The organism is Streptomyces sp. NPDC001832, assembly GCF_040297265.1.
GTDB lineage: Bacteria > Actinomycetota > Actinomycetes > Streptomycetales > Streptomycetaceae > Streptomyces.
The window spans coordinates 56624-107925 of sequence record NZ_JBEOYU010000020.1 but is presented as its reverse complement, the minus strand read 5'-3'; the positions used below and the strand labels follow the sequence as shown (position 1 = coordinate 107925).

Genomic DNA, 51302 nt, shown 5'->3' with positions numbered 1-51302 from the left:
CCGATGGTACTGCAGGGGGGACCCTGTGGGAGAGTAGGACGCCGCCGGACTCCTTTTACGGGAAAGCCCCGTGCCCTTGTGGCACGGGGCTTTCCCGCGTTCATAGGGTCTTGCGTTACCCCTGCGTACCTGCCAGCGATGGCTGAGGGTAAAGTCAGGGGGCATCATCGGCACGTTCTTCACACAGGAGGCCCCCGGGTGGAGGTCCAGGAGACTCGGGTTCAGACGGACCGGGTACTCACTATCCCCAACATCCTCAGCATGGCTCGCCTTGTCGGGGTCCCGCTCTTCCTGTGGCTGATTCTTCGCCCCGTGTTCGGCGGCCCACAAAGCGATGGCTGGGCCTTGCTGGTGCTGATGTTCAGCGGCATCAGCGACTACCTCGACGGTAAGCTCGCCCGCAAGTGGAACCAGATCAGCCGCCTCGGTCGGCTCCTGGACCCTGCTGCAGACCGCCTCTATATCCTTTCGACCCTCGTCGGCCTGACCTGGCGGGAGATCCTGCCGCTCTGGCTCACCGCAGTACTCCTGGCCCGTGAGCTGATGCTCCTCGTGATGGTGGGAATCCTTCGCCGCCACGGCTATCCGCCGCCTCAGGTGAACTTTCTGGGGAAGGCCGCCACGTTCAACTTGATGTACGCGTTCCCCTTGTTGCTGCTCAGCGACGGAAGTGGTTGGCTTGCTTCGCTGGCCGCTATTTTCGGATGGGCGTTCGCAGGTTGGGGTACAACGCTCTATTGGTGGGCAGGGATCCTCTACGTGGTTCAGGTCCGCCGCCTCGTCAAGGCGGATGTAGCAGCCGATTGAGCTCGTTGATGCGGTGCCGCGCAGCGTGGCCGGTCTGCCGCTGATGACCCGAATGGTGCCCTGACGGGCGAAGTCGGCCAGACCGTCGTCTCTGCAAGGAGGACGTTTCCGACATGAAGGCCGTCGTGATGGCTGGTGGCGAAGGCACGCGCCTTCGCCCCATGACCTCAAGCATGCCCAAGCCGCTTCTGCCTGTCGCTAATCGGCCGATCATGGAGCATGTGCTTCGCCTGCTCAAGCGGCACGGGCTCAACGAGACCGTCGTAACGGTCCAGTTTCTCGCCTCGTTGGTCAAGAACTACTTTGGGGACGGCGAAGAGCTCGGGATGGAGCTCAGCTATGCCAACGAGGAGAAACCGCTCGGCACCGCAGGAAGTGTGAAGAACGCTGAGGAAGCGCTGAAGGACGACACCTTCCTCGTCATTTCCGGTGACGCGCTCACCGACTTCGATCTCACCGACCTCATCGCCTTCCACAAGGAAAAGGGCGGGCTGGTGACGGTGTGCCTGACCCGTGTGCCGAATCCTTTGGAATTCGGCATCACCATTGTGGACGAGGCGGGCCAGGTTGAGCGGTTCCTGGAGAAGCCCACCTGGGGCCAGGTCTTCTCTGACACCGTCAATACGGGCATCTATGTCATGGAGCCCGAGGTGTTCGACTACGTGGAGGCCGACGTCTCGGTGGATTGGTCCGGTGATGTCTTCCCGCAGCTCATGAAGGAAGGCAAGCCCATCTACGGCTATGTCGCCGAGGGGTACTGGGAGGATGTCGGTACCCACGAGAGCTATGTGAAGGCCCAGGCAGACGTTCTTGAGCGCAAGGTCGATGTCGAGATCGACGGCTTCGAGATCTCGCCGGGCGTATGGGTTGCGGAAGGCGCGGAAGTACATCCCGACGCGGTGCTGCGGGGCCCTCTCTACGTCGGGGACTACGCGAAGGTCGAAGCCGGAGTGGAGATTCGCGAGCACACGGTCATCGGGTCGAACGTTGTCGTGAAAAGTGGCGCTTTCCTGCACAGGGCCGTGATTCACGACAACGTCTACGTCGGCCAGCACAGCAATCTGCGCGGATGCGTGATCGGTAAGAACACCGACGTCATGCGGGCCGCCCGCATCGAGGACGGTGCGGTTATCGGGGACGAGTGCCTGATCGGTGAAGAATCGATCATTCAGGGCAACGTCCGCGTCTACCCGTTCAAGACCATCGAGGCCGGCGCTTTCGTCAATACCTCGGTGATCTGGGAATCCCGCGGACAGGCCCACCTCTTCGGGGCCCGAGGAGTGTCCGGCATTCTGAATGTCGAGATCACGCCGGAGCTGGCGGTCCGGCTCGCCGGAGCCTATGCCACGACCCTCAAGAAGGGCTCGACGGTCACCACCGCCCGTGATCACTCCCGCGGCGCCCGCGCGCTGAAGAGAGCGGTGATCTCGGCGCTTCAGGCCAGCGCCATCGACGTCCGGGACCTGGAAAATGTGCCGCTGCCCGTCGCACGCCAGCAGACTGCGCGGGGCAGCGCCGGTGGGATCATGATCCGTACGTCCCCCGGCGTGTCCGACTCGGTCGACATCATGTTCTTCGACGAGCGGGGCGCGGACCTCTCCCAGGCGCGGCAGCGGAAGCTGGATCGTGTCTACGCCCGCCAGGAATACCGCCGCGCCTTCCCGGGGGAGATCGGGGACTTGCACTTCCCTTCCAGTGTCTTCGACTCGTACACCGGATCGCTGCTGCGGAACGTGGACACCACGGGGATTGCCGACGCGGCTCTCAAGGTTGTCGTCGATGCCTCCAACGGCAGTGCCGGGCTTGTCCTGCCCAGCCTGCTGGGCCGACTCGGCGTGGACGCATTGACCATCAATCCCGGCCTCGACGAATCACGGCCCACCGAATCCGCCGAGACCCGGCGCTCAGGGCTGGTGCGGTTGGGCGAGATCGTCTCCTCGGCACGGGCCGCGTTCGGCGTGCGGTTCGATCCGGTTGGCGAGCGGCTCTCCCTGGTGGACGAACAGGGCAGGATCGTGGAGGACGACCGGGCGCTCCTGGTGATGCTCGACCTCGTGGCGGCCGAGCGGCGCAGCGGGCGGGTAGCGCTGCCGGTGACCACTACGCGGGTCGCCGAGCAGGTCGCGGCGTACCACGGCACGCAGGTCGAATGGACGACGACATCGCCCGACGACCTGACGCGTGTGGGACGCGAGGAAGGCACCATCTTTGGTGGAGACGGCCGCGGTGGCTTCATCGTTCCCGAGTTCAGCAGCGTCTTCGACGGATCGGCCGCTTTCGTGAGACTCATCGGGCTTGTCGCCAGGACCCAGCTCACCCTCAGCCAGATCGATGCCCGTATTCCCCGTGCCCATGTCCTGCGCCGTGATCTGGCCACACCCTGGGCCGTCAAGGGCCTGGTCATGCGGCGGGTTGTGGAGGCCGCCGGCGACCGCAATGTCGATACGACAGACGGTGTACGGGTCGTCGAGACCGACGGGCGATGGGTGCTGGTGCTGCCGGACCCGGCCGAAGCGGTCACCCATTTGTGGGCTGAGGGCCCGGATGACGCCTCCGCGCAGGCGCTGCTGGACGAATGGGCGGCAGTCGTGGAGAGCGCAGGTCACTGAGGGTTCCACCGGTGTGCCCGGCGGCGTCCGGCGGCGCCTTCGGGCACACCGGTGGGGCCATTCGGCGGTAGCAGTGGCGACGTGCGACGATGTGCGGCATGTCGCAGCAGCCCCCCGATCGGAGTACCGCCTCGCCTCCTGCGCGCCCTGACGCGTCCATGTCGCTGCTGACCAATGTGATGGACCACAGCCTGGACGACGGATACGCCGAGGCGTCGGCGCGTCGCGAGGCCGACGGGAGTGCGGGCATGCCCCGCACGCTCAAGTCGAAATTCGGCCTCGCCGCGTGTCTGGTGCTCGTTGCACTCGTGGTCACGCTCGGGGCCGCGCAGGCACGTGTCTCCGCTCCGGTCATTGCCAAGGAGCGCGAGGATTTGATCGACCGCATCGACGGGGAGACGGCGGCGGCCGACACCCTTGAGTCGCAGGTCGACAAGCTCCGGGACGACGTGGGCAGGCGCCAGCGTAAGGCGTTGGAGAAGCATGGTGGGGACCAGGGAGAGCTGGTGGCACTGCTCGCCGGGGCGACACCCGTGGAGGGGCCCGGCGTGAAGCTTGTCGTCGACGACGCCAAGGACACCGACCAGGGCGGTGGCGGGCCGAGGGAGACCAGCGGATTCGCCGACACCGGGCGAGTGCGCGACCGGGACCTGCAACGGGTCGTCAACGGCCTCTGGCAGTCCGGTGCGGAGGCGATCGCGATCAACGGGCAGCGTCTGACGGCCCTGTCGGCGATCCGCGCGGCCGGCGACGCCATACTGGTCGACAACAGACCGCTCGTGCCTCCGTACACGGTGCTGGCGGTGGGGAATGGGAAGCAGCTCAGCACCGCATTCCAGGACAGTGCTGACGGCCAGTATCTGCAGGCGCTCAAGGACACCTTCGACATCCGGACGAGCCTGTCCGTCCAGGAGAAGGTAAACCTCCCGGTTGCGCCGAGCCTGATCGTACGGACAGCAGAGCCTTATTCGGCCGCAGACACTGGCAGTGGTGCGGCAGACATAGAGAAGGGCAGATCGTGATCGCCGTACTGGGCCTCGTCGCGGGAGTCGTGGTCGGACTGTTGGTCCGCCCCGAGGTGCCGGCGGTGGTCGAGCCCTATCTTCCGATCGCCGTCGTGGCCGCCCTCGACGCAGTTTTCGGTGGTCTGCGGGCCATGCTCGACGGAATCTTCGTCGACAAGGTGTTCGTCGTGTCGTTCCTGTCGAATGTCGTAGTGGCTGCACTGATCGTGTTCCTGGGCGACAAGCTGGGCGTCGGAGCGCAGCTCTCCACCGGTGTGGTGGTCGTGCTCGGGATCCGGATCTTTTCCAACGCCGCGGCCATCCGTCGGCACGTCTTCCAGGCCTGAGGCCGATGAGCAACGAAGAACTTCCCGGCGACGAGGGGCGGACCGGCGAGCAGCCGGCCGAGGCCGTCAAGGAGCTCACCGGGCGTCAGCGGCTGATCGCCGGACTCTGGCCGCCGCGAGTGACGCGGGCCCAACTCACCTTTGCCGTGCTGCTGTTCGTCCTCGGTCTCGGGCTGGCCATTCAGGTGCGCTCGAACAGTGACAACAGCGCACTGCGGGGTGCCCGTCAGGAAGACCTGGTCCGCATTCTCGATGAGCTGGACGACCGTACACAGCGCCTGGAGGACGAGAAGCAGCGCCTCGACGCTCAGCGTACGGAGTTGGAGAACAGCTCCGACCAGGCTGAGGAGGCGCGTAAGCAGACGCTGGAGAAGGAGCGGCAACTCGGTATTCTCGCGGGCACCGTGGCGGCGCACGGGCCCGGGATCACGCTCACCGTCAATGACCCGGGAGACGGGATCAAGGCGGACATGCTGCTCGACGCGCTGCAGGAGTTGCGTGCGGCGGGTGCCGAAGCGATCGAGGTCAACGGAGTGAGAGTGGTGGCCAATACTTTCTTCTCCGGTGACGGGGGCAACGTCAAGGTGGACGGCCGTAAGATCACTGCGCCGTACGTATTCAAAGTGATCGGCAGGCCCCAGGATCTGGAGCCGGCGCTGAACATCCCTGGCGGTGTGGTGCAGACGCTGGAGAAGGAGCAGGCCACCGTGCATGTGGAGCAGGCCGACGACATCGTCGTGGACGTCTTGCGACCGGCGAAGCGGTCTGACTACGCTCGGCCGTCATCGTCGTGAGGCCGCGGCATGGAGGGGCCGAAGGTGACGGGCAGGAGGTTGCGGGGGGTCGGCGCATCGTAATGGTGGTGCGTGGTGGAAACTGTCGAGTGGATACGGACGTTGTGAAGACGTCCGGGTCGGCAGGTGTGTTCGTTCAGGTTCGTCCTGCCCCACGGGCGGGTCTATTTCGGTCAAGGGGAATCGCCCGTGAAGTTGTTTGGGAAGTTGTTCGGCAAGAGCGCTCGCGATGAAGCTGCCCGCCACCGCGCACCGCGCCATGGCCAGGCAGAGGAGCAGGGGTCGGAGCGCCCGCTCTTCCGCGATCAGGTGTCCGGTTCGGGCAGCGATAATTCGGGCGTTTCCGGCGCGTCGTCTGTTGACGCTGCCGGTGCCGGCCGCATAGGTTTCTCGGAACCGTCAACCTCAAGTACGGGTGGAGGGTTCACCCCGAGGCAGGAGGGTTCGTCCATGCCGGTCTGTACGAGGTGCGGGCATCGCAATGCTGAGGCCAGTCGTTTCTGCTCCAACTGTGGTGCACCACTGAGGGGTGGAATTCCCGAGCGTGCCTCGGAGACGACCTCGACCATCTCCATCTCCGGTCTCGAGGCGTACGACGCGGAGAGCACCGGGCAGACGCCCCTACCGTCTCTCTCGCCCGAGGCACAGGCCGCTGTCGAAGCTCTTCCGCTCGGCTCGGCGCTCCTGGTGGTGCGACGTGGTCCGAACGCCGGCAGCCGCTTCCTGTTGGATAGTGAGCTGACCACGGCCGGCCGCCATCCGCAGAGCGACATCTTCCTCGACGACGTGACGGTGTCGCGGCAGCATGTGGAGTTCCGCAGGAGCCCCGACGGCAGCTTCACGGTCGGGGACGTGGGCAGCCTGAACGGCACCTACGTCAATCGCGAGCGTATCGACTCCGTCGCCCTGTCCAACGGAGACGAAGTGCAGATCGGGAAGTACCGGCTGGTCTTCTACGCGAGCCAGCAGGGCATCTGACCCGTCAGGGAAGGTCCATGCTGAGAACACCGACGGGCGGTGCCGGTCACGGCACCGCCGCCGACGACCGCCCGGTGAGCATCGGCACGGTGCTCCTGCGACTGCGGGACGAGTTTCCCGAAGTCACGATCTCCAAGATTCGCTTCCTGGAGGCCGAAGGGCTCGTCGAGCCGCAGCGGACCCCCTCCGGCTATCGCAAGTTCCGTGGGGCCGACGTGGAGCGGCTGGCTCAGGTACTGCGTTTGCAGCGGGACCACTACCTCCCGCTGAAGGTCATCCGAGAGCACCTGGATGCCCTCGCCCGCGGCGAACAGTCCACCCTGCCGTCCGGGGGCGGCCCGCAGGACCTGGCTGAGAGCGGCCGGGATGCCGACTCCGGACGGGCGACGGCGGCCCGTATCGGCCGCGCCGAGCTGCTCGCGGCCGCCGAGGTCACCGAGAGTGACCTGGACGAGTGGGAGTCGTACGGCCTGGTCGCTCCGGCCGCCGAGGGCGGTTACGACGCGGAGACGGTCACGGTGGCCAAGCTTGTGGCGGATCTGGGTCGATTCGGTCTGGAACCGCGTCACCTGCGTGCCATTCGGGCAGCCGCGGACCGTGAGGCGGGACTCGTCGAGCAGGTGATCGCGCCCCTGCGCCGACACCGGAATCCGCAGACCAGAGCACATGCGGAGGCCACCGCGAGGGAGCTCGCAGAGTTGTCTGTACGGCTTCATTCGGCGCTTGTACAGACCGCTCTGCGGGTCCGGCTCCACTGATCACGTCGGTGCTCGACTACCCAAACCTGCCGAGCACGTCCTAGGGTTGCTGTGTGAACGAGCTCGACGTTGTGGGTGTCCGGGTGGAAATGCCCTCCAACCAACCGATCGTGCTCCTGCGTGAAGTGGGAGGCGACCGGTACCTCCCTATTTGGATCGGTCCTGGTGAGGCGACCGCGATCGCCTTCGCCCAGCAGGGCATGGCTCCGGCCAGGCCGCTGACCCATGATCTCTTCAAGGATGTGCTCGAGGCCGTCGGTCAGGAGCTCACCGAGGTCCGTATCACGGACCTGCGGGAAGGGGTCTTCTACGCGGAGCTGGTCTTCGCCAGCGGGGTCGAGGTGAGCGCGCGGCCGTCCGACGCCATAGCGCTCGCACTGCGCACCGGAACGCCGATCTACGGCAGTGACGGGGTGCTCGACGATGCTGGTATCGCCATCCCGGACGAGCAGGAGGACGAGGTGGAGAAGTTCCGCGAGTTCCTTGACCAGATCTCACCGGAGGACTTCGGTACCAACAGTCAGTAACCGTTCTACGGGGTCGCATTCAGCGCATCCGACAAGCCTTTCCCGCTCGAGAGGCACGGGAAACCACCCTCAGGGTGATTATCACTCGGCGTGCCGAGTGTGGCGATCGTTGACGCACCCCGAGCGACTGCCTACCTTCGAGATGGCAGGTCAAGGACGGAGGTCGGCGTGAGAAGCAGCGGCGACGGTACGGCAGCGGGTGGGCCGTATCCGCAGCAGGGGAGTACAGCCGGCCGCACCATCAGGCAACCGGTTGAACCGGCGGCGGTGGCGGGGGGCGGCGTGGCATCGGCCAACGACATCGGCTATCGCGGGCCGACAGCTTGCGCGGCTGCGGGGATCACCTATCGGCAGCTCGACTACTGGGCGCGCACCGGGCTGGTCGAGCCGAGCGTGCGTCCGGCATACGGCTCGGGCACACAGCGGCTCTACAGCTTTCGGGACGTTGTCCTGCTCAAGATCGTGAAGCGCTTCCTGGACACGGGCGTCGCCCTGCAGAACATCCGCACCACGGTCCAGCATCTGCGGGCCCGCGGCTTCCAGGATCTTGAGCGGATGACGCTGATGAGCGACGGGGCGACGGTCTACGAGTGCTCCTCGCCCGACGAAGTCGTCGATCTGCTCCAGGGCGGCCAGGGGGTCTTCGGTATCGCCGTGGGTGTGGTGTGGCAGGACGTCGATGTCGCGCTGTCACAGCTGCACGGTGAGCGGGTGGACACCGGCGAGACACTGATCGGGAACAACCCCACCGATGAGCTCGCGCGGAGGCGCAACCGCGCCGGCTGACAGACCGGGGGATCGAGTGCGGCGATTGTCAGTGCCGTAAGGCAGCATCGATTGATGTGAGAGCCGCGCCCACCATCCTGCATCTGGACATGGATGCCTTCTACGCCTCTGCCGAGCAGGCGGCGAAGCCCAGCCTGCGCGGCAAACCCGTCGTGGTGGGTGGGCTGGGGCCGCGCGGAGTCGTCGCCACCGCGTCGTACGAGGCACGGCGCTTCGGGGTGCACTCGGCGATGCCCATGGCGCAGGCACGGCGGCTGGCCCCCAATGCGGCATATCTGGTACCCCGTTTCCTGCTGTACCGGACGGTCAGCGACCAGGTGATGGAGCTGCTGGGGCGGCTCTCCCCGTTGTTGGAGCCGCTCAGCCTGGACGAGGCCTTTGTCGACCTGGAAGCCGGTGGGACGGCCGATGACAGCGCCTCGGCACTGGAGATCGGCGAGCAGTTGCGTACGGCCATCAAGGCGGTCACCGGGCTCACCGGCTCGGTCGGGCTCGCCGGCTCCAAGATGCTGGCCAAGATCGCCTCGGAGAAGGCGAAACCGGACGGACTGCTGCTCATAGAGCCCGGGACGGAGCGTGAGCTGCTCGCGCCCATGTCGGTACGGATCCTCCCCGGCGTCGGGCCCGCGACGGCGGACCATCTGCGCCGAGCCGGGATGACGACCGTCAATGACCTGGCCGAGGCGGGTGAGGCGGAGCTCGTACGCCTGCTCGGGAAGGCGCACGGCGGCTCGCTCCACCGCATGTCGTTCGGATACGACGACCGGCCCGTGGTCGCGGAGCGGGACGCGAAATCGGTGTCGGTCGAGGACACCTTCGACGCCGACCTGCACGACCGGCTGCGGGTGAGGACGGAGGTGGAACGGCTGGCCGACCGGTGTGTCCAGCGGTTGCGGGGTGCGGGGCGGTCTGGGCGGACGGTGGTGCTGAAGGTACGGCGCTACGACTTCTCCACCCTGACGAGGTCCGAGACGCTGCGTGGGCCCACGGACGACCCCACAGTGGTCCGGGAGGCCGCCGCACGGCTTCTGGAGGCCGTGGACACCACCGGAGGCGTACGGCTCCTGGGCGTGGGCGTCACGGGCCTTGCCGACTACACGCAGGAAGACCTCTTCGCCCAGGCCGCGGGGGACCGGGCCGCAATCGAGGAAACGACCGAGGAGGAGACAGTGGCGGAGGGCGACGGGGACAAGCTCGTGGACAGTGCGCAGGAGGAGGCCCAGGGGACCGCTGAGCAGCTCGCCGCACGGCGCTGGCCCGCCGGACACGACGTACGTCATGACACGTACGGCCATGGCTGGGTGCAGGGCAGTGGTGTCGGCCGGGTCACGGTGCGGTTCGAGGAGCCCTGGTCGGCGCCCGGCCGGGTGCGTACGTTCCGGATCGACGATCCGGAACTGCAGCCGGCCGATCCGCTGCCGCTGATACGGAACGCGGTGGACTACTCGTCCTGGCCGGACAGCGTGCCGAAGTCCCTGTCGGGTCCGGTCTCCTCGGGCGGGGAGTCGAGACCGTAGTGACGGTAGAGCTGAAGTTCCTGTTCCGGCGAGAGATGGCGGCCGACGCCGAAGTCGGGTGCGTCCTTGATCAGCGCACGGTCGAACGGGACGCGGAGCGAATCCTCCACGAATTCGCTGGGTTCCAGCGGGACGAACGCGTCCCGGCTGAAGAGCCCGGTACGCACGGCGGCCCACTCGGGCACACCGGTCGCGTCGTCGAGGTACACCTCGTCCACGGTTCCGATTTTGGTGCCCTTGCGGTCGAATGCCTTGCGGCCGATCAGGCGGCGCGGATCGATGTCGGACTGCACGGTCCCTCCCACTGGTCGCGGCTACTCCACAAGCACTACAGAAGTGCAGATCCGGGGGGTTGGCCACTCGAGAACTGCGCTGCGAACCCCGCTGGTAGGCTGGTTACGGCTGCTGACCCCGTGCGGGAGAGTCCTCCGGAGCGAATCCGAAGGCGCCGAAGGAGCAAATCCTCCCCGGAATCTCTCAGGCCCCCGTACCGCGCGGACGAGGTCACTCTGGAAAGCAGGGCGGGTTCCGTGCGGCCGAGTGCCGGTACGGCTCCCTTCCTCACCGACGGTGAAAGCCGGTACGCCTCAGGGCGCGCCGGTGAAGCTCTCAGGTTGAGATGACAGAGGGGGAGGCCGTTCGGGCACCCGCGCCGTGGTGCCCCTCGCAGGTCGTGACAGACCAGGAGGCCTCCACCATGACCCCCCGTCGCACTCCGCTCTCCCAGCTGGAGCAGGGCATCCCCTTCGAACAGCGCCACGTCGGACCTGATGCCGAGGCGCAGGCGAAGATGCTCGCTCAGGTCGGTTACGGCTCGCTCGACGACCTGACTGCGGCCGCGGTGCCCGATGTCATCAAGAGCGCGGAGGCACTCCAGTTGCCGGGCGCCCGTACCGAGGCCGAGGTTCTCGCCGAGCTGCGCGCCCTTGCCGACCGCAACCAGGTGCTGGCCCCGATGATCGGGCTCGGCTACTACGGCACCTTCACCCCGCCGGTGATCCTTCGCAACGTCATGGAGAACCCCGCCTGGTACACGGCCTACACGCCGTACCAGCCGGAGATCTCGCAGGGCCGCCTGGAGGCGCTCCTCAACTTCCAGACGATGGTCGCCGAGCTGACCGGGCTGCCCACCTCCGGCGCTTCCCTGCTCGACGAGGGCACCGCGGCCGCTGAGGCCATGGCGCTCTCGCGGCGCGTAGCCAAGGTGAAGAACGGTGTCTTCCTGGTCGACGCCGACGCGCTGCCGCAGACGATCGCCGTCATCGAGACCCGCGCCGAGCCGACCGGTGTCGAGGTTGTCGTCGCCGACCTCTCCGACGGCATCCCGGCAGAGATCGCCGAGCGCGGTGTCTTCGGTGTCCTGCTGCAGTACCCGGGCGCCTCCGGGGCGGTACGGAACATCGAGCCCGTTATCGAGCAGGCCCACGAACTCGGTGCGATCGTCACGGTGGCCGCCGATCTGCTGGCCCTGACCCTGCTGACCTCACCGGGCGAGCTGGGTGCGGACATCGCCGTCGGCACCACGCAGCGTTTCGGCGTGCCGATGGGCTTCGGCGGACCGCACGCCGGCTTCATGGCCGTGCGCGAGAAGTTCGCCCGCAGCCTGCCGGGCCGCCTCGTCGGCGTATCCGTGGACGCGGACGGCAACAAGGCATACCGGTTGGCCCTGCAGACCCGCGAGCAGCACATCCGCCGCGAGAAAGCCACCAGCAACATCTGTACCGCTCAGGTGCTGCTCGCTGTCATGGCCGGGATGTACGCCGTGTACCACGGCCCGGACGGGCTGCGGACGATCGCTCGGCGCACCCACCGCTACGCGACAATCCTGGCTGAGGGCCTGCGCACCTCCGGCATCGACGTCGTGACCGGCGCCTACTTCGACACCCTCACCGTGCGTGTCCCGGGGAAGGCCGCCGATGTCGTGGCCGGTGCCCGCGAGCGCGGTGTCAACCTGCGGCTCATCGACGCCGACCTGGTCTCCCTCGCCTGCGACGAGACCACCACGCGTACCCAGATCGCCGCCGTCTGGGCCGCTTTCGGCGCCGACGGAGACATCGAGGCGCTGGACGCCGCGGCTGCCGACGCGCTGCCCGAGGGCCTGCTGCGCACCGGCGAGATCCTCACCCACCCGGTCTTCCACCAGCACCGTTCGGAGACCGCGATGCTGCGCTACCTGCGCAAGCTCGCCGACCGGGACTACGCCTTGGACCGCGGCATGATCCCGCTCGGCTCCTGCACCATGAAGCTGAACGCGACCACCGAGATGGAGTCGATCACCTGGCCCGAGTTCGGCGCACTGCACCCCTTCGCGCCGGCCGAGCAGGCACAGGGCTTCCTCACCCTCATCCGTGAGCTGGAGGAACGCCTCGCCGAGGTCACCGGGTACGACGCGGTCTCGATCCAGCCGAACGCCGGATCGCAGGGCGAGTTCGCCGGCCTCCTGGCCGTGCGTGCGTACCACCGGGCCAACGGCGACGACCAGCGGACCATCTGCCTCATCCCGTCCTCTGCGCACGGCACCAACGCCGCCAGCGCCGTGATGGCCGGCATGAAGGTCGTCGTGGTGAAGACCGCCGACGACGGCGAGGTCGACATCGAGGACCTCCGCGCCAAGATCGAGAAGCACCGCGACGAGCTCGCCGTGCTCATGATCACGTACCCATCGACGCACGGTGTGTTTGAGGAGCACGTTGCCGACATCTGCGCCGAGGTGCACGACGCCGGCGGTCAGGTGTACGTCGACGGTGCCAACCTCAACGCTCTGGTCGGCCTCGCCAAGCCGGGCCGGTTCGGTGGTGACGTCTCGCACCTGAACCTGCACAAGACCTTCTGCATCCCGCACGGCGGCGGCGGCCCCGGCGTCGGCCCGGTCGGTGTGCGCGCGCACCTCGCGCCGTACCTGCCGAACCACCCGCTGCAGCCCGCGGCGGGGCCGGAGACCGGTGTTGGACCTGTCTCGGCCGCTCCGTGGGGCTCGGCCGGCATTCTCCCCATCTCCTGGGCGTACGTACGCCTGATGGGCGGGGAGGGCCTGAAGCGTGCGACGCAGGTCGCCGTACTTGCCGCCAACTACATCGCCAAGCGTCTCGAACCGCACTACCCGATTCTGTACAACGGTCCGGCCGGGCTCGTCGCGCACGAGTGCATCGTGGACCTGCGGCCGATCACCAAGGCCACCGGCGTCAGCGTCGACGACATCGCCAAGCGTCTGATCGACTACGGCTTCCACTCGCCGACCATGTCGTTCCCGGTCGCCGGGACGCTGATGATCGAGCCGACCGAGAGCGAGAACCTCGCGGAGCTCGACCGCTTCTGCGACACGATGGTCGCCATTCGCGGCGAGGTCGAGAAGGTGACCTCCGGCGAGTGGAGCGCGGACGACAACCCACTGACCAACGCTCCGCACACCGCGGCGATGCTGGGCGGGGAGTGGGATCACGGATACAGCCGTGAGGTGGCGGTCTTCCCGGCCGGAGTCTCGGCCGCCGACAAGTACTGGCCGCCGGTGCGCCGGATCGACGGTGCCTTCGGTGACCGCAACCTCGTCTGCTCCTGCCCGCCACTGGACGAGTACGACAACTGAGGTATGAGCGGTAGGGCGTGACGCGGACATGCGTCGGGGCCGGTGCGGAGAGTTCTCCGGGCCGGCCCCAGTTCGTACCGGCCGGGGGTCAGGCGGCCTTCATCACCCGGCCGGTCCCCAGGGGTCGGTGCGGGGCGATGATCTGCCCGTCCGGGAGCAGCTCACCGGTGTCCTCGAAGAGCAGGACGCCGTTGCACAGCAGGCTCCAGCCTTGTTCCGGGTGGTGTGCCGTCAGACGGGCGGCTTCCCGGTCGGCTGAGTCGGCGGTCGGGCATGGTGGCTGGTGTTGGCACATGGGTGGGTTCTTTCGCTGTGTTGTGGTGGATGTCCTGCGGCCTGATGAGTTGTTCATGGTCGCCCCCCGTATCGATCGGTCGGGTCCCAGTGTTGCCCCACGGGCGTCAATCCGCAGGGATTTCGCAGCAGCACTTCTCCCTGCTCCGAGGACGCGTCACCCGGCCGGTGGGTTCACCGCAACTGCACTGTCCCTTCGGGTGGTTCGGGGTGGCCGGACCGGGCTAGTCCGGATGGGCGGGATGTGTGGCCCGCAGCTCTGTGCCCCGCCGAGACGGTGGCGGGGCACAGAGCGGTGATGTGGGATGCGGCCCGTCGTCAGGCCGGTGATCCGAGCAAGGGACCGGTGCCCGGGGTGATACGCAGCGTCATCACGCGGAGCAGATCGGCGACCCGATGCGGGCGATGCGCCGCGATACCTGGAGGTGCGGGTGCCAGCGGTACCAGGAGATCGGCGGGGGCGAGTGCCCCGCCGGAGGCGTCGGCCTCGGTGTCGGCGTGCAGCCACAGCGCCAGCATATAGAGCTCCGGAATGGACAGCAGCCGTGGCTGGTAGTGCGGTGTCACCGTCTCGGCCTGGCGCAGGGCGAGTTCGGTCGAGGCGATATACGGGCCCTCGAAGAAGTGCGAGAAGGTCCAGCCGTCCGGGGTGAGCATGGTGTCTGCCGCGGCGACGGCCTGCTCCGAGCTGCGGATCAGGAACCGCCACGCGGCAAGCCGGGTGGCGGGTGCGAGCCCGCTCGGACCGATCCGGCCCAGTACATGGACGGGGAGCGGGAGTTCGGGGCTCAGCGGTCCCTGGGCGGATCGGAGAGCAGGTGTGCGGGCCTCGCGGACTGCGGTGGGTGAACCGAGTGCCGCGAGAACGCTGCGCAGAGCGGGCGCGGGAGCCGGGGAAACATGCAGCGGCATAGTGGGTCGCCTCTCACTTCGGAGACACGGTGATGCGTGGGCGGGTGCAGACGGCGCTGTCGGCGTGCGGGGCCAGAGGGGGCCGGTGACTGGGCCGGTGCGTCAACTCTCTGCCTCGTCCGCGAAGTTTATACGACACGTGTTCGCGCAGTGATTCCACTAGCCGTCGCAGGTATTGCCGACAAGGCGGCATCAGGACTTTATTATGCGGAGATTCTGCTGATTCTTCGTCAGCGGCGCAGCCACTGCCAGGGGTTTTTCCCTGGAGGCGGTCGGCCGAAACGCATCGTCGTTTTCGCCACGCACCGGGTGGCGGAAACTGCGCACTGCACCATGCCGAAGGAATGTGCCCCGGCGGACCGTCCTCAGATTAGTGGGAGCGCGGCGTTCATGGGGGCGTTATGGATCACCTGGCCTGGGCATTATCGATCGTGACGCGAGCGGCCTGGGCCGCGGGCCGCCCACTCGAGGGAGGGACGCTTCGATGGGGGAGAAGGTCGTGGCGGGCGCCTTTGATCTGTCCGATCGGCAGAGGTGCCGGAGGAAGCTTCGCCAGTGCCTCGAGGGGCTGGAGAGGCTCCTGACGGAGCGGAGGTTCGACCGCCCCCGCAACCTGATGGGCATGGAGATCGAGCTGAATCTGGCAGGTTCCGACGGCATGCCGAAGATGATGAATGGGGAGGTGCTCCCGCGCATCGCGAGCCATGATTTCCAGACCGAACTCGGGATGTTCAATTTGGAGGTGAACATTGTCCCGCACCACCTGGACGGACGCGTTTTCGATCAGCTGGCCGAAGAGCTCAGGACCGGCCTCGGATATGCCCATCGGAAGGCGGGCGAGGTCGATGCCGGGATCGTGATGATCGGAATTCTGCCCACCCTGGTCCGTCAGGACCTCGTTGCGGCGAACCTCTCGGCCGCGGAACGCTACACACTGCTGGACGAGCAAATGACGGCTGCGCGGGGCGAAGACTTCTTGCTCGATATCCAAGGCGTGGAGCGATTGGTCTCTACCTCCACCTCGATCATTCCCGAGGCCGCCTGTACATCAATTCAGCTGCATCTGCAGGTGACCCCGGCGCGCTTCGCGGCCGTATGGAACGCGGCCCAGGCCGTCGCCGGAGTCCAGATCGCCCTCGGCGCCAACTCGCCCTTCCTGTTAGGCAGGGAGCTGTGGCGGGAATCGCGGCCGCCGCTCTTCCAGCAGGCCACGGACACCAGACCGCCCGAACTCCAGAACCAAGGGGTACGGCCCAGGACCTGGTTCGGGGAGCGGTGGGTCGGCTCGGCGTACGAGCTCTTCGAGGAGAATCTGCGCTACTTCCCCCCGCTGCTGCCGATCTGCGACGAGGAGGACCCGCTGCGGGTGCTCGACGAGGGCGGGGTGCCGCGGCTGCAGGAGCTCGTGCTCCACAACGGTACGGTCTACCGCTGGAACCGGCCCGTGTACGGGCTGGCCGACGGCGTACCTCATCTGCGGGTGGAGAACCGGGTCCTGCCTGCCGGCCCCACCGTCACCGATGTGATCGCCAATGCCGCCCTCTACTACGGGCTCGTGCGGGCGTTGGCCGAGGAATCCCGTCCGGTGTGGAGCAGGCTTCCGTTCGCAGCAGCGGCCGAGAACTTCGACACCGCCTGCCGCCATGGCATCGACGCGGAGCTGATCTGGCCCCGTCCCGGCCGTTCTGGCGGGCTGACCCGGGTTCCGGCAGTCAAACTCGTACGGGACGAACTGCTGCCGCTGGCCGCTGCGGGGCTCGACGCCTGGAACATCGAGCCCGTGGACCGCGACTTGTACCTCGGGGTGATCGAGGAGCGCTGCAAGCGGCGGATGAACGGAGCGTCCTGGCAGGTGGACACCTATCACCGGGCACGGGAGGCCGGACTCGAACGCCATGCGGCGCTGGCCGCGACCACCCGCCGGTACGCCGAACTGATGCACAGCGGCGAACCCGTGCACAGCTGGCCGACGGGTGTCCCCGCGCCGTGACCCGTCGTGGCGGGCGCCGGCACCCGCTGCCGTTCCCGACAGCGCTGAGCGCTACTCCTGGGCGGAGTGGTTGCTCTGCCCGGCCGTCATGACGGCCTGCAGAATCACGGCCTGGATCTCGGTCGGGTCGGTCACCTGGTAGCCCCCACCGCCGGTCACCTTCGCTATCTCGTTCACCTCGTCGCGGTCGGCCTCGGGGCCGACCGCGATGGCGAGGAGCGGCACCGGACGCTCCGGGTCGGCGATCCGCTTCAGTTCCGCGACCAGGGCACTGCGGGAGATGGAGCGGTTGTCCTGGTTCGAGCCGTCGGTGAGGATCACCACGGCGTTGAACTTGCCCCTCACATAAGTCGCCTGGGCGTCCTTGTACGCGGCCAGAATGGTGTCGTACAGGCCGGTCGCGCCGCCCGGCACCGGCTGCAGTGCGGAGAAGGCCGCGGCGATCCTTTCGCGGTGGGTGCCGCCGCCCTTCGCCGGATTTCCGAGCCGGTCCGTCGGCACCAGCCTGCGGTAGTCCTTGTCGCCGTCGAGCGTGGTGGCGAACTCCCAGAGCCCGATCTCGTCGTTCGGGGTGAACTGGTCGAGGGCCTCGATCAGGGACGCCTTGGTGACGTCCATCCGGGACTGGTTGCGCCCCGGCACGATCGTGGCCATCGAACCCGAGGTATCGACGACCGTCGTCAGCCGGGCGCTCTGCACCGTGATCGTCCACATGCCGAGCGTCTGCTGGAGCGTCTCGGCGGACGGCGCTGCGGTAGCCGCGGTGGCGTACGGCTGGGGCTTCCTGCCGCCCGCCGATGCGACCACCGACTCCGCGACGGCCCCGTAAGCGTTCCTGAAGCCGTGCTCCTTCAGGACGGCTTGCGCGCCCGGCCCATTCAGCAGTGTCATGAAGCGCAGGGCCGCCCGGCCCTCGGAGGTCGTCAACCTGGCCTCGTCCACCAGCGTGTACGGATAGTCGAGCAGCGGGGTGCCGTCCTCGGGGTAGAAGAGATCGAGCCTTCCACCGCCGGTCGACTCCGCGTTGTGGGCGAACGCGGCCTGCTCGGAGAGGAGCACCGCCTGGTTGCGCTCCGGATTGACCTGCTCGGCGCCCGAATCGCCCTGCGCCAGCGTTTCGAGCACCTGGGTGTCACCATCCGACATGCGCTGCGCGAGCAGCTTGGCGGTCGCCGCGACCCTGGTGTCGCTGTCGCCTCCCTGTTTCTCCGAGGACGCGCCGATGCTGGAGAGCGCAAGCAGACCGGTGGCACTGCGTGCCGGGTCGGCCGACCCCAGGCGCACCTTGTCCGAGTCCATGACTGCGGCCGTCAACTCGGCCCAGGAGTATTCCTTCTTCGGCCAGCCGAGGCTCTTGGCCGCCGACGGCACCATGGCCAGGGTGACGGGGGAGGAAGCGACGGAATCGCCGGGAGTGATCGGGATGCCGTCACCGGAGCCCTTGGCCCGGTCGAGCCAGAGGTCGGAGTCGGGCAGCCAGATCTGGTAGTCCGGGGTACGGGTGCCGGAGGTGAGAGCGTCGGCGACCTTGTACGAATCGCGGGCCACCACCCGCACATACAGACAGCGGCCGTCGGATCTCACGTCGTCCTGGCGTGCCTTGTCGGCGACGGCACGCACGGCGGGGGCGATGTCCGGTGAGGCCACCATGGAAAGACGTACGGCGGAGTCCTCGCAGGACTTCGAGAACGACAGCAGACCGCCCTGCACCACGACTGCCGTTCCCGCCGCCACTGCGAGGACGACCATGGCCGCGATCGCTACGGTGCGCCGACGGCGCGGCGGCCCGCCCCCGCTTCCATCGGTCGCATCGTCGTCGGGCAAGCTGTGACGTCCCATGAGGTGGTGCCCCTCCTTGAGGATGAACAAGGAAAAGGGGGACCACACCATCACCAATGGTGGTTGTCCCCCCGGCCTGTCGCGCATGATCTTCGTACCTGCATTCGAGACCCTAACGGGACGGGGAGCAGGATGGGGCGTGAATGCACAACTCAAGGCAGGTGTACAGGTGGAGGCGGGGTACGTGGCTGAATCTTTCCCCCAAGAGGCTGTGTCGCGACGGATACTGCGGTCCGAAACGGTGCTGGTACTGGCTCTCTCGTTGGGCGCCAGTGGGGTGTCTGCCCTGATCAGTTTTGTCGGATCGCTGACGAAACCAGGGGGTTTGAAGGAGCAGGCCGCGACGCTCAACAGCTCGTATGCACCGGGGCGTCCATGGCTGGATCTCGCCTGGCAACTCTTCGGAATCGCGACGGCACTGGTACCCGTCGCTCTTGTTGCGCATCTGTTGATGAGGGAGGGTTCGGGCCTGCGAGCCATTGGTTTCGACCGGACCAGACCGTGGCCGGACCTGGGGCGCGGTGCCATGGTCGCGGCGGCCGTCGGAAGCGCCGGGCTCGCCTTCTACCTGGTCGCGCTGGCAGCTGGTTTCAATCTGACCGTGGTCCCGGAATCGCTGCCCGACGTGTGGTGGAAATTCCCGGTACTGATCCTTTCCGCGCTGCAGAACTCCGTGGTGGAGGAAGTGATCGTCGTCGGATATCTGCTGCGCAGACTCGGGCAGTTGGGGTGGACGCCAATAGCTGCCCTGGTCGCGAGCTCGGTGTTGCGCGGCTCGTACCACCTGTATCAGGGGATCGGCGGATTCATCGGCAACATGGTGATGGGCGTCGTCTTCGTGCTGCTGTACCGGCGCTGGGGGCGGGTCGGTCCGCTCGTCGCGGCGCATGCACTGCTCGACATCGGGGCGTTTGTCGGCTACGCCCTGCTGGCGGGGAAAGTGGGGTGGCTGCCCACGCCGTGAGCAGGCACGGGTGGGCCGTGTCCGGCGCGGGAGCGGATCGCGGGTGTTCTTCGACGCAGAGGACGTACGGGAGTCGTCCGTGCGCCCTCCGTGCTGTCGGTGGAGGAGTCAGAGTGCTGTGAGCAGTTCGCCGTCGATGACCGTCACGGCGCTGCCGGTCATCAGGGTGCGGTCGCCACGCAGAGAGGTGCGAACCAGTCCGGAACGGGCGGAGGCCTGGAGTCCGGTCAGCTCGCCTCGGCCGAAGCGGACCGACCAGAAGGGGGCCAGTGCGGTGTGGGCGCTGCCGGTCACCGGGTCCTCGTCGATCCCGACGCGTGGGAAGAAGCCGCGGGAGACGAAGTCGTACCCCTGGGCGGGGTCCTCGGCTGCGGCCGTGGCGATGACGCCTCGGCGGGAGAGGCGGGATAGCGCCGCGAGATCCGGGGTCAGCTCTCGCACGGTCGCCTCGTCGGCCAGTTCGACGAGCAGATCGCCGAGGTGAGGGCCGGTGTCGTGGACGGAGAGCGGTGCCGCGCCCAGGGCGGCGGCCAGCCCGGCCGGGGCGGTCTCCGGTGTCAGCGGGGCTGTGGGGAAGTCGAGCGTGACGGTGCCCTCGGGGTGGGCGGTCGTGGTGAGGATTCCGCACCGCGCCGCGAAACGCACCGTTCCGCTCGCAGCCTGGGTGGTGTGCAGGACGTGTGCGGTGGCGAGCGTGGCATGCCCGCACATGTCGACCTCGGTGGTCGGGGTGAACCACCGCAGTGCCCAGTCCGCCCCGCCGCCCGGCGGCAACGGGTGGGCGAAGGCGGTCTCGGAGAGGTTCAGCTCCATGGCGATCCGTTGGAGCTGCTCGTCGTCGGCGAAAGCGTGGTCGGAGTCCAGCAGCAAGACTCCCGCCGGGTTGCCGGTGAAAGGGCGGTCGGTGAACGTGTCGACGATTCGGATCCTCATGACGCGACCGTACGTGCGACGGACAGCGGCAGGCCAAGGCCAATTCCATGTCGCTGGACCGAAAAGCCCGGCCGGAGACGGGGACTTCGGCCGGCTGTCACCGATTCCGGGCGTCTGACAGGGGTCCCGCTTGCTGTGGATTCTGACCAACACCCATGGTGCAAAAGGCCTGTTGCAGCCTACGGCCGTGCCTTCCAGCACAGGTGAGCCGGGCTCCTGCACCAGCTGCGTGGTGATCGGTCCGGCCCGGTGCAACAGGCCGACGATCCGGTCCGCCAACGCCGCCGGGCTGCGCCTGACCAACGGACCCGGGCAACTGCATGGCCGACTCGATGCCAACGGCGTCGAGCCGGCCATGCAGTTGGTGCGTCCAAGCTCGGAGTGCCGAGCCTTCCACTCGACGAGGCCGGTCAGTCCGTGCCGAACTCCATCGCGGCGCGGTCCAGCATCTCGTCGTCACTGGAGACCTCGCCGCGAGAGGCGATGGCCTCGGCGCCGCCCTCCGGCATGCTGCCGATCAGCCCGGTCGCAGCCGCCTGGGCCGCACCGATGGCGGGATTGGCGGTGCCGATCAGGCCGAGCCCCGCGTACTGCTCCAGCTTGGCGCGCGAGTCGGCGATGTCGAGGTTGCGCATGGTGAGCTGGCCGATCCGGTCCACCGGGCCGAACGCCGAGTCCTCGGTGCGCTCCATCGACAGCTTGTCCGGGTGGTAGCTGAACGCCGGGCCCGTGGTGTCGAGGATCGAGTAGTCCTCACCACGCCGCAGCCGCAGCGTTACCTCGCCGGTGACGGCCGCGCCGACCCAGCGCTGCAGCGACTCGCGCACCATCAGCGCCTGCGGGTCCAGCCAGCGGCCCTCGTACATCAGCCGGCCGAGGCGCCGTCCCTCGTTGTGGTACTGGGCGAGGGTGTCCTCGTTGTGGATGGCGTTGACCAGGCGCTCGTACGCGGCGTGCAGCAGGGCCATGCCGGGTGCCTCGTAGATGCCGCGGCTCTTGGCCTCGATGATCCTGTTCTCGATCTGGTCCGACATGCCCATGCCGTGCCGACCGCCGACAGCGTTTGCCTCCATCACCAGGTCGACGGGGGAAGCGAACTCCTTGCCGTTGATCGTCACCGGGCGGCCCTGGTCGAAGCCGATCGTCACGTCCTCGATGGCGATCTCGACCGAGGGGTCCCAGAACCGCACGCCCATGATCGGCTCCACGGTCTCCACGCCGGTGTCGAGGTTCTCCAGGGTCTTGGCCTCGTGGGTGGCGCCCCAGATGTTGGCGTCGGTGGAGTACGCCTTCTCCGTGCTGTCGCGGTAGGGCAGGTCGTGGGCGAGAAGCCATTCCGACATTTCCTTGCGGCCGCCGAGTTCGGTCACGAAGTCCGCGTCCAGCCAGGGCTTGTAGATCCGCAGGTGCGGGTTGGCGAGCAGGCCGTACCGGTAGAACCGCTCGATGTCATTGCCCTTGAAGGTCGAGCCGTCGCCCCAGATCTGTACGTCGTCCTCCAACATCGCCCGGACCAGCAGAGTGCCGGTGACGGCGCGGCCGAGCGGCGTCGTGTTGAAGTAGGCGCGCCCGCCCGAACGGATGTGGAACGCCCCGCAGGTGAGCGCGGCCAGACCCTCCTCGACCAGCGCCGCGCGGCAGTCGACCAGGCGCGCGATCTCGGCACCGTAGGTCTTCGCACGGCCGGGCACCGAGGCGATGTCGGGCTCGTCGTACTGGCCGATGTCGGCGGTGTAGGTGCACGGGACGGCGCCCTTGTCGCGCATCCATGCGACCGCGACCGAGGTGTCGAGACCGCCCGAGAAGGCGATGCCGACGCGCTCGCCGGCAGGAAGGGAGGTGAGGACCTTAGACATAGGAAGAGTATGCACCATAATGCATGACCATGCAAAACCCGAGAGATAGCTCGCTCGGGCGAGGTGGGGTGTAGCCCTTTCCGCCGTTCCGGCGGCCGTCAGGTCACGACCAGCCCGCCCAGCTTGCGCAGCGACTCGACGAGTGCGGCCGTCGCCGAGTCCTTGAGCTTGCCCGCCATCAGGGAGACCGCGGCGCCGGTGAACTCCCCGTCGATGCGCACCGTGGTTGCGTCCCCGTCCGGGGTCAGTGAGTAGCGCATGGACAGGTTGACACCCATCGGCCCCTTGCCCTTCGTAGCCAGCAGGCGCGTGGTCTCCAGCTCCGCCACTGTCCAGGTCACCTCGGCGGGGAAGCCCATCAGCTTCATGTTCTCCTCGTAGGTGGCCGCGAGTTCGAGCGTCGCCGGACCGCCCTTGGGAAAGCTTGTGTGGGTGGCGTTCCACTGGTCGTACGCGGTGAAGTCGGTCAGCTGGGCCCAGACCTTCTCGGCCGGTGCTTCGATGCGTGCTTCCGCACTGACTTCGGCCATGCGACCACCCCTTCTCGGCGGGTTACGGTGCCGCGGAACGTAGCCGTAGCGGCGCGAACATTCAATACTGATGAACCGTCAGATCTTTGCGGCGGCTCGCGGTCGCTCCGGGGGTGCGGTGCAAGGCGGCGCGCGCGGTTTTCCCGGATCGGATCCGGGAGTCGTGATATCTCATCCGTAAGGAGGAGGAACCGCTCCGGTGTGCCCAACTTGCGTGGGATGCCTGAATGGGCCCCTCCGGCGATGCTTCGGCGCTGTGAGGCTGATGGGGTAAGAGTGTGCAATACCGGACGCCGCGGATCCCTCAGCAGCCCGCACCAAACCGTGCTGAGTACGACGCCAGACTCACTGTGGAGCTGGCCACCGTGGTGACGGGTGCCCGAAGGCGCGCACTGCGCGACGGTGACCGGCAGGTCGACACTGCGCATCTGCTGCACTCCCTCATCGAATCGGACCCCGAGGCGCGGGCGGCCTTCGAGGGCGGACCTCAACTGGCCAAGGTGCTCGGCTATCTGGTCCAGCGCAGTATCGGATACGGGCTCCGCTGGCAGGGTGCGGTGGAGGACTCCGGCGCTGTCCCGGTCGTCGAGGGCGTGGGTTCCGCGCTGCGGGGCACGGGCGTGGAGGGCTGGTCGCCCTCGGCCGCTTCGGCGATGGCTGAAGCTCGCGAGCGGGCGGAGCTGCGGGGCGAGGTGCGGGCCGGAGGGCTCGATCTGCTTGCGGCACTGGCTTCGGACCGCGAGTGCCGGGCCGTCGAGGTGCTGGAGCGGGCCGGTGTCGACGCGGAGCAGCTCGCAGCCCGGATCGTCGGGGTATCCGGCCAGGGGTGGCGGGGAGTCGGGGGGCTCACGGCCTGACGTGCGGGCGCCGATTCAAGGAGGTGTCAGGGGTCACTGTGGTGACGCTGCTGACCGCAGCTGTCATGATGTGCCGATGTACGCGCCTCAGGGGAGAAGCGCGAGCCTGGGACTTGCCCTGGCCTCGGCGTTCGCATTCGGTTGTTCAGGGGTGGCGGCCAAGCCGCTGATCGAGGCAGGACTCGATCCGCTTCATGTGGTGTGGCTGCGGGTGGCGGGCGCCGCCCTTGTCATGCTGCCCGCCGCCTGGCGCCACCGGGAACTCCTGCGCAGCCGGCCAATACTGCTGCTGGGGTTCGGGCTGTTCGCTGTGGCCGGTGTGCAGGCCTGCTACTTCGCCGCGATCTCCCGTATCCCCGTCGGCGTCGCTCTTCTTGTCGAGTATTTGGCGCCCGCGCTCGTCCTCGGCTGGGTCCGCTTCGTTCAGCGCCGGCCGGTCACTCGGGGTGCCGCGGTCGGCGTGGTGCTCGCCGTCGGGGGGCTCACCTGCGTGATCGAGTTCTGGTCGGGGCTGAGCTTCGACGTGGTCGGGCTGCTGCTCGCGCTCGGCGCCGCCTGCTGTCAGGTCGGCTATTTCGTCCTGTCGGACCAGGGCAGCGCTGACAGCGCGGCAGGGGTTGAACCTCCGCATCCGGTCGGCGTCATTGCGTACGGACTGCTGATCGGTGCCGTCGTCCTCACCGTGGTCGCACGGCCCTGGGGCATGGGCTGGTCGGTCCTGGGAGGCAGTGCGCGCATGGACGGCACGCATGTACCCGCCTGGCTGCTGCTCGCCTGGATCGTACTGATGTCGACGGTGATCGCCTACGTCACCGGGGTGATCTCGGTGCGGCTGCTCTCACCCGCGGTGGCGGGCGTCGTGGCCTGTCTTGAGGCGGTCATCGCCACCGTGCTCGCCTGGGTGATGCTCGGCGAGCACCTGTCGGCGCCGCAGCTCATCGGCGGTTCCATGGTGCTGATCGGTGCCTTCATTGCCCAGTCGTCGACACCGAGGACGCCTTCCGGACCCGTCGCATCGGGACGGGGCGAGGGGCACATCGCAGGATCGGATGGAGGCTGTGCCGCTGTCGAGGGGGAGTTGTCCGCGGGTCGTGCTGCGACGTAATGTGACGATCATGCATTCGACCGTACCTTCGCCGCCTGCCACCTAGGGCGTGTTTCGAAAGTCCCGTCGTCCGCCCGAAGGGCGGGCCCCACGGCGTCTGGTGCGTGCGATCGCAAGGCGGAGGGTCGTCCTCGTACTTGGGCGTACGGGGACGATCCCGACAACGCGGCGAGCGTGCGTGCCAGGCGTCGCGGGGCAGGCGGGACTTTCGAAACACGCCCTAGCGCGGGCGGCTCCGATGGCTGCGGCCGAGGGGCTCGTACCGCACACCACGCAGGTCGCGCAGATCGTGACGCTGCTGGTGTACGTGGCGGCGGCACCGACCGCACTCGCCTATGCGCTCTACTGCGCGGGCGCCGCGGCGGTGCGTGCCGCGACGGTGTCCGTGATCATGCTGCTCGAACCTGTCAGCGCTGCGGTCATCGCAGTGGTGGTGCTCCGTGAACAGCTCACCGCGGCCACGGCTGTCGGGACGCTGCTGCTGCTCGCGGCCGTGGTGAGGCTTGCGTTCGCCGAGGCGCGCAGTGCCGTGCACGCCAGCAGTCGGGCGACCGCACAGCCCTTAGTCAGAGGGCGGTGATGTAGTCGGGTACTGCGATGTCGGGATCGAGGTCCTCCGAGGGGAGCGGTGTCGCATAGCCGTGGGCGAGCGGGACGACGCCCGCCCAGTGGGGCAGTGCGAGGTCGCGGGGTTCGTCGTTGGGGCCGCCGGTGCGGATCTTGGCGGAAACCTCCTGAAGGTCCAGCCGGATCACCGCTGTCGCGGCGAGCTCCTTCTCGTCAGCGGGGCGAGAGTCCGCGGACCGGCCGGGCACCACATGGTCGACGATCGCGTCGAGGGCTGTCCGCCGCTCCTGCGGGTCGGTCACCGTGCGCGCTGTGCCGTGGACCACCACGGAGCGGTAGTTGATCGAGTGGTGGAAGGCGGAGCGGGCCAGCACCAGCCCGTCGACATGCGTCACGGTCAGGCAGACGGGCAGGCCCGGGTCGGTCCGGCCGGCTTCCCGCAGTGGCCTGGAGCCGGTCGAGCCGTGTACGTAGAGCCGATCGCCGACCCGGCCGAAGAGGGTCGGCAGGACGACGGGTGCGCCGTCGCGGACGAAGCCGAGATGGCAGACGAACGCCTCGTCGAGTATCGAGCGGACCAGATCCCGGTCGTACGCCGCGCGGTCGCGGGAACGGGTCGGGACGGTGCGTTCCGTCGGCTGGTATCCGGCTGCGGCGTCGCCTGTGGGCTGTGGCGGTGCGATCTCCGGCATTGCGTACTCCATTGCACTAGTGCATAATCTTTTTTGTGCTAGGAGAGTATCGGATTGTTGGGCGGCGCGCATCGGAAATTGCCGCCAGTGTGGAGTGCGGGGTCGGCTCCGGGGACCTCGCTCCCGGGCAAGTGCTGCCGCCCATGAGGGAGTTGGCGGATCTGCTGGGGGTGAATCCCAACACGGTGGCAGCCGCCTACCGCACGCTCCGCGAGCGCGGGGTGATCGAGACTGCGGGGCGCCGGGGCAGCAGGGTGCGGCCCCGCCCTGCGAGTACGGCGCGCGGTTCGCTCCGGGTCGAGGCGCCGCCCGGGGTGCGCGACCTGGGCGAGGGGAACCCCGATCCGGCGTTGCTGCCCGCGTTGGGGGAGGCGTTCGCGGCGGCCACGGGTGAGTATGCGCGGCGGCCCGGAATGTACGGACAGGCGTCGGTGGACCCGGAGTTCGCCGCGCTCGCCCGCGCCGCGCTGGATGGCGACTCGGTGCCCGCCGGGCCCGTGGTCGCCACCTCCGGATCGTTGGACGCGATCGAGCGCGTGCTGGTGGCGCACCTCAAGCCCGGTGACGCGGTGGCCGTCGAGGACCCGGGGTGGGGCAGCTTGCTGGATCTCGTGCCGGCGCTGGGGCTGCGCCCCGTGCCCGTCGCACTCGATGACGAGGGACCGTTGCCCGATGCCGTTGAGCACGCACTGAGTGCCGGCGCCCGGGCGCTCGTGGTCACCGGCCGGGCGCAGAATCCGACCGGTGCGGCGATCAGCGCGGGACGCGCCTTCGAACTGCGGGGCGTCCTGGCCGGACACCGCGACGTCCTCCTGATCGAGGACGACCACGGGCACGGCATCGTCGATCTGTCGCTGTACCCACTGGCGGGTGCCACGGACCGGTGGGCCTTCGTGCGGTCGGTCGCCAAGGCGTACGGGCCGGATCTACGGGTCGCCGTACTGACCGGGGATCCGGTCACGGCCGACCGGGTGTCGGGTCGGCAGCAGTTGGGCCCCGGCTGGGTCAGCAGGCTGCTGCAACGGGCCGTGGTGCACCTGTGGTCCTCGGGTGCGGTCGATTCCGGCGCGGTGGCACGGGCGTACGCGCAGCGGCGGGACGCGCTGGTGCAGGCGCTGGCGGAGCGAGGTGTACAGGCGCACGGTCGCAGCGGCATGAACGTATGGGTACCGGTCAGCGACGAGACAGGTGCGGTGGCGCGGCTGCTGCACGCAGGCTGGGCGGTCGCGCCCGGGGCACGGTTCCGGATGACCGCACCCCAGGGGATCCGGCTCACCGTTTCACCGCTCACCGAGGCCGACATCGGGCCGCTGGCGGATGCGGTGGCGGCAGCGGCGGGACCGGCGAAACCGCTGAACTACGGCTGAGCCCTGGTCCCGGCCCTGCTGCTGCGCTCCTGCTCTGGGTGAGAGCGGCTCCTGCCAGGACCACGAGCGCGCCGACCGGCGTGTTCCAGCTCAGCTGCTCACCCAGTATGGCGACGCCGGCAGTGGTGGCGATCACCGGGATGAAGTAGGTGACCATCTGCGCGGTCGTCGGACCTACCTCCTCCACCAGGCGGGTAATTGCGTAGGGCAAGTGAGAATTTGTGTAGGAATTCGCGTAGCATTGCTTACATGTTGAACCTGGAGCGCCTGCGCACCCTGGATGCCCTCGCCCGGCACGGTTCAGTCAGCGGTGCCGCCGAGGGGCTGCATGTGACCACGTCGGCAGTCTCCCAGCAGATGTCGAAACTGGAGCGGGAAGTGGGGCAGCAGCTCCTCGCCAAGAACGGCCGCGGGGTCCGGCTCACCGATGCCGGTCAACTGCTCGCCGACCACGCGGCTCGCATCCTGTCCCAGGTCGAGCTGGCCCAGTCCGACATCGAGGCGCAGCGCGGTGAGGTGGTGGGCGAGATCCGCCTCTCCGCCTTTCCGACCGCGGCGCGCGGGCTCTTCCCCGCAGCTCTCCTCGCGCTGCGTGCTGAGCACCCCGAATTGCGCGTATATACAAGGGAATTGGAGCCCGAGGACGGAATCCGTGCGGTGATCAGGGGCGACATCGACCTTGCGGTGGTGCTGGACTGGAGCAACAAGCGGCTGCCGGTGCCCGGCGGCCTGACCAAGGTCGACCTCCTGGAAGATGCGCCGGATGTGGCCATGCCGGCCGGTCATCGGCTCGCGGACCGGGCGGAGGTGGACCTGGAGGAGTTCGCCGACGACGACTGGGTCTCCTGGCCCGAGGGTGAATTCTGCTACGACTGGCTGATGTTCACCCTGCGCTCCAAGGGCATCGAACCACGCATCGCGCATCTGGCGGTCGAGCACCACACTCAACTCGCCCTGATCGCCGCTGGGATGGGAGTCTGTGTGGCGCCGCGACTGGGCCGGGGGCCGGTTCCCGAGGGGGTGCGGCTCGTGCCCGTACGGCAGAAGATGGTGCGGCACATCCATGCCGTGTGGCGTACCGACGCGGACCGGCGTCCGTCGCTCAGGGCGGCGGTGGCGGCGCTGCGGATGGCCGGCCGTGAGCTGGACGCACCGTCCACGTAGGTCGGGGAAGGGTGTTCTCAGGTCGCGGACGGCCCTGCGAGCTTCCGGAAGTCCCAGGAGGTGACGGCGTCGGGGGTGAGCCGCAGCCATGCGTGCCGGCCGTCGTGCGGCATGGTGTCCATCCCGAAGTACTTCGCCGCGAACAGCCGCTCCGGCGCTTCGAGTTCGGGGCACGGTTCGCCGGCACGGGGTGCTTCGCCCACAGGGACGGCCGTGCCGGAGAGTTCGATGCCGCGCAGATCCGCGTACTCCACCCCGTCGTCCACGACCACCGCGATCCTCGGGTCGTGGCGCAGCTGGGACCAGCGCAGGCTGCGGGTGATCGAGTACAGCCAGAGCGAGGTGCCGTCCCATGCGAACCAAAGGGCGCCGATATGCGGGCGGCCGTCCGCGGACACGGTGGCGACCCGGCAGGTGCGCTGTGCGGCGAGATAGGTGTCGCGTTCCGCGTCCGTCATCATGATCCGACGGCCCCGTCGCTGAATGGCGGCCATGGGACGCTCCCTCCCGATAGCTGACTCTGTGTCAGAAATCATGGGGTCTCTTCCCTCATCACGCAATGGCGGTTAACCTCGCGCGCCCGATCCGCCACCGAAAGGGGCAGCCGTGCCGTCGAAGGAACAGCTCGCCGCGCAGCTCGATCCGGCCACCACCGTGCTTCTGACGGTCGAGTGCCAGCAGGGTGTCGTGGGCCCCGGGAGTGCGCTGCCCGACCTGGCCAAGGAGGCCAGGTCCTCCGGCGCCCTTCACCGCGTCGCCCGACTGGTCGCAGCCGCCCACAAGGCAGGGGTCCAGGTACTGCACGCGGTGGCCGAACGCCGTCCCGACGGGCGGGGTGCCAACCACAACGCCCGCCTCTTCCGGGCCGCCGGCCGGTCGCCCGTACAACAACACTCGGGCACCACGGCGGTACGGATCGCCGCGCCCATCGAGGTGGCTGACGAGGACCTCGTCGTGCGCAGACTGCACGGACTCTCGCCCATCGCCGGTACGGATGTGGACGCACTGCTCCGAAATCTCGGCTGCCGGACGCTCGTCGTCACCGGAGTCTCGGCCAATGTCGCCATCCCCAACGCCGTGTTCGACGCGGTGAATCTCGGATATACGGCGGTGGTGCCGTCCGACGCCATCGCGGGGGTGCCTGCCGACTACACCCCCGCGATGATCCGCAACACGCTCGCCCTCGTCGCCACCATCACGACCACCGATGACGTACTCGGCTGCTGGCCGGGCTGAGGGCAGGCCGGGGCGTGTTTCGACAGTAGCGTCGTCCGCCCCCGGCCGGACGGGACTTTCGAAACACGCGCTAGGACGCGAGCGTGATCGAGTCGCCCTCGACCGCGATGGATCGGGCGGGCAGCGGCCGGCTGGCCGGACCTTCCGTCACGCTGCCCGTCGCCACATCGAACTTGCTGCCATGGCAAGGGCAGTTGATGGTGCCGTCCGACACGCTCGACACCGCGCATCCGCCGTGGGTGCACTTCGAGGAGAACGCCTTGAACTCGCCAACCTTGGGCTGCGTCACCACAACGCCTTGGTCGGCGAAGATCATTCCGCCGCCCTCCGGGATGTCGGCGGTCTTTGCCAGAGTGTCTCCGCCGCCCTCCGGGATGTCGGCGGTCTTGTCCGGAGCGGCTCCGCCGCCGTCCGATCCGTCATCGGCCGGCTTGACCGCATCCGAACCGCCCGAGTCCTTCTGGTTGCCGCACGCGGTGAGTACGGCAGCCACCGAGACGGCCCCGGCAGCCACCACAACGGCCCGACGCCCGGGACGGACCTCGTGGTCCTGAGATGCGCTCATGCTGGCTTTCCCTTCCACGATTCACGACTTCGGTGTTCACGACTTCCTTCTCCGACCAGGGGTACGCGCAGCTGGACCCCCGTGTTCAACGCCCCAGGGACTTCTTGAGGAAGTCCCGCTCCAGCAGCAACAGATTGCTCACCGTCTCCTCCTGGGTGACCAGATGGCCGGCCCCGGACAACGGCAGTACCGTGTGCGACCGGCCCGCGGCCAGCAGCGCAGCGGAGAACCGCAGCATGTGGGCGACGGCCACATTGTCATCGGCAAGTCCGTGCACCAGCATGAGCGGGCGAGTCAGCCCGGCCGCCTCCGAGAGCAGTGAACTGCGCTCGTAGTTCTCCGGAAGTACATCCGGGTGGCCGAGAAACCGTTCCTCCCAATGGGTGTCGTAGAGCCGCCGGTCGGTCGGCGCACCACCGGCGACCGCGGCATGGAAGACCTCCGGGTGACGCAGCACGGCGGCAGCGGCGAGATACCCGCTGAACGACCAGCCGCGCATGGCGACCCGCGCCAGGTCCAGCTCGGGATACCGCGCGGCAGCCGCGTACAGTGCGTCGATCTGGTCCTCCAGCACAGCCGTCAGCCGGTCTCCGTACACCGATTTCTCCCAGGCCTCCCCACGCCCCGGAGTTCCGCGGCCATCTGTGACCAGCACGGCGAAGCCCTGGTCGGCGAACCACTGGGCGACCGCGACCCACCAGGTACGCACCTTCAGAACGACCTGCATGCCGGGGCCCGCGTACGGGTTGAGCAGCACGGGCAGCGGGGCGTCCCCCGGCCGGTGCCACGAGGGCAGATACAGCCTGCTGCGCAGCTCACGCTTCCCGAGACTCAGTACAAGGGGCCGTGGGGTGACCAGCGGAGTCTCGGCGAGGACCGCGATCCGTCCCACCGGTGCCCCGTCGCGCAGCACGGTCACCGTCTGACCGTCCGGGGTCCTGCTGTCCAGCACCATGGTGGGGCCGCCGACCGAGGCCGTGTGCACACCGGGTGCCGCGCTGACGCGCGTGAGACCGTTTCCGGGCGTTCCGCTCGCCCAGGACCAGACATGGACCTCGGTCGGTTCCTCGCTCGCGGTGAAGAACACCCTGTCACCAGCGGTGCCGACCACCTCACGGACCTCAAGGCCCGGAGGCGTCGGCCTGTCGCCGATCCTCAGCCCCTGCGTGTCGCCGCCCGGCTGCGCGGGAACGACAAGCGTCCCGGAGGAAAGCCGCAACGGCGTACCCGGCCTGAGAGCGACCCACGCACGGTCATGGGCGCGGCTCAGGGCTTGTGTCTCTCCCGTGGCGGGATCCACCGCGAGCACGTGCACGGAACGCTGATCACGCGTCTGTACGGAGACCAGCGGGCCGTGCCCGTCCCACGCAGCGGACGCCACGTACTCGAACGACCGGTCCGTCCACACCCCCTCGGGATGGGCCTCGCCGGAGGACGCGGGAAGCCGGACCGCGAGCCTCTCCCCGGACACCCGCACGAGGTGCAACGACACTTCGGCGTTCGCCGTGCCGGCCGCCGGATACGCCATCTCGCGCGGCGGCCGCTCCGGACGGGCCGGATCGCTGATGTACCGGCGCTGCACCCTCGAGGTGTCCACCCGCGCCACCAGAAGCGCATCGCTCCGTGGCGACCACCAGTGTCCGCGCGAGCGTCCGATCGACTCGGCCGATACGTGATCGGACAGTCCGTAGGTCACCTGGTCGCCGTCCGGGGCGGCGAGGGCACGGTCGCCCGTGCCCTGTGTCGTCACTATCCGCAGCGCACCCCCGGACACGTAAGCGATCAGAGTGCCGTCCGGTGAAGGCCGGGGATCGACCACGGGACCGGCGGTGACGATCCGGCGCGGAGCGCCCCCGTCCGTCCCTACCACCCAGAGCTCACCGCTCAGAGCGAAGGCCGCGAGCCGCACCTGTGCATCGGTGGCGTAGGACACCACGCCCGTCGAGGTCTCCCGGGCCCTCTCGCGGCGGGCCAGCTCCTCCGGTGGCACCGCACCGTCCGTCTCGTCGCCGCGGCCCGACCCGAGCGGATCGGCGAGCATCCGCTCTTTGCTGTCCTCGTACAGCCAGAGCCGGCTCACCTGATCCGTACCGGACGTGGTCCGTACGAAGAGCACCCGGGCGCCGTCCGGTGAGACGGTGAACTGTCGGGGCACTCCGAGCGAGAAGCGGCGAGTGCGGGCGAACTGCCGGGGAAATCGCCGGGCGTTGTTGAGCGCTTCGTCAGCCGTGGAGTCGAATCGAGGAGTCATGGAAACACCATGACAGGCGGAATCCGGATCGACCGGCCCCCGCCCAGGAACGGGCCGGGCTGCGGAGAGAAGCACGCATCGCGCGTGATTGTCAGAGGAGGCTGAGCGGCTCCGACTCGTCGCGAGCCGAATGTCTGCGCCTTCGGCGATCAAGGCGCGGACCGGCGGTGGTCACCCAGAGACGTCCGCAGGGGCCCTTCCTGGAGCTGTTCCGCCGCAGGCCAGGACGTTCGCGGGGCCCGCCCGGCCGGCTGGATCGGGACGGGCCACGCCCGCCTTGGAGCCCGCGTAGGGGACCACCACCCGGGTGATGCCGTGACCAGCGCCACGCGGGTGAATGTCGCAGGGCTGTCACCGAAAGCCCTGCCGGCGAGGAAACAGTGACAGGGTGAACATTGGCAGCGGCATTTCGTGGAGGAGGCGGGGAGTCTACGAGCGGGCCCGGAAGTGGCGGGTCCGCAAGAGCGGGTGGTACTCGCCATTGTTGGCGCTGACCTTCTTGGGAGCGCTGGTCATGCTGTTCCTGGCGGGGGAGGCCATTTTCACTCTGACGGGCAAGAACAGCGCGACGGATTCCAGATTCTGGTCACCCATGATCTGGATTGACGAGCAGTGCCGTGAAAGCGGCTTTTCCTGCGGCGTCCTTCAGAACGTCGTCATGCCCTTCCTCACGCTCGCCCTGGTCACCGTCGCCTACCTCTTCTTCCGGTTCAGCCGCGTACGCAGGGCGTATCTGAAGAAGGCCTGGGAGGCGCCGCACGAGCTTGTGGAAACAGCGGGCGACATCTTCGGCGAGGTGGTGGGCCGTGACCAGCTCTGCGCTGTCCTCATGAGGGATCTGCAGGACAGCCGGTTCCGCCGTGCGCACGTCGTCGTCGGGGGCATCGGAACGGGTAAAACGGCATTGGTCGTGCTGCTGACCCAGCAACTCGCCCGGTGCGACGCGGTCCCCATCCCGTTGCGCCTGCGCGGGGTCGAGGGAGACCTGAACTTCCGTCAGATGGCGTTCGAGCGATTCTCCCGGGAGGTGCAGGGCAACATCCGCTCCGGCTCTGAGGGGGAGAAAGTGTGGCGGCGGTTGTGCCAGCAGGGGCGGATCGTTGTCCTCGCGGACGGGCTGGAAGAGGCACTGACCGGCGAGGTGCTGGCCGAGGAACGCGACAACATCATCCGGCTGGCCATCCGCCGGGCCAATGACGAGCGGCTACCGCTGATCATCACCTCACGGCCGCACGACTCGCTTCGGGGAATGGAGGCGTCCCTCACGGACCTGGAGCCGTTGAGCGAAGAGGCGGCCCTGAGGTACATCTCCTCCGGCAACAGCTGGGAGGACCGCCAGCGGCTGGACTGGATCGTCGAGAAGGCGGGCATCGCCGAGGCGCCCACCTATCTGCAGATCGCCCGTGAACTCCACGAGGAGGGACTCCTGGAGCACGCTCTGTCCGGGCACGCAGAGGAAGAGGCTTTGGAGACGCGCGGCGGGGACCGGGCCGCGCTCCGCCTACATTTGCTCGACACGTGGCTCAAAGCGCTGATCAGCGGCCGTCTGCATCCCGAGCTGCCGCTCAGCCCGGAGGAGCGGCGGTCGGCGGTCCACTATCTGTCGGCACTGGCATGCGCCGGACTTGCATCGGACTCCTCCGAGGTGCGGTTCGCCGAGGTGATCGACGAGCAGGACCCCTCGCGGCCCCGCCACCCCGAGATTGTCCGGGAGCTGGTGACAAGGGTCGAGGACAGCCGGCTGGACATTCGCCTCGCCGCTCACTGGGGTTCGCGGATGGGGCTGGCGGAACTCGCCGGGGATCGCGTCCGCTTCCAGCACAGCGTCCTCCAGGCCCATCTCGGATCCCGGTTCATGAACGCGGTGATCCATCCGGGTGTCCCTGCCGAGCCGACTGACGGATCCTTCTTCCCCGCGGCGCTGGAGAAGCCGGGGCGCGAGCTGCTGATCGCGATGGTGCTCCACTCCCGTACGCCCGAGGGTTCGTGTGTGCACGGGGAGAAGCGCGCCGGCGAGGAGCCCTGGTGCCCGGCGTCGGCCGCGCGCGACCTGCTCCTGAACGCCGCACGCCGGGCGCAGACGACCATGGACGGGCGTTCGGGGTCCCCAGATAGACAGGTCTCCTGCGCCGGGGAAGCCTCCGCGCACACCGGGGCGGTCTTCGGCCGCACCCTCCACACGAACGTACTCGAGCTGTACGCGGCGGCCCTGGATATCGACAGCATCGACGCCGACCCGCAGCAGCATCTGATCACGATGCGGCTGTGCACCTCCTGGTCGGACCTGCGGGCCCGGGATCCGCACACCCTGCAGGCGGCCAAGGCGCTGCTGGTGTCCCGCTTTGGTGAGGCGATGCGGGGTGTCACCCGCAGAAGGACCGTGCAACCCGCCTATCTCGAGCTGTACGACATTGCGTGCCAGGAGCCCTCGTATCCCATCCGTGTCGCCATCGCGCAGGAGATCGGGGCAGGCGGCGACGCGGCCTTCACCGCACTCCAGCCCCGGCTACGCGGACCGCAGGTTATCCAAGGCCGGCGAGTGGAACGCGGGAACGAGAGGGATTTGGTGCTGGAGCTGTACGACGGCCAGCAGCCGGAACTCGTCGCAGAACAGGAGACCCGAAGACACCGCCAGGAGGAGGGCGGAGTCGGCCGGGCCAAGCGAGAGCTGCGGGAGCGGGAGAGACAACGGCACGACGAGCGCCGACGGGAGGCCGAGGAACGGGAGGCCGAAGAGAAGCAGTGGCGGGACAACACCATGTGCGCGTGGCTGATTCCCCTGCTCGTGGGCTCGGTCACCACCCATCGCCACCGGGACACCCCGTACGCATTTCTCGAGAGCTGGGTCCGGCGTGTGGGCGTGCCGGAACGGGACGGGCCACACGCCCTTGACCTCACCCTGGAAGTGGCTCTGGCCCAGGGGTTCAAGTACGCGGCCAACCGCAGGCAACACCATCCGCACGCCCGGCCCGAGGCGCGGGAGTACCTGGCCGAACAGGCCTGGGACATGCTCAAGCGCACCCGGTTCTGGTTCACCCGGCTAACACTGCTGCACGCGCTGACCCTCTGGAGCCTCGCCGACGGCGCCGACGTCATGCGCCCCGAGCACGGACACGGTTCCGATCCCGCGGAACAGGTGCGCCAGTGGCTCGTCCTCCCCGGCGGGGAGCGGCAGCACCCTTTCGTGGAGGCTGCTGCCGAACTGTGCGTCTGGGCGCTGGAGTCCCAGCAGCCCGAGCGGTTCCTGTGGATCGACGAGTGCGGCGTCGCCGCCCAGGTCGGCTCGCAGACCGCCCCGCACGGCGAAGTCCGCAAACACCAGCTGTGGATTCCTTCCTCGACCGGCTGGAGCACCCTGCACCAGCGCGCTCAGCAACTCCTCGCCGACGTCCTCCTGCTGCTAAACCTCGCCGAACGCGGCGACTGGCCCGAGGACCGGCTCCGCCGCCTTCAGCACACCGGCCGCCCCGATCTGCCGCCGTGCCTCACCCAGGACCGCGGCCCGCTCGACCCGAGCCGCACCGTCGTCCGTACGGCGGCATCACAGGCGGGCTCCAACTGCCGGGACGACTGCGCCTTCGACCTGTGCCCGTACCCGCCCAAGGGCCTCGACGGACACCGGGTGGAGCTGAGCCAAGCCTTCTGCCGTGCGCAGTCCACCCTGCTGTCGCGATCGCGCTCTCCCCTCCACCCCGAGGCGAGATGGCAGCGGCGCACAGGAGCAGGCGAGCTCAGGCAGTTCTGGGAACAGATGGGACAGCGAGCACAGGACAACGCCCGCTCACGATGATGCTCGCGCCTCAGAGGCTGCCAGGTGACCTCTGATCGGGTGGCCAGGCCCTGGCACGCACGCCTAGCGCGATGCCGAAACCCTGGTAGCTCGCCGAGGCAGGGTCAGCGGCCAGATTCGGAGATGCCGGTGACGAGTTCGGTCACGACGTCCAGGACTCCTTGTCCGAACGCGGTCGGTGCGAGGAGCAACCCCAGGACCAGAACGATGACGACGGTTAGTTTCTCGTCCTTCCGGCTTCTGGCCTCGGTACGGCGGCGTAGCCGCAGGATGACGATGACGGCCAGCAGTACGGTCACGTTGATGGTCAGCACTCGCCCGGACCTCTCCCCCTCAGGCCACAGCCGCCCCGCGCACAGAGCACTGGGTCCCATTGACCCTCTTGTCTATCCCCGGCCCGCGCAGCGTCATGCCCCGGCTGCCCGTGGTTGGCGGCAAGAGCACGTTCTCCTGGCCGAATTCCACAGGTGACGGGGAGGCTCGGTCAGCTGGGCGGGCGGGCGGGTCAGCGGGAAGGCCGTCGGCCTATGTCAACGCATGCATCCGCCCGGCGTCCGCCGAGAGCGAGTTCAGCGGCCTGGCATGGCGCGGTGTGACCGAGCCGCTTCAGTTGGCCGGCCAGCGCGGGCCCTGGCCGGTGTGCTGGATGCCGCGCAATGCCGGCCGAGAAGCAGCATCTGCACGCCGGTGTGCGAGGGAGCCGGCGCCGGAGCGGTGCCGTGAGCCGCCGTTCGGATCACCGATGGGGGCCTTTCCGGTGATCGCCGCACGTCTCGCGCACGCTGCACGTCCCGCGGTGGGTACGCCATTTCCGCAGAGGACTGCCCAGCGATCCAGTGAGGAGATCACATGTACGCAGTGGTTCGGCGGTACGAAGGGGTGACCGATCCGGCCGAGGCGGGACGCCAGGTGAACGAGGGTTTCGTGCCGCTCCTGCGCCAGGTCCAAGGTTTCGTGTCCTATTACTGGGTCGATGCCGGGGGCGGCGTGATGGTCTCGACGAGTGTCTTCCAGGACCGGGCCGGTGCCGAGGCGTCGACCGAGAGGGCGACGGACTTCGTACGGGATCGCCTCGCCTTCCTGCTTCCCAACCCTCCCCAGGTCACGGCCGGCGAGGTCGTGGCACATTCGTAGCGGCCTGCCGGAAAGGGCTGTGACACCGCAAATCCCGCGGGGCGCCGCGCACGAGCGGCACCCATGGGGAGCGCGCCACCAGCCCAAACTCCCCAGATTCTCCCAAGGGTTGACAATGGCGATTTCGCGGTCTGTGGTGGTTCGCGAAATTCCATGGATTACAAGGCGTCTGAGCCGTATAGCCTGGGGAAATGCTCACAGAAGTCACCGCGACCCGCTACGTCACGCCCCTGCGGGAGGGTGGATCGCTCCCCGGGATCGTCGAGGCCGACGACCTCGGCACCTATGTCATGAAATTCACCGGTGCCGGACAGGGTCGCAAGACACTGGTTGCGGAGGTCATCTGCGGACAACTCGGCCGCCGACTCGGCCTTCGCGTCCCCGACCTCGTACAGATCCAGCTCGACCCGGTCATCGGGCTCGCCGAGCCCGACCAGGAGGTGCAGGAGCTCCTGAAGGCCAGCGGCGGGCTCAATCTCGGGATGGACTTCCTGCCGGGCTCTATCGGCTTCGACTCGCTCGCATACCAGGTGGACTCCCTGGAAGCCGGCCGCGTCGTCTGGTTCGATGCGCTGATCAACAATGTCGACCGGTCCTGGCGCAACCCGAACATGCTGATCTGGCACGGCGATCTGTGGCTCATCGACCACGGCGCCACCATGATCTGGCACCACAACTGGCCCGGCGCCCAGGTCTCGGCCGCCAAGCCGTACAACGCCTCGGACCATGCGCTGGCTCCGTTCGCCCCTGATATCGCGGCAGCCGCCGCCGAGCTCGCCCCGCTGGTCACCGAGGAACTGCTCACCGAGGTCGCGGCCGAAGTTCCCGATGAGTGGCTGGTGGACGAGCCCGGCTTCGACTCCACCGATGAGCTGCGCCGAGCCTATGTGGAGGCGCTGCTGCCGCGCGCCGTCACCATTCATGAGCGGATCACGATGCAGGGCCCCACCGAGCCCAAGCCGTCACAAGCCCCCGGCTGGCTCACCGAACACCTCACCCCCTGGCCGCACACCACCAAGAAGAACGACAAGGACGGCCAGCGGTGACCAAGCGCGATGTCTTCGAGTACGCGCTGCTGCGCGTGGTGCCGCGGGTGCAGCGCGGCGAGTTCTTCAACGCGGGCGTGGTCGTCTACTGCCACGCGCAGGGTTTCGTCGCCGCGCGTACTCATCTCGACGAGACCAAGCTGAAGGCCCTGGACCCGACCGCCGACGTGGTCGGTGTGCGGGCCGCCCTGCATGCCGTCGAAGGCGTGTGCCGCGGCGGTACGGACGCGGGCCAGGCGGCCCGCGACGACGCAGGCCGCCGCTTCCGCTGGCTGATCGCCCCGCGTTCCACCGTCGTCCAGCCGAGCCCCGTGCACAGTGGCCTCACGGCGGACCCGGAGGCCGAGATCGAACGGCTGCTCGACCTGCTGGTGCGCTGATCCGCCGCCCCGCGGCGCGGCCCGCAGCCACTGCGGCAGCGGCGCCGCGGGATGTGACATGCACCCCTGCGCTCGTGGGCCGTTGACACCGAGTGCCAGGGCTTCTAGCGTCTCGTCTGCTGAAGGTACTAAGCGGTTGCTCAGTTGTCGGGGAAGCTCCGCGCACGCGGAGGTTCCGTGCCGGGGTGCCCCGACGTCCGCTGAGCCACGATCCAAGGGCGAGGAGAACCAAACATGTCCAACACCGAGCAGCGCGTGGCCGTCGTGACCGGAGCGGCGCGGGGCATTGGTGCCGCCACCGCGGTACGTCTGGCGGCCGAGGGTCGCGCCGTCGCCGTACTCGACCTCGACGAGGCGGCCTGCAAGGACACCGTCGAGAAGATCACCGCCGCAGGGGGCACCGCTCTCGCCGTTGGGTGCGATGTGTCGGACAGTGCCCAGGTGGAAGCCGCGGTCGGGCGGGTCGCCGCCGAGCTCGGCGCCCCGACGATCCTCGTCAACAATGCGGGCGTGCTCCGCGACAACCTGCTCTTCAAGATGAGCGAGTCCGACTGGGACACCGTGATGAACGTGCACCTCAAGGGCGCGTTCCTGATGGCCAAGGCCGTCCAGAAGCACATGGTGGACGCCGAGTTCGGCCGTATCGTCTCGCTCTCCTCCTCCTCGGCGCTCGGCAACCGCGGCCAGGCCAACTACTCCGCCGTCAAGGCCGGCCTGCAGGGCTTCACCAAGACCCTCGCCAAGGAGCTCGGCAAGTTCGGCATCACCGCCAACGCCGTCGCGCCCGGCTTCATCGTCACCGAGATGACCGCGCAGACCGCGGCCCGGGTCGGCATGGGCTTCGAGGAGTTCCAGGCCGCCGCTGCTACCCAGATCCCGGTGCAGCGCGTCGGCCGCCCCGAGGACGTCGCCAACGCCATCGCCTTCTTCACGGGCGACGAGGCCGGCTTCGTCTCCGGTCAGGTCATGTATGTCGCCGGTGGACCGCTCAACTGACCCGAAGGGTTACGGACATCATGAGTGTGCAGGACAGTGGGAAGGTCGCGCTCATCACGGGCGCGAGCCGGGGCATCGGCTACGGCATTGCCGAGGCGCTCGTGGCGCGCGGCGACCGGGTGTGCATCACCGGACGCGGCGAGGATGCCCTCAAGGGGGCCGTCGAGCAGCTCGGTTCCGACCGCGTCATCGGCGTGGCGGGCAAGGCGCACGATGAGGCGCACCGGGCGGCGGCGGTCGAGCGCACCATGGAGGCGTTCGGCCGTGTCGACTTCCTGATCAACAACGCCGGTACGAATCCGGTGTTCGGCCCGATCGCGGAACTCGACCTCAATGTTGCCCGCAAGGTCTTCGAGACGAATGTGATCTCGGCGCTCGGTTTTGCCCAGCAGACCTGGAAGGCCTGGCAGAAGGAGAACGGCGGGGCGATCGTCAACATCGCCTCGGTCGCCGGCATTTCGGCCTCGCCCTTCGTCGGCGCCTACGGCATGAGCAAGGCGGCCATGGTCAACCTGACCCTTCAGCTGGCGCACGAGTTCGCGCCGGCCGTCCGGGTCAACGCGATCGCCCCCGCCGTCGTGAAGACAAGATTCGCCCAGGCGCTGTACGAGGGCCGTGAGGCGGAGGCCGCCGCGGCCTATCCGCTCGGCCGGCTGGGCGTCCCCGAGGACATCGGAGGCGCCGCAGCGTTCCTCACGTCGAGCCAGAGCGACTGGATCACGGGACAGACCCTGGTGGTCGACGGCGGCATCTTCCTGAATGCGGGCGTGAGCTGAGAACGGCGTGAGCGGGTTTGGCCCTGATTGACTCAAGTGCCCTGCCGGGCCTGCGGATTGACCCGGCGGGGCACTACGGTATGGTCTGCCGACCCATGGCTGATCGAGGAGCGTTCACGTGTTCTACCGGGCCAGTCTGCAGGCCGCTGCAGTCTTTGCTTCCCTTGCTCTGCTGGCAGGCTGCGGACTTCTCTCCGACAGCGGATCGAAAGTGGAGCAGAAGGTAGTGGTCGGTACGACCAGCGAGCTCTCCACCCTCGATCCGGCGGCGGCGTGGGACAACTCCTGGGAAATGATGCGGAATGTCTTCCAGACCTTGGTGAGTTTCCCCACCGGCAGCACCACCCCCGAGCCCGATGCCGCGGAATGGTGCAAGTTCACCGACGCGACCAGCACGGCATATCGGTGCAAACTGCGCAAGGGTCTTAAATTCTCCAATGGCGACAGACTCGACGCCGAGGCCGTGAAGTACTCCATGGACCGGATCACGGCCATCAAGGTCAAGGGCGGACCCGTCGGCATGCTCGGCTCGCTCGACCGGGTCGAGACCAAGGGGGACGACATCGTCGTCTTCCATCTCACCAAGCCGGACGCCACCTTCCCGTTCATCCTCGCCACGCCCGCGATGTCGCTGGTGGCTCCCAGTGACTATTCGATGCACGAAATCCGAAGCGACGGAAAGGTCACAGGATCCGGTCCCTACCTCCTGGATTCGTACAAGCCGGGGAACCGGGCCGAACTGGTGAAGAATCCGGACTACAAGGGTTTCGCCAACCCTAAGAACGACGCTGTGACCATCCGGTACTTCAAGGAATCCGCCCCCGTGGTCGCGGCGCTGAAGAAGAACGAGATCGACGTGATCTATCGCGGCCTCACTGCCGAGGACGTCGTCAGCCTGGAAGACAACAAGGGCCAGAACAGCAATCTGCAGATCGTCGAGACGGTCGGCGCGGACATCCGCTTCCTGGTCTTCAACCCCGAGGACCCGGCCGCCGGGAATGCGGCCGTACGGCGAGCCATCGCCCAGCTCATCGACCGTGACGCCCTGGTGGCCAAGGTCTACCAGGGGACGGCCGAGCCGCTGTACTCCATGGTCCCCAAGGGCATCGCCGGACACACCACCAGTTTCTTCGATGCCTACGGCGACCCGGACAAGGACAAGGCGAAGCAGATCCTCGTCGAGGCGGGCATCACCAAGCCCGTGGAAATGACGTTCTGGTTCACGACCGACCGGTACGGCTCGTCCACGGCCCCCGAGTTCGACGAGCTGAAGCGACAGCTGGAGGCTTCCGGGCTGTTCAGGATCACGCTGAAGAGCAAACCCTGGAAAGAGTTCCAGGAAGGCTTCAACAAGGGCCAGTACCCCGTCTTCGGCCGCGGCTGGTTCCCGGACTTCCCGGACCCGGACAACTTCATCGCCCCCTTCGTGGGCAAGGACAGCGTCACCGGGATGCCGTACATGAAGCGCGAGATCACCGAGCAGCTGCTGCCGCAGACCCGCAAGGAGAGCAACCGGGGCGCGGTCAGTAAGCAGTTCGAACGGGCCCAGCAGATCCTGGTCGACGACGTGCGGCTGCTGCCGCTGTGGCAGGGCAAGCTGTACGTCGCGGCGGGCGAGGACATCGGCGGCGGCGAGCGTGCCCTGGACCCGCAGACGGTCATGCAGATGTGGGAGCTGTACCGCAAGGCCAGCTGGTAGGCCCCGGCAGGGCTCGCAGGGCCGGCTGTCAGTGGCCCCCGGTAGGTTCTCGGTTGAAGAACTGATTACTTACCGGAGGTTGTTGACGTGACCGACACCGACCTGCTGCCCGAGTCCTGGCGCGGCGTCCTCGGCGAAGAGCTGCAGAAGCCCTACTTCAAGGAGCTCACCGAGTTCGTCGAGGAGGAACGGGCCAAGGGGCCGGTCTATCCGCCGCGCGAACAGGTGTTCGCAGCCCTGGAAGCCACGCCCTACGACAAGGTGAAGGTCCTCGTACTCGGCCAGGACCCGTATCACGGGGAGGGGCAGGGGCACGGGCTGTGCTTCTCCGTGCGGCCGGGCGTGAAGACACCGCCCTCCCTGCGGAACATCTACAAGGAGATGAAGGAGGAGCTCGGCCTGCCGATCCCGGACAACGGGTATCTGATGCCGTGGGCCGAACAGGGCGTGCTCCTGCTCAACGCCGTTCTGACGGTGCGCGCGGGCGAGGCGAACTCGCACAAGGGCAAGGGGTGGGAGAAGTTCACCGACGCGGTGATCCGCGCGGTCGCCTCGCGTCCCGATCCGGCGGTCTTCGTGTTGTGGGGCAACTACGCACAGAAGAAGCTCCCGCTGATCGACGAGGAGCACCATGTGGTGGTGAAGGGTGCGCACCCGTCACCGCTGTCCGCCAAGAAGTTCTTCGGCTCCCGTCCGTTCACGCAGATCAACGAGGCGGTGGCGGCGCAGGGGCACGAGGCCATCGACTGGCGCATCCCCGACCTGGGCTGACGCTCGGCCGGACCGGGGGTGGGCGCCCGGTGGACAGGTCCGGGACGCCCGCCCGAGCCTCAGCGGGATTGACCGCCGCTGCGGCTAGCGTCGAACGGAAACGGGCGGACGTGGACAGGGAGGCCGCAGTGACGGAGCAGCGGGAGGCGTCGAAGGATGCCGTCATGACCAGGATCGGCCAGGCGATCATGCTGCTGCACGGCGGCGACCGGGAGGAGGCCCGCAATCGCTTCGGCGAGCTCTGGTCGGAGATCGGCGAGGACGGGGACGCCCTGCATCGGTGCACCCTCGCCCACTACATGGCCGACACGCAGGATGACCCCGGCGATGAGCTGGCCTGGGACCTGAGGGCGTTGACCGCGGCCGGCAGTCTGACCGACGAGCGCGCGGCACAGGACTCCGATGCGCTCGCGGTGCGGGCGTTCTACCCCTCTCTCCACCTCAATCTTGCGGCGGACTATGTGAAGCTCCAACGCCCCGAGGCGGCCCGGATCCATCTGGAACGGGCACGCGCTGCCTCCGGTGCGCTCGCGGACGACGGGGCGGACGACGGATATGGGGGAGGCGTCCGCGCGGCGATTGCGCGGCTGGAGCAGAGGCTGCGGGAGCTGTGACGGCGGCCCGTCCGCCTCGGACGGGCCACCCGCTCGACTCTCTCTCCCGCGGGGCTCAGCGGCCGTAGGTGTTCTCGCAGATCCGGGACTGCGGGCTGCCCGCGGGCCAGTGCCCGTATACCCGTCCCAGCTCGCAGACGTCCTTCCTGGTGACGGGGGCCGGCATGGCCGGGGCTGGTGCGGTCACGGCGGGCGGGGCCTGACGCGGCCGAGGCTGCGCCGCCCCGGAGTGCTTCCGTCGCTGTGGTGCGCGGGGCGCGGCGCGTCGGGTGTCCGGCGGTGCGACGGCCGCCGGGGTGGATGCGGAGGCGGACGGCTCGGGGGCCGGTACCGTTCCCAGGCTGTCGTGGACCGGTGGCCGCGCGATCTGCGGCGCCATGTCCTGGGCGGGCGTGCTGGTCCCGGGCCGGGACGGAACGTCCGGCTGCGGCGCCACGGACACACAGCCGGACAGTGTCGTGACCGCCATGCCGACGAGAAGCTGCACGGTGATTCGGGTTCGTTGCACCTGATCAACTCTGCTGTGCGGAACCGGTTTTGAGTGAGCCGGGAAGCCGGGATTGGCCCGCACGAGTGACGCCGGTCAGCGCAATGCCGCCCGCGATCCGAGCATCCCGCGCAGCAGTTCGGCGAAACCGGCACGCAGCTCCTCCTCGGTCGGCGCGAGCGGTGGTACGACCCTGCGGCGCACGAGAACATCAGCCCCTCGAACCAGGCCGGCAGGGACAGGCTGTGCCGTTCGAGCTCGCCCGATCAGGCCGCCGTCATCAAAGACGGCCGGATATACGCCTACGGGGCCGCCGTCGCCCTCGTTCGGCCCACCCTCGTCCTGCGCACCTTCGACGGCAGCGCGGACCGGCAGCCGCCGCAGCACACGTATGCTGCCCTGACGAACGACGCGCACAGGTCACTGCGGTAGACATCGGCTCGAAGAGCTCGACGGGGCACCCTCACCTGGTGAACACCGCGCCGGTCGGCGCCGAACAGTGAGAGGGAGGCCCCTGTGAAGGTCGGCTGCATCGGGCTCGGCGACATCGCGCAGAAGGCGTATCTGCCGGTTCTGACGGCCCTGCCCGGGGTCGAACTGCATCTGCAGACCCGTACGCCCGCCACCCTGACCGCGGTCGCCGAGACCCACCGGATCCCGGCTGGGCAGCGCCACGCCGACCTCGAATCACTGCTCGCCCAGGGTCTGGACGCCGCGTTCGTCCACGCACCGACCGGGGTACACCCGGAGATCGTGGGCCGGCTGCTGGACGCGGGCGTCGCCACGTACGTCGACAAGCCGCTGGCCTACGAACTCGCCGATTCCGAGAGGCTGGTGAGCCTGGCTGAAGAGCGCGGGGTGAGCCTCGCCATCGGTTTCAACCGCAGGGTCGCGCCCGGCTACGTGCAGTGCGCCGAGCACCCGCGCGACCTGATCCTCATGCAGAAGAACCGGGTGGGCCTGCCCGAGGACCCACGCACCATGGTGCTCGACGACTTCATCCATGTCGTCGACACCCTGCGCTTCCTGGTGCCGGGGCCGATCGAGCACACCGTCGTGCAGGCCAGGATCCGCGACGGTCTGATGCACCATGTCGTGCTGCAGCTGGCCGGTGACGGATTCACCGCCATCGGCACGATGAACCGACTCAGCGGCTCGACCGAGGAGCGGCTGGAGGTCTCCGGCCAGGATTCCAAGCGCGAGGTCGTCAACCTTGCCGAGGTGATCGATCACAAGGGGCAGCCAAGCGTACGACGGCGTGGAGACTGGGTGCCGGTGGCCCGCCAACGCGGCATCGAGCAGAGCGTGCTGTTCTTCCTGGACGCCGTGCGGGCCGGAAAGGTGCTGAGCGCCCAAGGACGCCCTGCAGACGCATGAGCTGTGCGAGCGCATCCTGCGCGACCTGGACTGCGCCTAAGCCCGTAGTCCGGGGCCCTCCGGCCTCGGGATGCGTCGGGTCCCGCGCCGATGCAGGCTGGGGACGTGGACCACCGGCCCGTGGAGGTGACCTCGTGAGGCGCCACGACGAGCCAAAGGGCTGGGGAGCACTCCAGCCGCCGCCCGGCTACTACTCGGCGGACGGGCGGCCGCCCGACGCGGTACAGCGCGGGCTGATCCTCGACTGGGCGGTCAATCAGCGGATCGCGAGCGGCTGGCGAGTGGAGTCACGTTCCGAGACACAGGTCGTCATGGTCCGGGGCCGGCCGCTGAATCATGCGCTGCACGCCATTCTGATGGTGTTCACCTGCTTTCTCTGGGGCCCCGTGTGGCTGGTGCTCGCCGTGACCAACAAGGTCGAGCGGGTCTCGCTCACCATCGACGCCCAGGGCCGCATCGTCTCCGTGAACGGCCCCGGATAGTCCGACCGGTATCCGGGCTCACGGCTTGGAGCGTCCGGCGGAGCGATCGGCGGATTCGGTCGACCCGGCGGGTGAGGCGATCACCGGAGCCGCCTCACCCCGGCCACCGGGCGGCCCGCCCAGGCCACGCCTCCTGAGCGAACGCAGCCCTTCGAAGGCGCAGAACGCGACCAGTACCGCCGCCGCCCCCTGCACCGGCCAGTCGCCCAGCCGTACGAACAGCGTCGTACCGGAAGCCAGTGGTACGTCGAACACGGCAGCCCCGCTCATATTCGTACCGAGCGGGACACCGATCCGCTCGCCCTGCGGGCCGTACACCGTACTGACCCCGGTGAGCGTGGCGTGCACCATCGGGCGGCCGTTCTCGGCGGCACGCAGCGCTCCGAGCGAGGCGTGCTGTTCGGGAGCCCAGCTGTGCTGGAACGTCGAGGTCGACGACTGGGCGACCAGCAGTTGCGCACCGTCCCGGGTCAGACTCCGGCTCATGTCGGGGAAGGCGGACTCGAAGCAGATCAGCGGCCCGATGCGCAGACCCTTCCCTCCGGCGGCACCAGGAAGCGACATCGTCACCTGTCGGGTGCCCCGCAGCCGGTCCTCGCCCGCCGCCTTGCCCACGGACGTGGCCCAGCCGAGCACGGAACGGGCAGGGATGTACTCGCCGAACGGCACCAGCCGCATCTTGTCGTATCGCTGCCCGGTCAGCCCGTCCGGTCCCACCAGCACACTGGACTTGAAGATCCCCGACCGCCTCGGTCCATCCGTCTGCCGGGCGTCCATGTTGACCAGCACATCCGCGCCCACCCGACGCGAGAGGGCCGCGATCCGGGCGGTGATTTCCGGGTGCCGGGAAAGATCGACACCGACACTGCTCTCGCCCCACACCACCAGATCGAGATCGCGTCCCGTCAGCGAGCCGGTCAGCCGCTCACTGACGGTGAGCCGACGCCCGACGGTGTGGGGACCTGTGAGCACACCTGGCTGCACGACGGCGATCCTGGCAACGCCCGACCGCTGGGGCTGCGGTGCCCACTGCGCCATCGCCCCCGCGGCCAGGGCGCACACCACGATGCCGACGACGCCGGCCGTACGGGCGGCGGGCACGAACAGCAGGGCGACGGCGGTGTTCACCGCGACCACCAGAAGGCTCACCAGCCACACCCCGCCGACCGATGCCACGCGGAGTGCCGGAGCCACCTCCCACTGGCTCGCGCCGAGCAGCCCCCAGGGACCGCCCAGCCCCTCCCAGGAGCGGGCCAGCTCGATCATCAGCCAGCCGCACGGCACCACGACGACCGCGGCCACGGCTGATGCCACGGAAACCGGTCCGCGCAGTATCCGGAAGACCAGCAGACCCCACGGCGCCCACAGCAGACCGAGCAGGGCCGCCAGGACCACGATGAACACATGGAGACTCGGCATCAGCCAGTGATGCACGGCGATCAGGTAGCCGATCCCGCCGAGCCAGCCGTCGAGCGCTGCCCGGCGCCCCGTACCGGCGGACCGGATCAGCAGCAGCCACGGCACCAGACCGACATAGGCGAGCCACCACAGCGAAGTCACCGGGAACGCGAGCGCGGGCAGCGCACCGGCGAGCAGTGCGACGCAGCCGCGCGACCAGCCGGACCGCAGCACCCGCTCCCACTGCTCGCGCCGACCGGCCGGAATCCGCATGCCGCGCCTCCTCGTCCTGCTGATCAGCAGTGTCCCCCCTGCTCACCCGTTCCGCAGTTCTTCCCGGCGCGAGAGGGGCGGAAGCACTGGTGGGCGGGCTCAGGCCGGGGCGAGTGAGCCCGCCGGGCCGCGCCACTTCTCGTGCACGGTCACGGTCCGGATCCGCCAGCCGCTCCCCGTGCGCGACAGTGTGAAGGCGTACCGCCCGCCGAAGACGAAGTTCGGTGCGGTCGTCCGTACCCCGGATCCGTCCTCACCGCCCGCCGTGCTCTCCAGCCGCATCGGGTTCAGGTAGTCGGCCCGCACTTCGGCGCGGTCGCCCGGGTAGCCGCCCAGGTCCTGGATGTCGAGCCGGCGGTTGACGATCAGATGCTGGCGTACGGGGAAGAGCCGCATGGTCTCCGCGAGCCACTGGGCGACCTCGGCCGCAGGCCCTTCGACACCGCCTGCGCTGCGGTAGTCGGCGCGGCCGTCTGCGGTGAACAGGGCCCGGTAGTCCGCCCATGCGCCGTCGTCCACCGCCATCGCATAGCCGGTGATCACTGCATCGATGGACAGCTGGTCCATCACGGTCGAGAGATCCACGCGCTGCGTCATCGGATCAGTGTCTGCCTGTCGGCGTCAGAGGCCAAGGGGCGTGCACGCACGACGGGTCGGCACAACAGTCAGCAGGGCACCACGGCCACCGGGCCGAGCGCATGCGTGAGCGTGGTCTGCGCGACGGGGGAGAGCCCGAGCCCGAGGGACTCACCGCCCTTGCGTCGCCCGATCACGGTCAGCGCCGCAGTTGCCGAGGCTGTGACGAGGGTGCGGGCAGCGGAGCCGCCGACCGGTTCTCTGACGACCTCGACCTGCGGGTACTTCTCCAGCCAGCCGGCTGTGAGTTCGGCGAGGGTCCGCTCGGCCGCATCGGCCGCCGCGTCCCGGTCGAAGACCGGGCCACCGGAAAGCAACGAGGAGAACATCGTCCAGCCGTGCACGATCCGCAGCCGCGCAGCGGGCCGGGCAGCAGCCGTCGCGAAGGCGAATTCCAGCACCGCTTCACTGCTCTCGTCGGCGGCCACGCCCGCGACAATGTCGGGGAAGGCTTCGGCCGCCTCCCCTCCGTCTTCGTCCGACGGTCCGCTGTGGATGACGACGACGGGGCACTGGGCCATCGAGGCGGTTGCCAGGCTGTTGGAGCCGAGCATCAGGGACCGGAATCCGCCCAGACCGCGCGAGCCTACGACCACCAGCGACGCATCACGGCTGAGCGAGGTGAGCGCCGCTGTGGGGAAGTCCAGCGGCGTGAGCGTCGACGGGTGCAGATCCGGAGCGATCTCGGACACCCTTCGTACGGACTGCGTGAGCAGCTCCTCCGCCTCGCGCTGCTGCGTCTGATCAGTGCGCCGGTTCGGTGTCCGGGCGTGCACGATCACCAGCGGGAGCCCCCGGCGGACGGCTTCGTGCGCGGCCCAGTCGAGTGCGTCACGGCTGTGCGACGAGCCGTCGACGGCTGCGATCACGGGAAGCTCGGTGGTGGTCATGATCTCCTCCAGATTCCGGCGGTACCCGCCCCAGGCTGGTACGCGCACCCGTCGTACGGCAGGGGCTTTCGGCCCTGTCTGCCCGGGAATATCCGGGCGGATGCCACCACGCGCATCAGCCCGCGGCGTGCCACGTACGCTACGGCCGGTCGCGGTCCGGCGATGGCATCGCCGGTACTCCGCGGGGCGTACAGCCTTCCGGCCCGCTGCGATTGTCGGTGTCGGGTGCGATCCTGCCCCCATGGACGAGCTGATGCGGCAACGGCGCGTGTACGGCGCCGAACACGACGATCCCGACCCGGGACCCCAGCCGGGTCACTCCTACCGGGAGTTGGTGGGCGGCCCGCTCGACGGGCTGCTCCTCGATGTGACCGGCTGGACGGAAGCGGCGCTGCGCGAAGGGGCGGCGCTGAACACAGAGATCGGGCGGTTCGGCCCGGGCGGCCGGGCGGAGTACGGGCCCAGGGACGGCGACTTCGACCGGTGGGACTGGCAGGGCGACACGCCCTGACCGTCTCACAGTCGCACCATGTACGGGTGCGGCCGATGGAGCCGATGAGCCCGTACAGCAGAGCGCGGGAATGAGACCTGTCAGGACTAATCACCTGAATCGCTCAATACTGGACTCATGGCACAGAAGACGTCTCGACCGCACGCCCCACCGACCCTCTCCGTCAAGGGCCGGGACGTGCGGGTACGCACCATCGGGATCGTGGCGCTGACGGGTCTCGTGATCTGGTTCATCGCAGCGAACACCGAATCGGTCGCCATCCGACTGTGGATCCCCACCGTTACCGTGCCACTCTGGGCAGTGCTGACCGTGACCCTGCTGGTCGGACTGGTCATGGGCGGGCTCCTGCTCCATCGCCGGGCGAAGCGCTGAGTCCGTGGACGGGGAGCCGGGTCGGGGACTTGCGGGCATGCGTGCGTGCCGCCAGGGCCTGTCCGGCGGATCAGGGCCGGACAAGCCCTACCCCGCCGACTCGCCCGCGTACGGGCTCAGGACTCCCGCGCCGACCAGGGTAAAGACCAAAATGCCCAGAATGATCCGGTAGATGACGAACGGCATGAAGCTCTTGGTCGTGATGAACTTCATGAACCAGTTCATGCGTCGAGGTCCTGAGCGGCTTTGACCTGCTGTTTCCACCACTCCTCAAGATCGAATCGGAGTGCAGTGGGAGATGGCACCTTCCAGTGCTCTCCTCGCTGGCCGCGAAGCGCAGCCACCTGGTTTGCAGCGAATCGGCAATCTCCTGCTCCATGGTCAGCCTCGATGCGTCAGCGGTGATCGCTGTTTCTTGAGGCGATCAGTTCAACCCAGTTTGTCCCGAGAGTGTCGGGCGAGGTCGTCGCGTGTCGCTGCGGCTGCACCGGGTTCCACGGGCCCGGAGACTGCGGGTTCCCTCCGTTCTGGTCTTCGTCGGGTGGGGGTCCGGCTGTCAGGTGACGGCCGGGAGGCTGCTGATCCTGTTCCAGGCGGTGGTGAACGCGCGGCCCAGGGCCCAAGGCCGGACACGCTGGCGAGGTCGTCTGCTGGGACTCGAACAGGAACGACTCCGGAGGTGGTCGTGCCCGAACTGTGGGCTGGTACGGATGCGGGCAAGGCCGAGCATCACTGCGTGGTGATCGACGCGGCGGGCAAGCGCAGGCTGTCGCGGCGGGTGGCCAACGACGAGACCGCGTTGCTGGAACTGATTGCGGATGTCCTCGCTCTGAGCGAA

General features: G+C 68.4%; 47 protein-coding genes, 6 pseudogenes and 1 riboswitch (1 of these 54 cut by a window edge). Of the genes and pseudogenes, 33 read left to right on the top strand and 20 right to left on the bottom strand.

The window, feature by feature from the left end; translation table 11 throughout:
• The first annotated feature begins 198 nt into the window (after positions 1-198).
• The 10 genes from clsA (at position 199) to ABT115_RS17955 (ending at position 10127) form a co-directional block, all read left to right on the top strand.
• Positions 199-807, top strand: a complete 609-nt coding sequence (gene clsA, locus ABT115_RS18000) for a cardiolipin synthase ClsA (RefSeq protein ID WP_351790343.1) — start codon at positions 199-201, stop codon at positions 805-807.
• A gap of 113 nt (positions 808-920) precedes the next feature.
• On the top strand, positions 921-3416 hold the full coding sequence (locus ABT115_RS17995) for a sugar phosphate nucleotidyltransferase (protein WP_351790340.1): 2496 nt from the start codon (positions 921-923) through the stop codon (positions 3414-3416).
• A 98-nt stretch (positions 3417-3514) separates the two neighbouring features.
• Positions 3515-4438 (top strand): DUF881 domain-containing protein, encoded by a 924-nt coding sequence (locus ABT115_RS17990; RefSeq protein WP_351790338.1) that lies wholly within the window; start codon positions 3515-3517, stop codon positions 4436-4438.
• A complete protein-coding gene (locus ABT115_RS17985; protein WP_351790336.1) occupies positions 4435-4767 on the top strand; it encodes a small basic family protein in 333 nt (110 codons plus the stop codon). The genes ABT115_RS17990 and ABT115_RS17985 overlap by 4 nt, the downstream gene beginning before the upstream one ends.
• Before the next feature lie 5 nt (positions 4768-4772).
• Positions 4773-5561 (top strand): DUF881 domain-containing protein, encoded by a 789-nt coding sequence (locus ABT115_RS17980; RefSeq protein ID WP_351790334.1) that lies wholly within the window; start codon positions 4773-4775, stop codon positions 5559-5561.
• A 450-nt stretch (positions 5562-6011) separates the two neighbouring features.
• Positions 6012-6539, top strand: coding sequence for an FHA domain-containing protein (locus ABT115_RS17975; protein WP_351790331.1), 528 nt, complete (start codon positions 6012-6014; stop codon positions 6537-6539).
• A gap of 17 nt (positions 6540-6556) precedes the next feature.
• The gene (gene ftsR / locus ABT115_RS17970) at positions 6557-7297 is read left to right on the top strand and encodes a transcriptional regulator FtsR (RefSeq protein ID WP_351790328.1); all 741 of its coding nucleotides are present in this window, start codon (positions 6557-6559) and stop codon (positions 7295-7297) included.
• A 53-nt stretch (positions 7298-7350) separates the two neighbouring features.
• Entirely contained in the window at positions 7351-7824 is a 474-nt protein-coding gene (locus ABT115_RS17965; protein ID WP_006123076.1) for a bifunctional nuclease family protein, read from the top strand.
• Between the two features lie 168 nt (positions 7825-7992).
• Positions 7993-8610 carry a MerR family transcriptional regulator gene (locus ABT115_RS17960; protein WP_351790325.1) on the top strand — a complete coding sequence of 206 codons (618 nt, stop codon included), beginning with the start codon at positions 7993-7995 and terminating at the stop codon, positions 8608-8610.
• Positions 8611-8666: 56 nt separating this feature from the next.
• Positions 8667-10127, top strand: a complete 1461-nt coding sequence (locus tag ABT115_RS17955; RefSeq protein ID WP_351790323.1) for a DNA polymerase IV — start codon at positions 8667-8669, stop codon at positions 10125-10127.
• Here the strand turns inward: ABT115_RS17955 and ABT115_RS17950 are convergent.
• Complete coding sequence (locus ABT115_RS17950; RefSeq protein ID WP_351790320.1) at positions 10052-10420, bottom strand: PRC-barrel domain-containing protein; 369 nt, start codon at positions 10418-10420, stop codon at positions 10052-10054. The two genes, ABT115_RS17955 and ABT115_RS17950, sit on opposite strands and share 76 nt — an antisense overlap.
• A 113-nt stretch (positions 10421-10533) precedes the next feature.
• Positions 10534-10630: riboswitch (glycine riboswitch) on the top strand.
• Between the two features lie 194 nt (positions 10631-10824).
• On the opposite strand from ABT115_RS17950, the gene gcvP reads away from it, so the two are divergent.
• Positions 10825-13710 (top strand): aminomethyl-transferring glycine dehydrogenase, encoded by a 2886-nt coding sequence (gene gcvP / locus ABT115_RS17945; protein ID WP_351790317.1) that lies wholly within the window; start codon positions 10825-10827, stop codon positions 13708-13710.
• Between the two features lie 88 nt (positions 13711-13798).
• Here gcvP and ABT115_RS17940 read toward each other — a convergent pair whose 3' ends face one another.
• Both ABT115_RS17940 and ABT115_RS17935 read right to left on the bottom strand, forming a co-directional pair.
• Positions 13799-14005, bottom strand: a complete 207-nt coding sequence (locus ABT115_RS17940) for a DUF5999 family protein (RefSeq protein ID WP_329593868.1) — start codon at positions 14003-14005, stop codon at positions 13799-13801.
• A gap of 317 nt (positions 14006-14322) precedes the next feature.
• A complete protein-coding gene (locus ABT115_RS17935) occupies positions 14323-14916 on the bottom strand; it encodes a hypothetical protein (protein ID WP_351790315.1) in 594 nt (197 codons plus the stop codon).
• A gap of 484 nt (positions 14917-15400) precedes the next feature.
• On the opposite strand from ABT115_RS17935, the gene ABT115_RS17930 reads away from it, so the two are divergent.
• Positions 15401-16906, top strand: coding sequence for a glutamate-cysteine ligase family protein (locus ABT115_RS17930; protein WP_351790312.1), 1506 nt, complete (start codon positions 15401-15403; stop codon positions 16904-16906).
• A 51-nt stretch (positions 16907-16957) separates the two neighbouring features.
• Here the strand turns inward: ABT115_RS17930 and ABT115_RS17925 are convergent, their stop codons facing one another.
• Complete coding sequence (locus tag ABT115_RS17925) at positions 16958-18745, bottom strand: substrate-binding and VWA domain-containing protein (protein ID WP_351790309.1); 1788 nt, start codon at positions 18743-18745, stop codon at positions 16958-16960.
• A 184-nt stretch (positions 18746-18929) separates the two neighbouring features.
• Between ABT115_RS17925 and ABT115_RS17920 the strand changes: the two genes are divergently transcribed.
• A complete protein-coding gene (locus ABT115_RS17920; RefSeq protein WP_351790363.1) occupies positions 18930-19709 on the top strand; it encodes a CPBP family intramembrane glutamic endopeptidase in 780 nt (259 codons plus the stop codon).
• A 108-nt stretch (positions 19710-19817) separates the two neighbouring features.
• Here the strand turns inward: ABT115_RS17920 and ABT115_RS17915 are convergent, their stop codons facing one another.
• The 3 genes from ABT115_RS17915 to ABT115_RS17905 form a co-directional block, all read right to left on the bottom strand.
• The gene (locus ABT115_RS17915; RefSeq protein WP_351790306.1) at positions 19818-20642 is read right to left on the bottom strand and encodes a PhzF family phenazine biosynthesis protein; all 825 of its coding nucleotides are present in this window, start codon (positions 20640-20642) and stop codon (positions 19818-19820) included.
• Between the two features lie 410 nt (positions 20643-21052).
• Positions 21053-22498, bottom strand: coding sequence for an argininosuccinate synthase (gene argG / locus ABT115_RS17910; protein ID WP_351790303.1), 1446 nt, complete (start codon positions 22496-22498; stop codon positions 21053-21055).
• Positions 22499-22596: 98 nt separating this feature from the next.
• A complete protein-coding gene (locus tag ABT115_RS17905) occupies positions 22597-23028 on the bottom strand; it encodes a type II toxin-antitoxin system Rv0910 family toxin (RefSeq protein ID WP_351790300.1) in 432 nt (143 codons plus the stop codon).
• 278 nt (positions 23029-23306) lie between these two features.
• Here ABT115_RS17905 and ABT115_RS17900 point away from each other — a divergent pair, with 278 nt between their 5' ends.
• From ABT115_RS17900 to ABT115_RS17890, 3 genes and pseudogenes are all read left to right on the top strand, one after another.
• Positions 23307-23885, top strand: a complete 579-nt coding sequence (locus ABT115_RS17900) for a Clp protease N-terminal domain-containing protein (protein WP_351790297.1) — start codon at positions 23307-23309, stop codon at positions 23883-23885.
• Between the two features lie 76 nt (positions 23886-23961).
• On the top strand, positions 23962-24990 hold the full coding sequence (locus ABT115_RS17895; protein WP_351790294.1) for an EamA family transporter: 1029 nt from the start codon (positions 23962-23964) through the stop codon (positions 24988-24990).
• A gap of 235 nt (positions 24991-25225) precedes the next feature.
• Positions 25226-25570 (top strand): annotated as a pseudogene (locus tag ABT115_RS17890) (EamA family transporter); the annotation flags it as partial.
• On the opposite strand, the gene ABT115_RS17885 reads toward ABT115_RS17890, so the two are convergent.
• A complete protein-coding gene (locus ABT115_RS17885; RefSeq protein WP_351790360.1) occupies positions 25557-26249 on the bottom strand; it encodes a pyridoxamine 5'-phosphate oxidase family protein in 693 nt (230 codons plus the stop codon). The pseudogene ABT115_RS17890 and the gene ABT115_RS17885 sit on opposite strands and share 14 nt — an antisense overlap.
• 35 nt (positions 26250-26284) lie before the next feature.
• On the opposite strand from ABT115_RS17885, the gene ABT115_RS17880 reads away from it, so the two are divergent.
• On the top strand, positions 26285-27616 hold the full coding sequence (locus ABT115_RS17880; protein ID WP_351790291.1) for an aminotransferase class I/II-fold pyridoxal phosphate-dependent enzyme: 1332 nt from the start codon (positions 26285-26287) through the stop codon (positions 27614-27616).
• Here the strand turns inward: ABT115_RS17880 and ABT115_RS17875 are convergent.
• A pseudogene (locus tag ABT115_RS17875) lies at positions 27537-27806 on the bottom strand (DMT family transporter); the annotation flags it as partial. The gene ABT115_RS17880 and the pseudogene ABT115_RS17875 overlap by 80 nt on opposite strands.
• A 59-nt stretch (positions 27807-27865) precedes the next feature.
• Here ABT115_RS17875 and ABT115_RS17870 point away from each other — a divergent pair.
• Positions 27866-28780 carry a LysR family transcriptional regulator gene (locus ABT115_RS17870; protein WP_351790288.1) on the top strand — a complete coding sequence of 305 codons (915 nt, stop codon included), beginning with the start codon at positions 27866-27868 and terminating at the stop codon, positions 28778-28780.
• Positions 28781-28797: 17 nt separating this feature from the next.
• Here ABT115_RS17870 and ABT115_RS17865 read toward each other — a convergent pair whose 3' ends face one another.
• Positions 28798-29274: a pyridoxamine 5'-phosphate oxidase family protein gene (locus tag ABT115_RS17865; RefSeq protein ID WP_351790285.1), complete on the bottom strand. Its 477-nt coding sequence runs from the start codon at positions 29272-29274 to the stop codon at positions 28798-28800.
• 112 nt (positions 29275-29386) lie between these two features.
• On the opposite strand from ABT115_RS17865, the gene ABT115_RS17860 reads away from it, so the two are divergent.
• Positions 29387-30016 carry a cysteine hydrolase family protein gene (locus ABT115_RS17860; protein ID WP_351790282.1) on the top strand — a complete coding sequence of 210 codons (630 nt, stop codon included), beginning with the start codon at positions 29387-29389 and terminating at the stop codon, positions 30014-30016.
• A gap of 70 nt (positions 30017-30086) precedes the next feature.
• On the opposite strand, the gene ABT115_RS17855 is transcribed toward ABT115_RS17860, so the two are convergent.
• The 3 genes from ABT115_RS17855 to ABT115_RS17845 all read right to left on the bottom strand — a co-directional run bounded on the left by ABT115_RS17855 (position 30087) and on the right by ABT115_RS17845 (position 33426).
• On the bottom strand, positions 30087-30581 hold the full coding sequence (locus ABT115_RS17855; protein ID WP_351790279.1) for a Rieske (2Fe-2S) protein: 495 nt from the start codon (positions 30579-30581) through the stop codon (positions 30087-30089).
• Between the two features lie 85 nt (positions 30582-30666).
• Positions 30667-32832 carry a S9 family peptidase gene (locus ABT115_RS17850; RefSeq protein WP_351790276.1) on the bottom strand — a complete coding sequence of 722 codons (2166 nt, stop codon included), beginning with the start codon at positions 32830-32832 and terminating at the stop codon, positions 30667-30669.
• 429 nt (positions 32833-33261) lie between these two features.
• Positions 33262-33426, bottom strand: a complete 165-nt coding sequence (locus tag ABT115_RS17845; protein WP_351790273.1) for a hypothetical protein — start codon at positions 33424-33426, stop codon at positions 33262-33264.
• Between ABT115_RS17845 and ABT115_RS17840 the strand changes: the two genes are divergently transcribed.
• On the top strand, positions 33425-36622 hold the full coding sequence (locus ABT115_RS17840) for an NACHT domain-containing protein (protein WP_351790271.1): 3198 nt from the start codon (positions 33425-33427) through the stop codon (positions 36620-36622). The two genes, ABT115_RS17845 and ABT115_RS17840, sit on opposite strands and share 2 nt — an antisense overlap.
• Positions 36623-36726: 104 nt before the next feature.
• Here ABT115_RS17840 and ABT115_RS17835 read toward each other — a convergent pair whose 3' ends face one another.
• Positions 36727-36936 (bottom strand): hypothetical protein, encoded by a 210-nt coding sequence (locus ABT115_RS17835; protein WP_351790268.1) that lies wholly within the window; start codon positions 36934-36936, stop codon positions 36727-36729.
• 535 nt (positions 36937-37471) lie between these two features.
• Here ABT115_RS17835 and ABT115_RS17830 point away from each other — a divergent pair.
• The 8 genes from ABT115_RS17830 (at position 37472) to ABT115_RS17795 (ending at position 44038) form a co-directional block, all read left to right on the top strand.
• Complete coding sequence (locus tag ABT115_RS17830) at positions 37472-37756, top strand: hypothetical protein (protein ID WP_351790266.1); 285 nt, start codon at positions 37472-37474, stop codon at positions 37754-37756.
• A gap of 191 nt (positions 37757-37947) precedes the next feature.
• On the top strand, positions 37948-38802 hold the full coding sequence (locus tag ABT115_RS17825; protein WP_351790263.1) for a HipA family kinase: 855 nt from the start codon (positions 37948-37950) through the stop codon (positions 38800-38802).
• Entirely contained in the window at positions 38799-39182 is a 384-nt protein-coding gene (locus tag ABT115_RS17820; protein WP_351790260.1) for a DUF3037 domain-containing protein, read from the top strand. The genes ABT115_RS17825 and ABT115_RS17820 overlap by 4 nt, the downstream gene beginning before the upstream one ends.
• A 234-nt stretch (positions 39183-39416) precedes the next feature.
• Complete coding sequence (gene fabG, locus ABT115_RS17815; RefSeq protein ID WP_351790257.1) at positions 39417-40178, top strand: 3-oxoacyl-ACP reductase FabG; 762 nt, start codon at positions 39417-39419, stop codon at positions 40176-40178.
• Between the two features lie 20 nt (positions 40179-40198).
• Positions 40199-40954 carry an SDR family oxidoreductase gene (locus tag ABT115_RS17810; RefSeq protein ID WP_351790255.1) on the top strand — a complete coding sequence of 252 codons (756 nt, stop codon included), beginning with the start codon at positions 40199-40201 and terminating at the stop codon, positions 40952-40954.
• A 118-nt stretch (positions 40955-41072) separates the two neighbouring features.
• Positions 41073-42653: an ABC transporter substrate-binding protein gene (locus tag ABT115_RS17805; RefSeq protein WP_351790253.1), complete on the top strand. Its 1581-nt coding sequence runs from the start codon at positions 41073-41075 to the stop codon at positions 42651-42653.
• A gap of 87 nt (positions 42654-42740) precedes the next feature.
• Positions 42741-43424, top strand: a complete 684-nt coding sequence (locus ABT115_RS17800) for a uracil-DNA glycosylase (protein ID WP_351790251.1) — start codon at positions 42741-42743, stop codon at positions 43422-43424.
• 128 nt (positions 43425-43552) lie between these two features.
• Positions 43553-44038, top strand: a complete 486-nt coding sequence (locus ABT115_RS17795; RefSeq protein WP_351790248.1) for a hypothetical protein — start codon at positions 43553-43555, stop codon at positions 44036-44038.
• Positions 44039-44093: 55 nt separating this feature from the next.
• Here ABT115_RS17795 and ABT115_RS17790 read toward each other — a convergent pair whose 3' ends face one another.
• Both ABT115_RS17790 and ABT115_RS17785 read right to left on the bottom strand, forming a co-directional pair.
• Positions 44094-44546: a hypothetical protein gene (locus tag ABT115_RS17790; protein WP_351790245.1), complete on the bottom strand. Its 453-nt coding sequence runs from the start codon at positions 44544-44546 to the stop codon at positions 44094-44096.
• Between the two features lie 75 nt (positions 44547-44621).
• Positions 44622-44791, bottom strand: a pseudogene (locus tag ABT115_RS17785) (TetR/AcrR family transcriptional regulator); the annotation flags it as partial.
• Positions 44792-45041: 250 nt separating this feature from the next.
• Between ABT115_RS17785 and ABT115_RS17780 the strand changes: the two are divergent.
• Together ABT115_RS17780 and ABT115_RS17775 are read left to right on the top strand one after the other, a co-directional pair.
• Positions 45042-45942 (top strand): annotated as a pseudogene (locus ABT115_RS17780) (Gfo/Idh/MocA family protein).
• A 94-nt stretch (positions 45943-46036) separates the two neighbouring features.
• A complete protein-coding gene (locus ABT115_RS17775) occupies positions 46037-46384 on the top strand; it encodes a DUF8108 domain-containing protein (protein ID WP_351790243.1) in 348 nt (115 codons plus the stop codon).
• A gap of 18 nt (positions 46385-46402) precedes the next feature.
• Here the strand turns inward: ABT115_RS17775 and lnt are convergent, their stop codons facing one another.
• The 3 genes from lnt to ABT115_RS17760 all read right to left on the bottom strand — a co-directional run bounded on the left by lnt (position 46403) and on the right by ABT115_RS17760 (position 49581).
• Positions 46403-48055, bottom strand: coding sequence for an apolipoprotein N-acyltransferase (gene lnt / locus ABT115_RS17770; protein WP_351790241.1), 1653 nt, complete (start codon positions 48053-48055; stop codon positions 46403-46405).
• 99 nt (positions 48056-48154) lie between these two features.
• A complete protein-coding gene (locus ABT115_RS17765) occupies positions 48155-48652 on the bottom strand; it encodes a nuclear transport factor 2 family protein (protein WP_351790238.1) in 498 nt (165 codons plus the stop codon).
• Between the two features lie 68 nt (positions 48653-48720).
• Positions 48721-49581: a universal stress protein gene (locus tag ABT115_RS17760; protein WP_351790235.1), complete on the bottom strand. Its 861-nt coding sequence runs from the start codon at positions 49579-49581 to the stop codon at positions 48721-48723.
• A 241-nt stretch (positions 49582-49822) separates the two neighbouring features.
• Here ABT115_RS17760 and ABT115_RS17755 point away from each other — a divergent pair, with 241 nt between their 5' ends.
• A complete protein-coding gene (locus tag ABT115_RS17755; protein ID WP_351790232.1) occupies positions 49823-50092 on the top strand; it encodes a hypothetical protein in 270 nt (89 codons plus the stop codon).
• 117 nt (positions 50093-50209) lie between these two features.
• Complete coding sequence (locus tag ABT115_RS17750) at positions 50210-50464, top strand: LapA family protein (RefSeq protein ID WP_351790230.1); 255 nt, start codon at positions 50210-50212, stop codon at positions 50462-50464.
• An 87-nt stretch (positions 50465-50551) separates the two neighbouring features.
• Here the strand turns inward: ABT115_RS17750 and ABT115_RS17745 are convergent.
• Positions 50552-50683: pseudogene (locus ABT115_RS17745) on the bottom strand (undecaprenyl-diphosphatase); the annotation flags it as partial.
• A 466-nt stretch (positions 50684-51149) separates the two neighbouring features.
• On the opposite strand from ABT115_RS17745, the pseudogene ABT115_RS17740 reads away from it, so the two are divergent.
• Positions 51150-51302: pseudogene (locus ABT115_RS17740) on the top strand (IS110 family transposase); its annotated part runs 195 nt beyond the window's last position; the annotation flags it as partial.

Coding starts and splice junctions, on each gene's coding strand:
- ABT115_RS17995 (WP_351790340.1), top strand. CDS start 921: ATGAAGGCCGTCGTGATGGCTGGTGGCGAAGGCACGCGCCTTCGCCCC.
- ABT115_RS17990 (WP_351790338.1), top strand. CDS start 3,515: ATGTCGCAGCAGCCCCCCGATCGGAGTACCGCCTCGCCTCCTGCGCGC.
- ABT115_RS17980 (WP_351790334.1), top strand. CDS start 4,773: ATGAGCAACGAAGAACTTCCCGGCGACGAGGGGCGGACCGGCGAGCAG.
- ABT115_RS17975 (WP_351790331.1), top strand. CDS start 6,012: ATGCCGGTCTGTACGAGGTGCGGGCATCGCAATGCTGAGGCCAGTCGT.
- ftsR (WP_351790328.1), top strand. CDS start 6,557: ATGCTGAGAACACCGACGGGCGGTGCCGGTCACGGCACCGCCGCCGAC.
- gcvP (WP_351790317.1), top strand. CDS start 10,825: ATGACCCCCCGTCGCACTCCGCTCTCCCAGCTGGAGCAGGGCATCCCC.
- ABT115_RS17940 (WP_329593868.1), bottom strand. CDS start 14,005: ATGTGCCAACACCAGCCACCATGCCCGACCGCCGACTCAGCCGACCGG.
- ABT115_RS17935 (WP_351790315.1), bottom strand. CDS start 14,916: ATGCCGCTGCATGTTTCCCCGGCTCCCGCGCCCGCTCTGCGCAGCGTT.
- ABT115_RS17930 (WP_351790312.1), top strand. CDS start 15,401: ATGGGGGAGAAGGTCGTGGCGGGCGCCTTTGATCTGTCCGATCGGCAG.
- ABT115_RS17925 (WP_351790309.1), bottom strand. CDS start 18,745: ATGGGACGTCACAGCTTGCCCGACGACGATGCGACCGATGGAAGCGGG.
- ABT115_RS17915 (WP_351790306.1), bottom strand. CDS start 20,642: ATGAGGATCCGAATCGTCGACACGTTCACCGACCGCCCTTTCACCGGC.
- argG (WP_351790303.1), bottom strand. CDS start 22,498: ATGTCTAAGGTCCTCACCTCCCTTCCTGCCGGCGAGCGCGTCGGCATC.
- ABT115_RS17905 (WP_351790300.1), bottom strand. CDS start 23,028: ATGGCCGAAGTCAGTGCGGAAGCACGCATCGAAGCACCGGCCGAGAAG.
- ABT115_RS17895 (WP_351790294.1), top strand. CDS start 23,962: ATGTACGCGCCTCAGGGGAGAAGCGCGAGCCTGGGACTTGCCCTGGCC.
- ABT115_RS17885 (WP_351790360.1), bottom strand. CDS start 26,249: ATGCCGGAGATCGCACCGCCACAGCCCACAGGCGACGCCGCAGCCGGA.
- ABT115_RS17870 (WP_351790288.1), top strand. CDS start 27,866: ATGTTGAACCTGGAGCGCCTGCGCACCCTGGATGCCCTCGCCCGGCAC.
- ABT115_RS17865 (WP_351790285.1), bottom strand. CDS start 29,274: ATGGCCGCCATTCAGCGACGGGGCCGTCGGATCATGATGACGGACGCG.
- ABT115_RS17855 (WP_351790279.1), bottom strand. CDS start 30,581: ATGAGCGCATCTCAGGACCACGAGGTCCGTCCCGGGCGTCGGGCCGTT.
- ABT115_RS17850 (WP_351790276.1), bottom strand. CDS start 32,832: ATGACTCCTCGATTCGACTCCACGGCTGACGAAGCGCTCAACAACGCC.
- ABT115_RS17840 (WP_351790271.1), top strand. CDS start 33,425: ATGATCTGGATTGACGAGCAGTGCCGTGAAAGCGGCTTTTCCTGCGGC.
- ABT115_RS17845 (WP_351790273.1), bottom strand. CDS start 33,426: ATGGGTGACCAGAATCTGGAATCCGTCGCGCTGTTCTTGCCCGTCAGA.
- ABT115_RS17830 (WP_351790266.1), top strand. CDS start 37,472: ATGTACGCAGTGGTTCGGCGGTACGAAGGGGTGACCGATCCGGCCGAG.
- ABT115_RS17825 (WP_351790263.1), top strand. CDS start 37,948: ATGCTCACAGAAGTCACCGCGACCCGCTACGTCACGCCCCTGCGGGAG.
- fabG (WP_351790257.1), top strand. CDS start 39,417: ATGTCCAACACCGAGCAGCGCGTGGCCGTCGTGACCGGAGCGGCGCGG.
- ABT115_RS17810 (WP_351790255.1), top strand. CDS start 40,199: ATGAGTGTGCAGGACAGTGGGAAGGTCGCGCTCATCACGGGCGCGAGC.
- lnt (WP_351790241.1), bottom strand. CDS start 48,055: ATGCGGATTCCGGCCGGTCGGCGCGAGCAGTGGGAGCGGGTGCTGCGG.
- ABT115_RS17765 (WP_351790238.1), bottom strand. CDS start 48,652: ATGACGCAGCGCGTGGATCTCTCGACCGTGATGGACCAGCTGTCCATC.
- ABT115_RS17760 (WP_351790235.1), bottom strand. CDS start 49,581: ATGACCACCACCGAGCTTCCCGTGATCGCAGCCGTCGACGGCTCGTCG.
- ABT115_RS17755 (WP_351790232.1), top strand. CDS start 49,823: ATGGACGAGCTGATGCGGCAACGGCGCGTGTACGGCGCCGAACACGAC.
- ABT115_RS17750 (WP_351790230.1), top strand. CDS start 50,210: ATGGCACAGAAGACGTCTCGACCGCACGCCCCACCGACCCTCTCCGTC.